General features: G+C 71.1%; 43 protein-coding genes, 1 tRNA gene and 1 pseudogene. 18 read left to right on the forward strand and 27 right to left on the reverse strand.

Going from position 1 to position 55,703, the window contains the following annotated elements; translation table 11 throughout:
* Window positions 1-266: 266 nt before the first annotated feature.
* The 11 genes and pseudogenes from fbaA to clpB form a co-directional block, all read right to left on the reverse strand.
* Entirely contained in the window at window positions 267-1,304 is a 1,038-nt protein-coding gene (gene fbaA / locus DCI01S_RS09210) for a class II fructose-bisphosphate aldolase (RefSeq protein ID WP_061228946.1), read from the reverse strand.
* Window positions 1,305-1,483: 179 nt separating this feature from the next.
* A pseudogene (locus tag DCI01S_RS09215) lies at window positions 1,484-2,479 on the reverse strand (MsnO8 family LLM class oxidoreductase).
* A 167-nt stretch (window positions 2,480-2,646) separates the two neighbouring features.
* Window positions 2,647-2,859: a helix-turn-helix domain-containing protein gene (locus DCI01S_RS09220; RefSeq protein ID WP_061228947.1), complete on the reverse strand. Its 213-nt coding sequence runs from the start codon at window positions 2,857-2,859 to the stop codon at window positions 2,647-2,649.
* Window positions 2,859-3,338, reverse strand: coding sequence for a DUF2975 domain-containing protein (locus DCI01S_RS09225; protein WP_061228948.1), 480 nt, complete (start codon window positions 3,336-3,338; stop codon window positions 2,859-2,861). The genes DCI01S_RS09220 and DCI01S_RS09225 overlap by 1 nt, the downstream gene beginning before the upstream one ends.
* Window positions 3,339-3,369: 31 nt before the next feature.
* Window positions 3,370-4,053: a TrmH family RNA methyltransferase gene (locus DCI01S_RS09230; protein WP_061228949.1), complete on the reverse strand. Its 684-nt coding sequence runs from the start codon at window positions 4,051-4,053 to the stop codon at window positions 3,370-3,372.
* Entirely contained in the window at window positions 4,050-4,853 is an 804-nt protein-coding gene (locus DCI01S_RS09235) for an SDR family oxidoreductase (RefSeq protein ID WP_061228950.1), read from the reverse strand. The genes DCI01S_RS09230 and DCI01S_RS09235 overlap by 4 nt, the downstream gene beginning before the upstream one ends.
* Complete coding sequence (locus tag DCI01S_RS09240) at window positions 4,850-5,632, reverse strand: lysoplasmalogenase family protein (protein WP_244881693.1); 783 nt, start codon at window positions 5,630-5,632, stop codon at window positions 4,850-4,852. The genes DCI01S_RS09235 and DCI01S_RS09240 overlap by 4 nt, the downstream gene beginning before the upstream one ends.
* Window positions 5,633-5,638: 6 nt before the next feature.
* On the reverse strand, window positions 5,639-6,196 hold the full coding sequence (gene pyrE / locus DCI01S_RS09245; protein ID WP_007629136.1) for an orotate phosphoribosyltransferase: 558 nt from the start codon (window positions 6,194-6,196) through the stop codon (window positions 5,639-5,641).
* Window positions 6,197-6,328: 132 nt separating this feature from the next.
* Window positions 6,329-8,449, reverse strand: a complete 2,121-nt coding sequence (locus DCI01S_RS09250) for a hypothetical protein (RefSeq protein WP_061228951.1) — start codon at window positions 8,447-8,449, stop codon at window positions 6,329-6,331.
* Window positions 8,450-8,563: 114 nt separating this feature from the next.
* Window positions 8,564-9,451 carry a sulfurtransferase gene (locus tag DCI01S_RS09255; protein WP_082767722.1) on the reverse strand — a complete coding sequence of 296 codons (888 nt, stop codon included), beginning with the start codon at window positions 9,449-9,451 and terminating at the stop codon, window positions 8,564-8,566.
* Between the two features lie 201 nt (window positions 9,452-9,652).
* A complete protein-coding gene (gene clpB / locus DCI01S_RS09260) occupies window positions 9,653-12,217 on the reverse strand; it encodes an ATP-dependent chaperone ClpB (RefSeq protein WP_061228952.1) in 2,565 nt (854 codons plus the stop codon).
* A gap of 417 nt (window positions 12,218-12,634) precedes the next feature.
* Between clpB and DCI01S_RS17205 the strand changes: the two genes are divergently transcribed.
* Complete coding sequence (locus DCI01S_RS17205; protein ID WP_156482568.1) at window positions 12,635-12,772, forward strand: hypothetical protein; 138 nt, start codon at window positions 12,635-12,637, stop codon at window positions 12,770-12,772.
* A gap of 58 nt (window positions 12,773-12,830) precedes the next feature.
* Here DCI01S_RS17205 and DCI01S_RS09265 read toward each other — a convergent pair whose 3' ends face one another.
* Complete coding sequence (locus tag DCI01S_RS09265) at window positions 12,831-13,451, reverse strand: malonic semialdehyde reductase (protein ID WP_061228953.1); 621 nt, start codon at window positions 13,449-13,451, stop codon at window positions 12,831-12,833.
* A gap of 174 nt (window positions 13,452-13,625) precedes the next feature.
* Between DCI01S_RS09265 and DCI01S_RS09270 the strand changes: the two genes are divergently transcribed.
* Entirely contained in the window at window positions 13,626-14,417 is a 792-nt protein-coding gene (locus tag DCI01S_RS09270; RefSeq protein WP_061228954.1) for an ROK family protein, read from the forward strand.
* 9 nt (window positions 14,418-14,426) lie between these two features.
* Here DCI01S_RS09270 and DCI01S_RS09275 read toward each other — a convergent pair whose 3' ends face one another.
* Window positions 14,427-17,807 carry a DEAD/DEAH box helicase gene (locus DCI01S_RS09275; protein WP_061228955.1) on the reverse strand — a complete coding sequence of 1,127 codons (3,381 nt, stop codon included), beginning with the start codon at window positions 17,805-17,807 and terminating at the stop codon, window positions 14,427-14,429.
* Between the two features lie 173 nt (window positions 17,808-17,980).
* Here DCI01S_RS09275 and DCI01S_RS09280 point away from each other — a divergent pair, with 173 nt between their 5' ends.
* Window positions 17,981-18,340, forward strand: coding sequence for an ArsR/SmtB family transcription factor (locus tag DCI01S_RS09280; protein WP_061228956.1), 360 nt, complete (start codon window positions 17,981-17,983; stop codon window positions 18,338-18,340).
* 40 nt (window positions 18,341-18,380) lie between these two features.
* Window positions 18,381-19,364: an SRPBCC family protein gene (locus tag DCI01S_RS09285; protein WP_061228957.1), complete on the forward strand. Its 984-nt coding sequence runs from the start codon at window positions 18,381-18,383 to the stop codon at window positions 19,362-19,364.
* Here the strand turns inward: DCI01S_RS09285 and DCI01S_RS09290 are convergent.
* On the reverse strand, window positions 19,325-20,395 hold the full coding sequence (locus DCI01S_RS09290; RefSeq protein ID WP_061228958.1) for a DUF368 domain-containing protein: 1,071 nt from the start codon (window positions 20,393-20,395) through the stop codon (window positions 19,325-19,327). The genes DCI01S_RS09285 and DCI01S_RS09290 overlap by 40 nt on opposite strands.
* Before the next feature lie 130 nt (window positions 20,396-20,525).
* On the opposite strand from DCI01S_RS09290, the gene DCI01S_RS09295 reads away from it, so the two are divergent.
* Window positions 20,526-21,227, forward strand: a complete 702-nt coding sequence (locus DCI01S_RS09295) for a hypothetical protein (protein WP_061228959.1) — start codon at window positions 20,526-20,528, stop codon at window positions 21,225-21,227.
* A gap of 60 nt (window positions 21,228-21,287) precedes the next feature.
* Complete coding sequence (locus DCI01S_RS09300; protein WP_061228960.1) at window positions 21,288-22,592, forward strand: FAD-binding oxidoreductase; 1,305 nt, start codon at window positions 21,288-21,290, stop codon at window positions 22,590-22,592.
* A 37-nt stretch (window positions 22,593-22,629) separates the two neighbouring features.
* On the opposite strand, the gene DCI01S_RS09305 is transcribed toward DCI01S_RS09300, so the two are convergent.
* The 7 genes from DCI01S_RS09305 to gdhA all read right to left on the reverse strand — a co-directional run bounded on the left by DCI01S_RS09305 (window position 22,630) and on the right by gdhA (window position 30,510).
* Entirely contained in the window at window positions 22,630-23,685 is a 1,056-nt protein-coding gene (locus DCI01S_RS09305; RefSeq protein ID WP_061228961.1) for a hypothetical protein, read from the reverse strand.
* Window positions 23,682-24,521, reverse strand: a complete 840-nt coding sequence (locus DCI01S_RS09310) for a carbon-nitrogen hydrolase family protein (RefSeq protein WP_061228962.1) — start codon at window positions 24,519-24,521, stop codon at window positions 23,682-23,684. Before DCI01S_RS09310 ends, DCI01S_RS09305 begins: the two co-directional genes overlap by 4 nt.
* A 44-nt stretch (window positions 24,522-24,565) precedes the next feature.
* A complete protein-coding gene (locus tag DCI01S_RS09315; RefSeq protein ID WP_061228963.1) occupies window positions 24,566-25,015 on the reverse strand; it encodes a heat shock protein transcriptional repressor HspR in 450 nt (149 codons plus the stop codon).
* On the reverse strand, window positions 25,012-26,184 hold the full coding sequence (gene dnaJ / locus DCI01S_RS09320; RefSeq protein ID WP_061228964.1) for a molecular chaperone DnaJ: 1,173 nt from the start codon (window positions 26,182-26,184) through the stop codon (window positions 25,012-25,014). The genes DCI01S_RS09315 and dnaJ overlap by 4 nt, the downstream gene beginning before the upstream one ends.
* Before the next feature lie 132 nt (window positions 26,185-26,316).
* Entirely contained in the window at window positions 26,317-26,928 is a 612-nt protein-coding gene (gene grpE, locus DCI01S_RS09325; RefSeq protein WP_061228965.1) for a nucleotide exchange factor GrpE, read from the reverse strand.
* Window positions 26,925-28,790 (reverse strand): molecular chaperone DnaK, encoded by a 1,866-nt coding sequence (dnaK, locus tag DCI01S_RS09330; protein ID WP_061228966.1) that lies wholly within the window; start codon window positions 28,788-28,790, stop codon window positions 26,925-26,927. The genes grpE and dnaK overlap by 4 nt, the downstream gene beginning before the upstream one ends.
* Before the next feature lie 373 nt (window positions 28,791-29,163).
* Complete coding sequence (gene gdhA, locus DCI01S_RS09335; RefSeq protein ID WP_061228967.1) at window positions 29,164-30,510, reverse strand: NADP-specific glutamate dehydrogenase; 1,347 nt, start codon at window positions 30,508-30,510, stop codon at window positions 29,164-29,166.
* 240 nt (window positions 30,511-30,750) lie between these two features.
* Between gdhA and DCI01S_RS18040 the strand changes: the two genes are divergently transcribed.
* Complete coding sequence (locus DCI01S_RS18040; RefSeq protein ID WP_061228968.1) at window positions 30,751-32,391, forward strand: S1 family peptidase; 1,641 nt, start codon at window positions 30,751-30,753, stop codon at window positions 32,389-32,391.
* Window positions 32,392-32,588: 197 nt separating this feature from the next.
* Window positions 32,589-35,582, forward strand: coding sequence for a (Fe-S)-binding protein (locus tag DCI01S_RS09345; protein ID WP_061228969.1), 2,994 nt, complete (start codon window positions 32,589-32,591; stop codon window positions 35,580-35,582).
* Between the two features lie 91 nt (window positions 35,583-35,673).
* Here DCI01S_RS09345 and DCI01S_RS09350 read toward each other — a convergent pair whose 3' ends face one another.
* Window positions 35,674-37,491 carry a flavin-containing monooxygenase gene (locus tag DCI01S_RS09350; protein WP_061228970.1) on the reverse strand — a complete coding sequence of 606 codons (1,818 nt, stop codon included), beginning with the start codon at window positions 37,489-37,491 and terminating at the stop codon, window positions 35,674-35,676.
* Between the two features lie 68 nt (window positions 37,492-37,559).
* Between DCI01S_RS09350 and DCI01S_RS09355 the strand changes: the two genes are divergently transcribed.
* A complete protein-coding gene (locus DCI01S_RS09355; protein ID WP_061228971.1) occupies window positions 37,560-38,651 on the forward strand; it encodes a helix-turn-helix domain-containing protein in 1,092 nt (363 codons plus the stop codon).
* An 89-nt stretch (window positions 38,652-38,740) separates the two neighbouring features.
* The gene (locus tag DCI01S_RS09360; protein WP_061228972.1) at window positions 38,741-39,994 is read left to right on the forward strand and encodes a pyridoxal phosphate-dependent aminotransferase; all 1,254 of its coding nucleotides are present in this window, start codon (window positions 38,741-38,743) and stop codon (window positions 39,992-39,994) included.
* Here DCI01S_RS09360 and DCI01S_RS09365 read toward each other — a convergent pair.
* The 4 genes from DCI01S_RS09365 to DCI01S_RS09380 form a co-directional block, all read right to left on the reverse strand.
* Window positions 39,982-41,379, reverse strand: coding sequence for a UDP-glucose dehydrogenase family protein (locus tag DCI01S_RS09365; protein ID WP_061228973.1), 1,398 nt, complete (start codon window positions 41,377-41,379; stop codon window positions 39,982-39,984). The two genes, DCI01S_RS09360 and DCI01S_RS09365, sit on opposite strands and share 13 nt — an antisense overlap.
* A gap of 110 nt (window positions 41,380-41,489) precedes the next feature.
* Window positions 41,490-42,053 carry a dCTP deaminase gene (dcd, locus tag DCI01S_RS09370; RefSeq protein ID WP_061228974.1) on the reverse strand — a complete coding sequence of 188 codons (564 nt, stop codon included), beginning with the start codon at window positions 42,051-42,053 and terminating at the stop codon, window positions 41,490-41,492.
* Entirely contained in the window at window positions 42,034-42,798 is a 765-nt protein-coding gene (locus DCI01S_RS09375; RefSeq protein WP_061228975.1) for a hypothetical protein, read from the reverse strand. The genes dcd and DCI01S_RS09375 overlap by 20 nt, the downstream gene beginning before the upstream one ends.
* Window positions 42,799-42,960: 162 nt before the next feature.
* A complete protein-coding gene (locus tag DCI01S_RS09380) occupies window positions 42,961-43,398 on the reverse strand; it encodes a hypothetical protein (RefSeq protein WP_244881694.1) in 438 nt (145 codons plus the stop codon).
* Window positions 43,399-43,653: 255 nt separating this feature from the next.
* Between DCI01S_RS09380 and DCI01S_RS09385 the strand changes: the two genes are divergently transcribed.
* The 6 genes from DCI01S_RS09385 to DCI01S_RS09410 all read left to right on the forward strand — a co-directional run bounded on the left by DCI01S_RS09385 (window position 43,654) and on the right by DCI01S_RS09410 (window position 50,517).
* Window positions 43,654-43,911: a hypothetical protein gene (locus DCI01S_RS09385; protein ID WP_007633735.1), complete on the forward strand. Its 258-nt coding sequence runs from the start codon at window positions 43,654-43,656 to the stop codon at window positions 43,909-43,911.
* A 62-nt stretch (window positions 43,912-43,973) separates the two neighbouring features.
* Window positions 43,974-44,044: transfer RNA gene (locus DCI01S_RS09390), tRNA-Gly, on the forward strand.
* 253 nt (window positions 44,045-44,297) lie between these two features.
* Window positions 44,298-45,755: a class I adenylate-forming enzyme family protein gene (locus tag DCI01S_RS09395; protein WP_061228976.1), complete on the forward strand. Its 1,458-nt coding sequence runs from the start codon at window positions 44,298-44,300 to the stop codon at window positions 45,753-45,755.
* A 109-nt stretch (window positions 45,756-45,864) separates the two neighbouring features.
* Window positions 45,865-47,745, forward strand: coding sequence for a DUF3556 domain-containing protein (locus tag DCI01S_RS09400; protein ID WP_156482569.1), 1,881 nt, complete (start codon window positions 45,865-45,867; stop codon window positions 47,743-47,745).
* A 4-nt stretch (window positions 47,746-47,749) separates the two neighbouring features.
* Window positions 47,750-49,168: a phytoene desaturase family protein gene (locus tag DCI01S_RS09405; RefSeq protein WP_061228977.1), complete on the forward strand. Its 1,419-nt coding sequence runs from the start codon at window positions 47,750-47,752 to the stop codon at window positions 49,166-49,168.
* A 62-nt stretch (window positions 49,169-49,230) separates the two neighbouring features.
* Window positions 49,231-50,517 carry an RsbRD N-terminal domain-containing protein gene (locus DCI01S_RS09410; RefSeq protein WP_061228978.1) on the forward strand — a complete coding sequence of 429 codons (1,287 nt, stop codon included), beginning with the start codon at window positions 49,231-49,233 and terminating at the stop codon, window positions 50,515-50,517.
* Window positions 50,518-50,570: 53 nt separating this feature from the next.
* Here DCI01S_RS09410 and DCI01S_RS09415 read toward each other — a convergent pair whose 3' ends face one another.
* Window positions 50,571-51,632: a septation ring formation regulator EzrA gene (locus DCI01S_RS09415; RefSeq protein WP_061228979.1), complete on the reverse strand. Its 1,062-nt coding sequence runs from the start codon at window positions 51,630-51,632 to the stop codon at window positions 50,571-50,573.
* A 241-nt stretch (window positions 51,633-51,873) separates the two neighbouring features.
* On the opposite strand from DCI01S_RS09415, the gene DCI01S_RS09420 reads away from it, so the two are divergent.
* On the forward strand, window positions 51,874-53,712 hold the full coding sequence (locus tag DCI01S_RS09420; protein ID WP_061228980.1) for an acyl-CoA dehydrogenase: 1,839 nt from the start codon (window positions 51,874-51,876) through the stop codon (window positions 53,710-53,712).
* A gap of 212 nt (window positions 53,713-53,924) precedes the next feature.
* On the forward strand, window positions 53,925-55,565 hold the full coding sequence (locus DCI01S_RS09425; RefSeq protein WP_061228981.1) for a catalase: 1,641 nt from the start codon (window positions 53,925-53,927) through the stop codon (window positions 55,563-55,565).
* Window positions 55,566-55,703: the final 138 nt, after the last annotated feature.

Here is a 55,703-nt window from a genome sequence, read left to right on the forward strand (position 1 = left end):
CCCCCACCGCGCGCAGCGCGCCGAGACCGAACGCCCTCGTCGTCGTCGTATCCACCCCGGTCACCCCCCGCCCGCGCCGCATCCTCACTCGAACCTGTGATCGATTCTACCGGCGTGCCATTCATCACACAAGGGTTCGATACAGCCGCCACCCGTCATGCCCGCCGACGACAGCGGCGCCCCTCCCACACGGGAGGAGCGCCGCTGTCCGGGCTTACCGGGCCTACCGAACCGAACCGACAGGGCGAGCCGGGCGAGTCAGGGCGTCAGGCGCCCTTGGACTTGCCCGCCGACTTCAGGTCGTTGCACGCCTCGACGACGCGCTCGGACATGGCCTGCTCCGCCTTCTTGAGGTACGAGCGGGGGTCGTAGGTCTTCTTGTTGCCGACGTCGCCGTCGACCTTGAGCACGCCGTCGTAGTTGGTGAACATGTGCGCGGCGACGGGCCGGGTGAAGGCGTACTGCGTGTCGGTGTCGACGTTCATCTTGATGACGCCGTAGCTCAGCGCCTCCTCGATCTCGCTCTTGGCCGAGCCGGAACCACCGTGGAAGACGAAGTCGAACGGCAGGTCACCCTCGTTCAGGCCCAGCTTCTCGACCGCGACCTCCTGGCCCATCTTGAGGACCTCGGGCTTGAGCTTGACGTTGCCCGGCTTGTAGACGCCGTGGACGTTGCCGAAGGTCGCGGCCAGCAGGTAGCGCTGGCCGGTGTTGCCGGCGCCGAGCGCGTCGATGGTCGCCTCGAAGTCCTCACGCGTGGTGTAGAGCTTCTCGTTGATCTCGTTCTCGACGCCGTCCTCCTCGCCGCCGACGACGCCGATCTCGATCTCGAGGATCTGCTTGGCCTTGGCCGTCTTCTCGAGCAGCTCCTTGGCGATCTCGAGGTTGCGGTCGAGCGGGGTGGCCGAGCCGTCCCACATGTGCGACTGGAACAGCGGATTCTCCCCGCGGTCGACGCGCTCCTGCGAGATCTCGATGAGCGGACGGACGAACGTGTCGAGCTTGTCCTCGGGGCAGTGATCGGTGTGCAGAGCCACGAGGATGTCGTACTTGGCCGCCACCACGTGGGCGAACTCGGCGAGGGCCACCGCGCCGGTGACCATGTCCTTGACGTTCAGACCGGAGCCGAACTCGGAGCCACCGGTGGAGAACTGGATGATGCCGTCGGAACCCGCGTCCGCGAAGCCCTTGATGGCGGCGTTGATGGTCTCCGAGGAGGTGCAGTTGATCGCGGGGTAGGCGAAACCCTCCCGGCGGGCTCGGTCGAGCATGTCCTTGTACTGTTCGGGAGTTGCGATGGGCATGGGGTCTCCTCCGGTGGTTCAGTTCTTGGTGCGGATGGCCTCGGCCGGGGCGCCGGCGCCGCCCGTGACGGCGGGCGCACACCTCCCAGCCTAGGCCAGCCCCACCCCGCGCACCCGGGAGCCGCGCGACACCGCCCTCGACAGGGCGGGGGCGGCACCGCCCCTGGGCCGCCCGTATGTCATCCGGGGAGCAGCGCGGCGAACGCCTCGTCGGCCCGCGCGAGCGCGTCCCGGTCGTACGTGGACGTCGACGCCATGATCTAGTCGGCGCCCGTGCGCTCCACGAGTGCGGCGATCTCCCCGGCCACCTTCTCCGCGTCTCCGTGCACGGCGGTGCCCATCCACTCCTCCATCCGCCGTAGTTGCTGGGGCCGGAACTTCCGGTCCAGGATCTCCTCGACCGGCCGAAGCGGTCCGAACGCGCCGGTCTCGCGCGACTCGGCCATCGCCCACGCCTCCGGCAACAGCAACTCACGGGCCGCGTCGGTCGAGTCGGCGATCATCACCTCGAGGCTCATCACCACATAGGGCTCGGAGTCGGCCCCGTCCGGCCGGAACGCCTCCCGGTAGCGCTCCAGCGGCGTCGGGTCGGCCAGCAAGCGCGGACCGCCGACGACGACCGGCAGACCGGCGCGCGCGGCGACCCCCAGGCCGCGGCCGGTGGCCAGGACGAACATCGGTGGCGGGTCCTCCACCACCGGCAGCGCGGTGACCGGGCCGCGGCCGTGGAGGAAGTCCCGCACGGCGGCGATGTCGCGGTCGAACGCGTCGGTGTCGTACTCGCTCACACCGAGCGCCTCGCGGACCGGGGCGGTGAAGCCGAGCGACCGGCCGACGCCGAGGTCGATGCGGCCCGGGTGCATGGCCTCGAGCACGGCGAACTGCTCGGCCACGACCAGCGGGCGGTGATTGGGCAGCATCACCCCGCCGGAACCCAGGCGGATGCGCTCGGTGCGGGCGGCGGCGGCCGCGATGAGCAGCGGCGGGCTGCCGCTCGCGATGCCGGGCACCGCGTGGTGCTCGGCCGTCCAGTACCGGTGCAGACCCAGGCGGTCGGCGTGTTCGGCGCGCCGGAGTGTCGACTCGACCGCCGAGGCGTGGGACTCGCCGTGACGGGTCCGGGACCGATCCAGCAGGGACAACCGGAGGGTGTCCGGCAGATCGGTGGGTGCCACGCCCCCACCGTAGCGCCGGCGCGGGAAACGAGGCGGGCCCGGCGCGGAAACGAGGCGGGACCCAGTCCCGGGACCCGCGCCCTAATCCACCCCTCGCCAGCGCAGCGCGCCGAGCGCGAGCAACGCCAGGACGACGGCCAACGCCAGAACAAACCGCACCGCGCGCCTCATTCCACGTCCTCCACCCATTCCAGCAGGTCACCGGGCTGACACTCGAGCGCACGGCAGATCGCCTCGAGCGTGCTGAACCGCACCGCCTTGGCGCGCCCGTTCTTCAGCACCGACACGTTGGCGGGCGTCAGGCCGACCTTCTCCGCGAACTCGCCGACGCTCATCTTGCGCTTGGCGAGCTCCACGTCGATCCGCACGACGATCGACATCAGACCACCGTGTCCATCTCGGAGCGCAGTCCGGTGGCCTGCCGGAGGAGGGCGCGCAGGACGACCATGAGCAGCGCCGCGACGGTGATGATGACGACGACGACGAAGAGCAGCAGCGGCAGGCCGGGATCATCCGCCGTGAATCCGACCAGCGCGAGCACCACCACGAGCATGGCCCAGGCGGCGGCGATCGCCCCGAGGATCACGTCGACCCACGTCATGGAGGCGTCGGTGAAGATGCGGTCGGATTCGACGAGGGAGAGCAGTTTCCAGGTGGCCACCACCACGACCTGGATACACACCACCCAGTAGATCGACACGGCCGTGAGCGGCCACCGCAGGTGCGCGGACTCGGAGTTCGTCTCTGCCATGTGGGCGAACTGACCCGGCAGCGACATCACCTCCAGCAGGAGGAGCACGGCGAACAGCACCCCGAGGAGGGTTCGGAGCGGCAGGACCGCCCGCCTTTCGATGTTCATGCAATGACCATGGGCCGAAACCTATCGACAATCAATAGGCGGCGTGCTCCCGGATCCAGGCGTGCATGGCGATGCCGGCGGCCACGCCCGCGTTGATCGACCGGGTTGAGCCGAACTGCGCGATCGACACTGTTCGCGCGGCCCGCAGGCGGGCGTCGTCGCTGACGCCGGGCCCCTCCTGCCCGAACAGCAGGACGCACTCGCGCGGCAGGCTCACCGCCTCGAGCGGCTCGGCGCCGGGGAGATTGTCGACGGCGACGACCGGCAACCCCTCGGTCGCGGCCCACTCCATGAGCGCGGTGACGTCATCGTGGTGCCGCAGGTGCTGGTAGCGGTCGGTGACCATGGCACCGCGGCGGTTCCAGCGGCGTCGGCCTACGATGTGCACCTCGGCGGCCAGAAAGGCGTTGGCGGTGCGGACGACGGTGCCGATGTTGGCGTCGTGGCCGAAGTTCTCGATCGCCACATGGAACGGGTGCCGGCGCGTGTCGAGGTCGGCGACGATCGCCTCGCGCCGCCAGTAGCGGTATCGGTCCACGACGTTGCGGCGGTCGCCGGCGTCGAGCAGTTCGGGGTCCCAGGTCTCGCCTGACGGGCGGGGCTCGCCGGGGTGCTCGACCTCCCACGGACCCACGCCGACCGCGCCGTCGCCCCACTCGGTCGGCCCGGGCGCGGGCTCGCCGGGCTCCGCCGACCCGGCCGCGGCCTCCGTCACGAGGTGAGGCGCTTGTTGGTCAGCCGGGTGAGTCGTCCCGGCGCGACCTGCGACGCGAGGTACATCGCGGTGGCCTGGGCGCCGACCGGGCGGTGGACCTCGCGGCCGAACGTTCCGCGGATCCGACCGAGCAGTCCGCGCGGCGTGCGGCGGGTCTGCTCCGCGAGGTCGAGGATCTCGCCGGCGACGTCGCCCTCGGTCAGGCGCACGCCCATGTTGCGCATGCCCGCGGTGTTGACGCCCGAGAGCATCTCGGTGCCCACGTAGAGCGGCCACACCGAGCACACGCGGATCCCGTGGTCGGCCCACTCCAGGTCAAGGGCCTCCGTGATGCCGCGGACGGCGAACTTGGTGGCCGAGTAGGTGGCCATCTCGGCCTGGCCGTAGATCGCCGACGCCGAGCACAGGTTGACCACTGTCGGCGCGGATGCGGCCCGAAGGTGCGGGAACGCCGCGCGACAGCCGTAGAGCACGCCCTTGACGTTGACGTCGACCAGGGCCGAATCCTTCTCGTAGCTCGCGTCCATGAACGGGGTGCCGTACAGCAGCCCGGCGTTGTTGACGAGCACGTCCAGCGCGCCGCCGCTGCGGGCGGTGAGCTCGGCGAGGGCGGCCTCCCACGCGGCGGGATCGGTGACGTCGAGGGCGCCGGTGACGAACCTGTCGTCGCCCTCGGCCCACGCGCACGGCTGCAGGTCGTACGCGCCGACGAGGTACCCGGCGCCGGCGAACCGGCGGGCCGTGGCCTCGCCGATCCCCCGCCCCGCGCCCGTGACGAGGACGGTGCGCGCCGCGCTCACGCCCGGCTCCCGGTGTGGCGGGCCGCGGCGGCGGCGCCGGTGAGCAGCAGCAACGCGGCGGTGGCGTAGGTGTCGATCACGCCGACGTCCAGGGCGCGGGCCGGCACCGTGCCGCCCTTGACCTTGCGGCGCGCGAGGATGAGCGAGTCGCTGAGCAGGAACACCGGCCCGGCCACCGCCAGCACCGACGCGGCCGGTCCGTGCGAGCGGTCCACCGAGGTCGCCAGCGCCGACAGCGTCGCGAGCAGACCGCCGTACGCGGCCAGCGGCGCGTTCTCGCGGCCCTCCGCGAGGAGCACCGCGGCGGCCGCCCCGGCGACCACGCCGTGCACGGCCGACTGCACAGGCTTGAACCGCAGGCCCGAGCGCAGCATGAGCGCGCCCAGCGCGAGGTGGCCGGTCGCGAACGCCGCCGCCCCCGCGGCCAGCCGGCCCACCTCCCGGCTGGCGTGCCCGTCGCCGAGCATGAGGATGACGTCGCCCGTCGTGTACGCCGCCCCGGTGGCCGACAGCAGCGCGGTGTCGACCGCCGAGAGGGGCCGGCCGTCCCGCAGCGCGATCGCCAGCGCCGCCGGCACGATGAGCGGCTTGCACAGCTTCTCCAGCGCGCCGATGCCGGTGGCCTTGGCGATCTCCGTCCCCGCGGCCGCCGCGAGGAACGCCGGCCCCTCCGGGCGAGAGGTGTCCGTGAGCACGCCCACGCGCTCCGTCAGCGCCTGCCGCACGCGGTCGAGGGCGGACCTCGTCGTCGTCGTGGTCGTCGTCGTCTTGTTCGTCACCTCAGGTCACTCCAATCCCAGGTCGGTCAGGCCGAGCAACGCCCGGTACTCCACGCCCTCCGCGCGGATCACGTCGTCGGCGCCGGTCGCGCGGTCCACGACGGTGGCCACGCCCACGACCTCCGCGCCCGCCTCGCGCAGGGCGGCGACGGCGGTCAGCGGCGAGTTGCCGGTGGTCGTGGTGTCCTCCACCACCAGCACGCGGCGGCCCACGATGTCGGGGCCCTCGATGCGGCGCTGCATGCCGTGCTTCTTGGCCTCCTTGCGCACGACGAACGCGTCGACCGGGCGGCCGGGCGCGTGCATGATCGCCGTGGCCACCGGATCCGCGCCGAGGGTGAGCCCGCCGACGGCGTCGAAGTCCCAGTCCGCGGTGAGCTCGCGCAGCAGGCGGCCGATCAGCGGCGACGCCTCGTGGTGCAGCGTCGCGCGGCGCAGATCCACGTAGTAGTCGGCCTCGCGGCCCGAGGACAGGGTGACGCGACCGTGGACGACGGCCAACTCCGCGACCAGCTCGGACAGGCGCGCGCGGGACTGGGCGTCGACGGGGGCGGGCTCGGTCATGGGACTCCTCGCGGGGGCAGGCTGCACGGACACGGTGGGCCCGGCGGTCGGGCCAGGCGCCGCCGGTGGTGGTCCCGACTCTAGTCGGCCGCGGATCGCACCACGTCACGACCGGTTTGTCCGCGACCGGCGTCAGTCCCTGATGTCCGGCGGGAGGTGGAGCCGGGCGGTCTGCTCGACGTCGGGGTCGACGCCCGGTCGCTCGCGGCCGCCGACCTCGTCACCGTCGTCGTGCGCGGGTTGCTCGTCGTCCTCCGCGCGGCGCCGGCGGCGTCTGCCCGGCGACGGCGTGGCGCCCACCTTCGCCGCGAGCTCGGCGACCGACAGGCGGCCGGTCTCCTCCTCCGCGCTCTCCGCCGGGTCCGAACCGTGGCGGCCGGACGGCGTCCGCTCGAGGTCCGAGCCGCCGTCGATGCGGGCGGCGTCGAAGCGCTCGACCTCGTCGCGGATCTCGTCCTCGTCGTCCTCCGAGCCGAGCGGCTTGATGGCCGCCTCGCCGCTGTACGCCCCCGCGGCGAGCGGCGGCACCGAGGCGTCCTCCGGGTAGGCCTGCCCGATGCCCCGGCTCGGCCGCGAGAGCGGTGGCCGGGGCGCGAGGTGGTCGGCCGCGACGTCGCCGCGCGCGGGGACCGGGCCGGTGATGTCCATGATCTCGGCGAAGGGGTCGGGCTCGGGGGCGGGCGCCTCGTCGGGCTCTGTATCGGACCCTGCCGGCTCGGCTGCGTCGGCGGGCACGGCTGCGTCGGCGGGCATGTCGGGGTCGGTGTCGGGCATCGTGTCGCCGCGGTCGGCCACGACGGGCACGTCGGTCAGGTCGCGCGCGCCCGACCGGTCCGGGACCAGGCGGAGGTGGCCGGCGCGACGCGGTTCGGGCACCGGGGCGACCGGTTCGTCGTCCGCCGGCTCGTCGCCGGTGGGAGTGGCGTCGGTGGTGGTGGCGTCGGTCGGGGTCGCGTCGGTGGGGGCGCCGGCCTGGACGGGCGTGAGATCGCCGCGGGTGTCGCCGCGGTCGTTGTCGACGACGACGAGGTTCTCCGACCCCGGCAGCCCCGCAGTCGCGGTGAGTCCGTGAGTGCCCGTGCCGACCTCGCCGTCCATGCCGACGGTGGGGTCGGCCTCGGGGCCCGCGGCGGCAGCGGGAGCGCCCGGATCGATCTCCGCGGGCAGCGCGCGGGCCCGGCCACCGATCGGCGGGAACGGCGCCAGCACGTCGGCCACCCCGTGCAGGGCCATCACCACGTCATCCCACGACGAGGGGTCGTCGACGCCGTCGATCGTCGCGGCCGCCCACTCGCCCTCCGCCCAGACGCGGCGCACGTCGGCGGGCACCTCGCGGACGGCTTCCGTCAGGCGGTCGCGGTCGATGAGGTCCAACCGCCCGTAGTCCGACGTCCGCGCCTCCAGCGCACCGACTTCGCCGGCATCGTGGAAACCCGGCTCGGCGTCGACGTCCGGGCGACTGAGGTCCAGCACCACGTCGGAGGCCGTGTCGCGGCGCAGCGCCAGCACCGTGCGCCCGCCGGTCACGCCCATGATCGCCCGACGCCCGCGGAACACGCCGTGCGAGACCGTGCCGAGCGGGGCCAGTCCGCCCGCGAAGTCGCCGTGCCGGAACTCCGGAGCCGGCGTCGGGGTCGGCTCGAACTCGCGATCCTCAAGCCAACGCACCACCGGCGAATCCGCCAGCGGGTCGGCCGGCGCCTGCTCCACCGACACCGGGGCGGTCCCCCGCTGCCGACGCGCGGGAAGGAGCGCACGCACCTTGTCGAGCAACCGCGGCGACGAGTCGACCGTCGGCTCGGTCGGGTCGAGGGGCGCGGGTTCGTCGGCCGGCTCAGCGGCCGGCTCATCGGTCGGCTCGACAGCGATCCGATCCTCAGTGGCCTGCTCGTCAGCGGCCGACGCGTCGACCCCCGAGTCATCGCGGGCCCCGGCTGACGGGACCTCCACGCCCGCACTCCGCGAGCGCTGGAACGGCGCGAGAAGCGGCTCACCCGACCGTCCCGGCGACCCGGGCTCCCGATCGGCCCCGTCCGCCGGCTCGGCGGGGCGCGGGGCTTCGTCGTCGTCGACCCCGGCCGATCCCCCCGCGACCGCGTCGCCTTCCGGACCGGCCAAGGGGGCACGCGCCCGTAAACGCCCGTCGCCGCGCGCCGCGCCGCGCCCGCCGCCGCGCTGCTTGGCGTCCAGGCGTAGCAGGGCGATCGCCGCGACGAGCAGCACGAGGGCCACGAGGAACCAGATCCAGACCATGCCCTGAAGGGTAGCCAGCGCGACCGACACGCCCGTCCAGGTGGCGCGGCGCGTGGGCCCCTCCCGGTCCCGTGTGCGGCTGTGAACCGCGCCCGGACCGGCCGGAGGGGGTGACTAGCGGGGGTCCGGGCCGATCGCGACCGGGCGCTTGCGGTCCGCCGACCACGCCGACCAGGAACCCGGGAACAGACGCCCCGCGTCGAGACCCGCGACCTCCATCGCCGCCAACGTGTGGCACGCGTGGATTCCGGACCCGCAGTACACGACCGCGTCGTCGCCCTCGGACACGCCCACCTCGGCGAACATCTCCCGCAACTTCTCCGACGGCAGGAATCGGCCGCGGTCGTCGATGAAGTTCATCGTGGGCAGGTTCACCGCGCCCGGGATGTGTCCGGCGCGCGAGTCCATCGGCTCGGTGCGGCCCTCGTAGCGCTCCGGCGTGCGCGCGTCGATGAGCACGCCCCGCTCCGGCCAGTGGGCGGCCTCCTCGATGCCGACCGTCTGCATGTGATCCAGGTCGAACGTGAAGTTCCCGCGCGAGACCGGGTTGCCGGGCCCCACGGCGAGGTCCTCACCCTCCGCGATCCACGCCTTGAGACCGCCGTCGAGCAGGTGCACGTCCTTCTTGCCGGCCCACCGCATGAGCCACCAGGCGCGGGCGGCCGAGGTGTTGCCGAGGTCGTCGTAGATCACCACGCGACTGTCGTTGTCGATACCGACGCGGCGCATCGCGTCCTCGAAGTCCTCCGGCGAGGGCAAAGGGTGCCGACCCTCGCGGACGTTGCGCTGGCCCGCGAGGTCGCCCGGCAGGTCCAGATACTGCGCGCCGGGGATGTGGCCGGACCAGTAATGCTCGCGCCCGAGCGCGTCACCGAGCTGCCAGCGCACGTCGAGGATGACGGGCGGGACCGGCAGGTTGGAGACGTCGTTGATCAGCTCGCGCGCCGTGACGAGAAGGGGGCTGTCGGGACGAGTGGTCGAGAGGACGGTGTCGCTGGTCACGTGGCCAGGATAGTTCGTACGGCGGCGTGGTGGGCGGCCCGATCCGGCTGCGGTGACAGGCTTCACGCCATCCGGCGCGGCTCGTCGACAAGTACGTTCCGTGCACATCGCCCGGGATCGGCGGGTACGGAACGCGCTTCTCGACGAGACGGGCCCGGTCACCGCGTTCCGGTGACCGGGCCCGTCGGGCGCCGCATCGGCTCAGCTCAGCTGGAGCGTCTCGCCGTCCTCGGCCAGCGAGACGCGCACGGTGTCGCCGTCGCGGACCTCGCCGGCGAGCAGCGCCCGGGCCAGCCGGTCGCCGATCGACTTCTGCACCAGTCGACGCAGCGGGCGCGCGCCGTAGGCCGGGTCGTAGCCGCGCCGGGCCAGCCAGCCCTTGGCGGCCTCGTCGACCTCGAGCACCAGTCGCCGGGCCTTCAGCCGCTCGGCGAGCTGGTCGATCTGTATGTCGACGATCGACTCCAGCTGCTCCTCGCTGAGGGCGTCGAAGACCACCACGTCATCCAGTCGGTTGATGAACTCCGGCTTGAACGCCCGCTTGACCGCGTCCATCATCTGCTCCCGCGTGCCGCCCGCGCCCAGGTTCGAGGTGAGGATGAGGATGGTGTTGCGGAAGTCGACCGTGCGTCCCTGACCATCGGTCAGGCGACCGTCGTCGAGGACCTGCAGGAGGATGTCGAAGACGTCCGGGTGAGCCTTCTCCACCTCGTCGAGAAGGACGACCGTGTACGGCCTGCGGCGCACCGCCTCGGTGAGCTGGCCGCCGGCCTCGTAGCCGACGTAGCCCGGAGGGGCACCGACGAGTCGCGCGACCGAGTGCTTCTCCGAGTACTCGCTCATGTCGATCCGGACCATGGCGCGCTCGTCGTCGAACAGGAACTGGGCCAGTGATTTGGCCAGCTCCGTCTTACCGACGCCCGTCGGGCCGAGGAACAGGAACGAGCCGGTGGGCCGGTTGGGGTCGGCGACCCCGGCCCGGGCGCGGCGGACCGCGTCGGACACGGCCCGCACGGCCTCGTGCTGACCGACGACCCGGCGGCCGAGCTCGTCCTCCATCCGCAGCAGCTTCTCGGTCTCGCCCTCGAGCATCTTGCCCACGGGGATCCCGGTCCAGGCGGAGACGACCTCGGCGACGTCCTCGGGACCGACCTCCTCCTTGAGCATCGCGCCGGCCGCGGCCTCGCTCTCCTCCGCCTGCGCGAGCTGCTTCTCCAGCTCGGGCAGCCGTCCGTAGCGGATCTCGGCCACGCGGGCGTAGTCGCCGTCGCGCTCGGCCTTATCGGACTCGGTGCGCAGGGCGTCGAGCTCCTCCTTGATCCGCTGCACGCCCTCGATGGCGGTCTTCTCGTTCTGCCAGCGGGCGGTCAGCTCGGACAGCTTCTCCTTGGCGTCGGCGAGCTCGGCCTGCAGGGCGACCAGCCGGTCCTTGGACGCGGCGTCGGTCTCCTTCTGCAGAGCGACCTCCTCGATCTCCAGCCTGCGAACGATCCGCTCGGCGGCGTCGATCTCCTCGGGGCGCGAGTCGATCTCCATCTTGAGCCGGCTGGCGGCCTCGTCGACCAGGTCGATCGCCTTGTCGGGCAGGAACCGCTGCGTGATGTAGCGGTCCGAGAGCGTGGCGGCCGAGACCAGGGCGGAGTCGGTGATGCGCACGCCGTGGTGGACCTCGTAGCGCTCCTTGAGCCCGCGCAGGATGCCGACGGTGTCCTCGACGCTGGGCTCACCCACGTACACCTGCTGGAAGCGGCGCTCGAGGGCCGCGTCCTTCTCGATGTACTTGCGGTACTCGTCGAGGGTCGTGGCGCCGACCAGTCGCAGCTCGCCGCGGGCGAGCATCGGCTTGATCATGTTGCCGGCGTCCATCGAGCCCTCGCCGGTCGCGCCGGCGCCGACGATCGTGTGGATCTCGTCGATGAACGTGATGATCTGGCCCTCGGCCGCGGTGATCTCGTCGAGCACGGCCTTGAGCCGCTCCTCGAACTCGCCGCGGTACTTCGCGCCCGCGACCATCGAGCCCAGGTCCAGCGAGAGCAGGGTCTTGCCCTTGAGGGACTCGGGGACGTCCCCGGCGACGATGCGGCGGGCCAGGCCCTCCACGATGGCGGTCTTGCCGACGCCGGGTTCACCGATGAGTACGGGGTTGTTCTTGGTGCGGCGGGACAGGACCTGAACTACGCGGCGGATTTCCGAGTCGCGCCCGATGACCGGGTCGATCTTGCCCTCCCGCGCGCGGGCGGTGAGGTCCGTGGCGTACTTCTCGAGCGCCTGGTACTGGTCCTCGGGATTCTCCGTGGTCACGCGGGTGTTGCCGCGGACTGCGGTGAACGCCTGCTTGAGCGCGTCCTCGGTGGCGCCGAGCTCGTTCAGGAGCTTGGCCGCGTCTGCGTTTGTGGCGCCAGGAGCGCCACCTGCGGCGATGCCGACCAGGACGTGTTCGGTGGAGACGTAGTCGTCGCCCATCTCCGCCGCGAGGGCCTGGGAGTAGTTGACGACGGCGAGGGCGTCGCGATTCAAGTTGGGGGCGGCCATCCCCGAGCCCGACGCCTTGGGGTATCCGCTGACGAGGGCCTTGGCCTGGGTCAGGGCGAGCTGCGGGTCCACCCCGCAGGCCTGGAGGAGGGGGGTGGCGATCCCGTCCTGCTGTTCGAGCAGGGCGACGAGCAGGTGCCCGGGTCGCACATCCGGGTTACCCGCCGCGGACGCGGATTGGACGGCGGCCGAGAGAGCCGCCTGAGTCTTGGTCGTGGGGTTGAACTGGCTCATCGACCGGTCCTTTCTAGGCGTAGTGTTGAGCGTACTGGAATCAATACCGGAGTTGTTCACTGCCGGACACCCTCTACAACGACTGTCGGGTTGAGTCTATTCCACTCAAGTCAGAGATCGCGCCACAAGGACCGCGGACTGATGTGAACGAATGTCCACAACTGAATAGACTCCACTACAGTCCGGTGGCCCGCGCCACCAGGTTCGTCATCTACGTCCTCGCGGTGGTCGTGCCGATCGCGATCGCGCTGGCCGTGGTCGGCACGACCCCCCTCACTGCTGGAAAAGGTCCCCGCCGAGCACCGGGACACCACCATCCCGGGCGCGCCCCGGCCGCTGCGCGGGGAATGGTCGCCGCGACGGCCCGAGGACCACTCGCCGCCGGTCGGGCTCCGGGCCGACCTCGACTACGCCGTGATGACCACCGAAAGCGGACACATCGCCCACTGGCCGTGCGGGCGTGAGATCCCCGTGTCGACCATCGGCGCGCCGCCGGGGGTCATCGGAGACATCGTCTGGGCCGTCGACGTCCTCGCCTGGACGACCGCCGGATGACGCCGACGGGCCGGGCGCCGCAGCGCCCGGCCCGTCGGAGAGGTGGAGAAGAGCTCTGTCAGAGGGTCTCGACGACCTCGTCGTACCCGAGCCGCGGGAGCCGGTCGAACCAGGCACCCTCCTCGGCCGGCTTGCCGATGTTGATGGCCATGAGCACGCGGTGGCGGCCGTCGGGGAAGAACTCGCGGGAGATCGCCTCGGCGTCGAAGCCGGTCATCGGACCCGCCGCGAGGCCGGCGGCACGGATCCCGATGATCGCGTAGCCGATCTGCAGCCCGGCGTTGAGTTCGGCCGTGCTCACGCGGGCGTCCTCGTCACCGGCGAACAGATCGCGCGCACCGGGGAAGTGCGGGAACTGCGTGGGCAGCTCGTCGTGGAAGTCGATGTCGGCCGCGAGCAGCGCGACGGCCGGGGCCGCGGCGGTCTTTGCGCGGTTACCCTCGGCGAGGAGCGGGAGCAGCCGGGCCTTGGCCTCCTCCGATCGGATGACGATGGCGCGCAGAGGCTGGATGTTCATGGAGGTGGGCGCCCACTTCACCAGGTCGAAGATCGCGCGGATCTGCTCGTCGGTGACGGGCTCATCGGTGAAGGCGTTGGCCGTGCGCGCCTCGCGGAATAGGAGGTCCTGCGCCTGCTCGTCGAGGGCGAGCGCGTTCTGGGCGTTGAAAGTAGCGGTCATGTCTACTACTAACGACACGCGGCGACGTCCGATCTCCGGTCTCCGCATGATCTCGGCCACACCCCGGCCGGCGGCCTGTGTGCCGGCCGGCGCGCGGTCACCGGCGGCAAACCCTCCGCGCACCCGCTACGAATAAGTGGTGAGAATGTAGGCACGAAAGAGGGAGGTGCGGCGATGCGCAACGGCGTGGTCGTGGACATCGGCGGCAGCGGGACGCGGATCGGTGCCGTGGTGGACGGCAACGTGGTGGGCGTCCACGGTGCCGAGGTCGCGACCGCCGAGGATCTCGCCACCGCGATCCTCGCCGTCGACCGCTCCCCCGCCGGGGTCGGGGTATCGCTGAACGGCCACGTCGACGCGGACCGCGGGCGGGTCGTCATGTCGCGCGCCGCCGCGTGGGCGGAGTGCGACCTGCGCACCGAGCTGGTGTCGCTGATCGAAGCGCCGGTCTCGGTCATCGGCGACGGTGACGCCCACGCCCTGGCGCTGACGCGGCTCCCGGACGTCGAGTTCGGCGGTATCGCCATCTCCCTCGGCTCGTCCCTGGCGTTCGGCGCACTCAACCACCACGGCGCGCTCATCCACCCGTGCGGCCACACCGGCTGGGACCTCGGGCACTGGCGGATCGTCGGCGACGGTACCAACACCGAGGCGTGGTGGGGACTGGGCGGGCACGGCCTGTACGACCTCGAGCGGGAGCACGGCGACGGCGCCGCCGAGATCTACGCCTACCGGCTCGGATCGTTCCTCGTGGACGCCGTCCAGCTCTTCCGCCCCCGGACGGTCCTACTCGCCGGCGGCATCGTCGTGGGGCTGGGCGAGGCACTGCACGGGCCGGTCGCCGAGCAGCTCCAGTCCCTGCCGATCACCGTGCCCGTCCCGCGCGTGGTCTACTCGCCGTCGCGGGACACGGCGCTGTTCGGGGCGGCCGTGGCAGCGGGGCTGGCGCTGCCGGAGATGCGTTGAGTCGCGCGCCTACCCCAGCAGCCCGCGCAGGTCGTCGGCGGTGAGCGCGGCGGAGAAATGCTCGCCGCTGTCCAGGACGGAGGCGAACAGCTCGGCCTTGCGCTGCTGCAGCTCGACCACGCGTTCCTCGATCGTGTCGCGGGCGACCATCCGGTAGACCAGCACCGGGCGAGTCTGGCCGATGCGGTGCGCGCGGTCCACGGCCTGGGCCTCGGTCGCCGGGTTCCACCACGGGTCCAGCAGGAACACGTAGTCGGCGCCGACCAGGTTGAGCCCCACGCCGCCGGCCTTGAGGCTGAGGCAGAACACCTGCGCGCCGCCCTCGGTGAACTCGCCGACGGCCCCGGCCCGATCCGTCGTGCTCCCGTCGAGGTGGGCCACGGTGATCCCCTCGTCGCGCAAGCGATCCACGACGGTGTCGAGGTAGGTGGTGAACTGGCTGAACACGAGCGCGCGGTGCCCCTCGGCCACCACCTCCCGCAGCGCGGCGATGAGCTCGTCGGTCTTCGCCGACGCGACGCCGAGATGGTCCGGGTCGACCAGGGATGCGTCCAGGCACAGCCGCCGGAGCACGGTGAGCCCGGCGAGGACGCTGATGCGGTTGGACTCGAAGTCGTCGAGCAGCGCCAGCAGCGAGGCCCGCTGCCTCGCGAGCTCCCGTTCGTAGATCCGGCGGTGCGTGGCCGACAACTCGATCTCCATCACCGCGTCCGTGCGCGGGGGCAGGTCGGCGGCCACGAGCTCCTTGCGCCGCCGCAGCAGGAACGGACGCAACCGCCTGCGCAGCCGCTCGAGCGTGGCCCGGTCCCCGTCCTTCTCGATGGGCGTGCGGAAGCGGGTGCGGAAGTCCTTGGCGTCGGGCAGCACGCCCCGGCACGACAGCGCCGCGACCGCCCACAGTTCGGTGAGGTTGTTCTCCATGGGCGTGCCCGTCACGGCGAGCAGGAAGTCCGCCCGCAGCCCGGCCAGCGCGGCGAAGAGCTTGGACCCCGGGTTCTTTGCCTGCTGGGCCTCGTCGAGGATCACGCCCGCCCACTCGACGCCCGCGTACGACTCGGCGTCCAGCCGCAGAACCGCGGCGGAGGTCACCACGATGTCGGACGCGGCCGCGTCCTCGGCGACCGTCGTCGTGGACCGGGCCTCGGTCGCCGATCGCCGCGACACCCGGAGCGAGGGGACGAACCGGCGCGCCTCGGCCTCCCAGTTGGGCACGACCGACGAGGGCGCCACGACGAGGAACGGTCCCGGCGGGCGGTCGCCGGCGGTCTCGTGCGCGTGGGCGATGAGCGCGAGCGACTGGATGGTCTTGCCCAGGCCCATGTCGTCGGCGAGGATCCCGCCGATCCGGTGCCGCCACAGCATGGCCAGCCAGTCCAGGCCCTGCTGCTGGTACGGCCGCAGGTCCGCCTCGAGCGCGGCGGGGGCCGGGACGGGCGCGGGGGTGTCGGCGGCCAGTTCGAGCAGCGCGCGCGCCCGCCCGGACGGTGGCTCGAGATCGTCAGCCAGCTCCGCGAGGTCCGCGAGCACCCCGGCCTGCCCGAGGCCGATCTTCACTCCCGCCCCGTCCGGCTCCCTGCCGACCCGCTCGGCGGAGGCCGCCATCGCCTCGTCGAGCAGCTCGCGCAGCTCGCCGAACCGCTCGAGGTCCACCGGGACGAGCAGCCCGTCCTCGGTGAGGAACTCGTCCTGCCCGGTGACCACCGCCCGGAAGATGGCGGCGAACGGGACGGGGCGGCCTTCGACGGTGACGGTGACCGTCAGTCCCAGCCAGTCGATCCCCGAGCGGTCGTCCTCGGTGGCCACGTGGATGCGCGGCCCCTCCGTGGCCCGGCGGATACTCGGCACCTCGTCGGCCAGCACCACGTGGACGCCGTCGAGTGCGCGGAGCTGCTCGAGCCCGTCGGTCAGCACCAGCCCCGCCTCCCGGCCGGTCACCCGCAGGGTGCCCTCGCCGAGGATCCAGCCCCAGCCGGCGTCGGAGACGGCCGTGGTCAGCGCGATGAGCGCGGGATCCCCGGGCAGCGGGGTGCCGATCCCCATCTCGGCTACGCTGAGGGGCCGACGGCGCGTCACCTCGGTGTCGTCGGACATGCGCATCACGTCGACGCGGTGCCACTGCAGCATCAGTCCCAGCTCGTGGGTCGCACCGCCCGGGCCCGCCCCGGCGGGCGGCCGGATCGTCAGCTCGAGCTCCACGCGATCGAACCGGGGGAGCTCGAGCCGCCCGACGCGGTCGGTCACCGGGAACCTGTCGACGAGGTCGGGCAGGAAGTCCGCACAGAACTCGGGCACCGCCTCGTCGGGGACGGTCAGGGCGCGCCACTGCCGCAGCTGCCCGGCCACGCCGGGCCCCAGCCGCCCGACCGGGGACAGCTCCAGCACCCGGTCACGGACCAGCGCGACCATGTCCCCGTGCTCCCCCACGAGGGCGCCGGGCAGGGGGCGGTCGCGGCCCTCGTCGTCGTCGTCGCCCTCGCCGTCGTCGCCCTCGCCGTCCCCGGCGCCGTAGCCGCCGCCCGCGGTGCCGTCCGGTCCCGGCTCCACCTCCGCCGCGGCGACCACCACCAGCGCCGACCCGTCCGGACTCCACGCGGTGAGGCCGACTCGGCGCGGCGGCCCGGGCACGACCTCGCGCAGGCCGTCGCCGGGCACGATCTCCATCTCGGCCTCCGCGGCCGTGACGATGAGCGGCCACAGGGCGGGGACCTCGGCGTCGCACAGGTCGAGCCACACGCGCGCCTGGCGGTGACTGCGGGCGAGCGCGTCGACCGCCCGCAGCCACGCGGCCTGGGCGAGCGACAGTCCGCCGTCCCAGCCGTAGCGCAGCCGGTCCCACTCGACGCCCGCCGACTTCCAGCGCCCGCCGCTGCCGGGCACCACGATCCGCGCCTTGAGCCGGTTGCCCAGCCCCGGCTGCAGGCCGCCCGCGCCGCCGTCCGGGGCGAGCTCGTCGGGCACCACCGACAGCTGCAGCCCGACGATCGGCGCCTCCTGATACGCCCGCCCCGCGTCGACCGTGCGCAGGGCCTCCTCGGCCTGGCGCCGCCAGTCGGGCACGCCGGCGTCCCGGTCGGCGAGCGTCGCCGCGTACAGCATGACCGCGGCGGCGTGCTTGCAGTTCAGCGCGACGGGGCACGTGCACAGGCTGCGGCGCGGGCGGGAGTACCCGTCCGCGTCGGGCGCCGTGAGGTGGACGGTCGTCGAGTACCAGGCGCGGCCGCCCCGGCCGCCACTGCCCGCGACGTCCGCGTCGAGGCGGTGGGTGGCGGCGTCGTACCGCAGCTCCCGGATGCGCGTGGCGTCGACGTAGCGCCGGGCGCGGCCGAGCGCCGCCGCGCCCACGAAGGAGGCGACGTCGGTCTCGGGAACCCTCGGGAGCGATGCCTGCACGCCGTCAGGCTAGAGGACGACGACGACGAGACGGCCGCTCACCGGGCGGCACCCGCCCGTCCCTGTGGAGACGGAAGCGGGCTGTGGAATCCCGGCGCCCGTTCCGGCGGTGACGGTGTCGGCTCGCCGCGGGGTATTGACCCCGGGCGCGGGCAGGCCTAACGTGATACCACATGGTTTCATGTCGAACGGATGAGGTGGCCCTCGATGACGACGAGGTGGACCGACTGTTCCGCGCGTTGGCCGACGCCACGCGGCGGGACATCCTCCGGCGCACGCTCGCCGGCGAGTCCACCGTCTCCGAACTGGCGGACCACTACGACATGTCGTTCGCGGCCGTCCGTAAGCACGTCAACGTCCTGGAGGAGGCGGGACTGATCAGTGACCACCGGATCGGCCGAGAGCGCCGGATCCGGGGCGATGTCGACGCGATCCGGCGAGCGCAGAGCCTGCTCGACGGGTTCGAGGACATCTGGCGGGGACGCATCGACCGACTCGACGCCCTCCTCGCCGAGGAGCAGCACCACGCCTAGCACCACGCCCGAGCACCACCCGCGAGGAAGAAGGCCCGTCATGCCGGTGACATCGGTGGACAAAGATCTCGACCAACTGACCCTGACCATCGTCGCCGAGTTCCCGGTGCCGGTGCGTCGCCTGCGGGACGCCTACGTCGACCCGCGGCAGATCGAACGCTTCTGGGGCCCGCCGACGTGGCCCGCCACCTTCACCCGGCACGACGTGTTCCCCGGCGGCCGGACGGACTACTACATGACCGGGCCCGACGGCAGCCGTTCCCGCGGCTACTGGGAGTTCCTCGCGGTCGAGGAGGGCCGCTCGTTCGAGGTGCTCGACGGGTTCACCCGCGACGACGGCACGCCCGACACGGACCTGCCCACCACGCGCATGGTGTTCAGCTTCGAGGCGACGGAGGCAGGCTCCCGCCTGACCACCACCTCCCACTTCGGCAGCCTGGCCGAACTCGAGCAGCTGATCGCGATGGGCATGGAGGAGGGCACCCGCGAGGCGATGGGTCAGATCGACGCCGTCGTCGCCGACGACGCTACCTTCGCGGCCGACGCCGGCACGCGGACGCAGCACCTCGACGACCGGACGGTCCGGTTCACCCGCGTCCTGCGCGGGACCCCGCGGCAGGTCTGGGACGCCAGCCACGACCCCGCGGTCCTGGACCGGTGGTTCCACGGGCCGGACGGCTGGGCGCTCGTCGGGTGCCGGGTCGCGTCGGAACCCGGTCAGACCACGCGCTTCGAGTGGGCGCCCGGGGAGGGCGTCGAGGGTGAGCCGTTCGCGCTGACGGGTGAGCTGCTGGAGACCGACCCGCCGCACCGCGAGGTGTTCACCGAGACGATGGAGGGCGCCGACGCGCCGCCCACCCGCAACGAGCAGACCCTCACCGCCGTGGAGGGCGGGACGCTGCTCACGCTCGTCATCACCTACGCGAGTGCCGAGCTGCGCGAGATGATCCTCGGCACCGGGATGGTCGACGGGATGGAGGTCGGCTACCGGCGGTTGGAGTCGGAGGTGCTGTCGGCGGCCTGATCGATGGTGGCGGCCGGGCCGGTGGTGGCGGTCTTCCCGGCGAAGGCCCTCTCCACGGCCAGCACGATCAGCACCACCGCCACGCCGGCCACCACCGCGGCCAGGACGGCGGGCCAGTCCGACCCGGGCGCGAGCACGTCGGCCTCCTCGGTCTGCCACGGCCACAGCGCACGCAACGAGCCCAGCATGAGCCCGGCCATGGCGACGAGGGTGGGCTTGCGAAAGTCCTCGAGGAGCCGGTCGAGGACCTTGACGAACAGCGAGATGCCGACCAACGCGCCGAGCGCGAAGACGCCCAGGTAGGCGAAGTTTCGCTCGTCGACCGCGCCGAGCGTGGGGGCGTACAGACCCATCGCCAGTAGGAGGTACGACCCGGACACCCCGGGCAGGACCAGGGCGCAGATCGCCACGGCCGCCGCGACGAACACCAACAGATAGGACGGATCGCTGATCGACCCGCTCGGCAGCCCCGAGAGCACGAACGCGAACACCGCGCCCAGGACGAACACCAGACCCAGCACCCAGTTCCGTCCGCCCGGGGTCGCGCGCGCCATCCCCAGCGGGACCGCGATGCTCGTGGCCACCATGCCGAGGAACAGGCCGCGGGCGATCTCCGGGCTGCCCTCGACGAACCCCTTCATCACCCCGGCCACGGTGAACACCACTGCGAGCATGCCGACCGCCATCGGCAGCAGCAGCCACCAGTCGACGTGCCGAAACGCGGCGCGCGTGCGGGCCCGACGGTCCGGGCCCAGCGCCGCCGAGCGCAGGCCGTCCACCACGTGCGCGCCGGAGTCCAGCAACCGCGGGTAGACACCGGTCACCAGGGCCACCGTGCCGCCCGAGACGCCGGGGACGAGTTCGGCCATGCCGATGAGCGCGCCGCGGACGGCGTTGCCGACCATCCCGAGCGGACCCGGCCGCGTCGGCACCGGCGAGCGCGGGTCGAGATCGGCGTCGTCGACCGGGTCGTGCCCGGGTCCGGCCGGGTCGCGGCGGGGGTGAGCGGGAGTCGACGAATCGGCAGCCATTCTCCCAGCATCCCCGACCGGGGCGCCCGGCACCAAGCCACACGCCCGGCCGCGTCGCCACTGTGACCGACCCGCCACCCGCGCGGCCACTAGAATCGTCCTCGATGCCGGACGGGAAGGGGCACCGCACATGCCGATGCACTACCCGCCGCTCGCCGACGGCACCTACCGCTACGGCGACCCGCCCCGGCCCCTGCCCTCACCCGTCCCCGGCCCGGACGCCGACTCCCCGCCACCGCAGCCCCCGTTCCCCACCCCCGATGGCGGTCCCGGCGCCGGCCCACCGCCCGACGCGACCCCGCCGCGGTCCCGCGCTCGCGGTGGCCTCGCGACCGCGGCCGTGTTCGGGGCGGCGGCGCTCGTCGTCGTGCTGGGCGTCCTCCTCTCCGGCGTGATCCCCGGACCGTGGTCGGGCACCGGTTCCGACACCGGCCGCGGCACCGACGCCGCGCGCGGACCGATCCCCCAGCTCCTCCCGCCCCCCGAACGGGCGCCCGGATCCGCGACGTTCCCGGTCGAGGGCTCCTTCACCGTGGTCTCGACGCCCGCCGACCCGGTCTCCGGGGACGACACCGGCTGCGACCTGCCCGTCTCCCTGTCCGACATCGGCGAGGGCACCACCATCACGCTCCTCGAGGGCTCGACGTCCGTCATCGGCACCGCCCGGCTCGTCTACTCCGGCGGCGACCTGGCCTCGTGCACGTTCACGTTCGGGTTCCCCGACGTCCCCGCCGGCGGCTCCTATTACGTGGTGGAGCTGCCCGGCCGCGGCCAGCTGACCTACACGGAGGACGAGCTGCGCGCGGGCGTCGACATCACCCTGGGCAGGTGAGCGGCGCCGCGCGGATAGGGTGGGGACGGTGACGACGACGAGGCGGGAGGTGCCCGGAACGTGAGCGACGACCCCGGACCGGAGCCTGCCGACGAGCCGTTCGGTGGCTACGACGTGGAACGCCTCGTCTCGGACATCGACCTCGACCCGTTCCTCGGTCGGCGGCACGACCCGTTGGCCGAGCCGCTCGACGAGCCCGTCCAGGTGGGCGCGCAGGTGCCGCCGCTGCTCGCGCTGCGCGACCTGCTCGCCGACGACCGCTTCCCCGAGCTGTTCGCCCGCGCGCTCCGCGCCGCCGACCCCGACTTCCGCGAGCTGTTCCCCCGCGACGCCACGCCCGTGCTCCGCGAGTTCGTCCGCGCCATGACCTGGGCGTTCGAAACCACCGAGTACGCCCACGGTGACCGGTCGAAGGTCGAGGAGGTCGTCGAGTTCGCCCGGCACCTCGGCGCCGACCACCGCAAACTCGACCTCGCGCCCCGACACCACCAGCGCTTCGGCGAGGCGCTGACCCACACACTGCGTCACCTGGCCGGGCGTAGCTGGGACGACCGGCTCGAGACCACCCTGGCGACCGCGTACCGGGTGCTGTCGACCGCCCTCCAACAGGGCGCGGCCGCCGGCGAGGGGCCCGCGCGCGTCGGCGCCACCGTCGTGGAGGTGCTGCGCCCCACCCGCGACGTCGTGGTGGTGCGGCTCATCAGCGACGTGATGGTCGACTACCACCCCGGCCAGTACCTCAGCGTGCTCACGCCCTACTCCCCCGGCGTGTGGCGGCGGCTCAGCCCGTCGATCCCCTCGAACCCGGCCGGGCAGATCGAGTTCCACATCCGCGACGTGCCCGGCGGCGCCCTCAGCGGCTCGCTCGTCCGCGGCGTCGGCGTGGGCGACCGCTGGGTGCTCGCCCGGCCGCTCGGCCTGCTCGAGGTGGACCGCTCCGAGCCGTTCCGCGACGTGCTCATGATCGGCGGCGGCACCGGCATCGCCCCGCTGCGCTGCCTGCTGCTCGACATGATGCGCCACGGCCACAACCCGCGCGTGCACCTGTTCTACGGGGCCCGCTTCCCCGGCGACCTCTACGACCTGCCCACGCTCGTCGACCTCGCCGCGACCGCCCCGTGGCTGACCATCCAGCCCGTCGCCGAGGAGGACGAGGACCCCTGGTGGGCCGGGCCCCGCCAGGAACTACCCCGCACGCTGCACCGTCGGCAGACCGGCACGCTGGTCGAGGCGGTCACGCAGTGGGGATCGTGGGCCGACCGGCAGGTGATCGTGTCGGGGTCACCGGAGATGCTGCGCGCGACCGTCCGCGGCCTGGTCGCGGCGGGCACCCCGCGGGAGAACATCAGCTTCGACCGGCCCTGAGAGCCGCGCGGGCGACCGAAGAGGCCCGTCGCCCGGGTCAGCCGGCCGCCATGGCTGCGTCGGTCGTCTCGTCCCCGGACGTGTCGCCGCCCGCCGCGTCTCCGCCGTCGGCCTGGTCGGTGGTCGCCGTCGCTGTCGCCGTCGCCGTCGCGGTGGTGGGCGTGGTGACGGTGGTCTTGGTGCCGGTGGTGGTCGTCCGGGTCATCCTGCTCGTGCTCGTGGGGCTCGTCGACGACGTCGTGGAACTCGTCGCGACGTCGCACGGCTGGAACACGCGGCGGAACCGGTCGGGGACTCCGAGCTGCTGCAGTTGCTCACGGCACACGTCGGACGTCGGCTCGGCGAGGAACTGCCACGAGTCGTCCCGCCACGAGAACAGCTCCAGCTCACCGCTCTCCCGGGTGACCAGCAGGAAGCGCTCGTCGCACTCGCGGACGGTCGTGCCCCGGCCGAGCTCGCCGGCGATGAACTCCGAAGTGCAGCGCTCGGTGGCGCTGGGCGGGCCCGTGGTGGTGGGCGCGGTCGACGTCGTCGTCCGCGACGTCGACGGGGTGGCGGTCTGCGTCGAGTTGGTGGGCACCGCGACCGGCTCCTCGTCGCCGCCGGTCGCGGTGAGCAGCCAGATCACCAACGCCGCCACCACGGCGATCGCCAACAGGACGGCGGCGATCAGCCACGGCGTCGACCCGCCGCCGTCCCCGTCGTCCCAGGGATCACCGTCGTCGGGCGGGACATCGCCTGGCGGGGGCACGTCCCCGGTCGGGTAGGGGTGAGGCGTCGGCCCGGGGCCCGCGGGGTACTGCGACCAGGCCGCGCTCGACGTGCCGCCGGGGACGGGCGGGAGGTGTTCGGTGGCCGGGTCCGCGGGCGGGAGCTGCTCCGTCGGCGGGTCGACCGGCGGCAACCGCTCGGTGGGCGGGTCCGCGGCACCCGAGCCACCGGGCGACAGTCGCTCCGTCGGCGGGTCCGCGAGATCGGCCGCTCCCGCGCCAGCAGGATCGGCCGCCGGGGTCGGCTCGGTGGGCGCCTCGCGGTCGTCCGGGTCCGGATCCGCGGGGTCGTCGCCCCGGCGTGGACCGCCCGGTCCGCTCACCGCGGGACCTCCCCGCGCGACTCCTCCGTGACACGCCCGTTGGCCAGAACGGGGATCGCCTTCCGGATGTCGGTGACCTCGTCGTCGTCGACCTCCACTACCATCAGCCCCGCACCGGGGCCGGCCTCGGCGCGCACGGTCCCGTCCGGCCCGACGAGCAGCGAATGCCCGACGCCGGTGGGTGCGCCGCGCTTGACCTCGACACCCTCGACGGCCGGGTCCGCCTGGCCCACGGCGAGCAGGAAGGTCGTCGAGTCGAGCGCGCGCGCCCGGGCGAGCAGCCGCCACTGGTCGACCTTGCCCGGGCCGGCGCCCCAGGAGGCGCTGCACAGGGTGAGGCGCGCGCCGGCGGACGCGAGCGCTGTGTACTGGCCGGGGAACCGGATGTCGTAGCAGACGCTCAGGCCGACCCCCACGCCGTCGACCGTCACCACGCGCGTCGCGTCGCCGGGCTCGACGGTGTCGGACTCCGCGAACCCGAACGCGTCGAACAGGTGGATCTTGTCGTAGCCCGTGTGGATCTCGTCGCCGCCGCCGGTGGGGCCCGTGACCAGGAGGGTGTTGCGGACGCGGCCGCCCTGACCGGGCGTGAACATGCCGACGACGACGAGGACATCGTGCTCGCGCGCGGATTCGGCCACCGCGGTCGCCCACGGGCCGTCGAGGGGTTCGGCGATCTCGTCGAGTCGACCGGCGCCGAACGCGCGCATGGTGGCCTCGGGGAACACCACGATGCGGGCCGACTGCGCTGCGGCCTCGGCCACCGACTCGCGGACCAGTCGGAGGTTGTCCTGCGGGTCGCGTCCGGTCAGGATCTGGGCGGCGGCGATACGCACGGCGGTCCTCCTCGTGGATGTGCGGTGGGCTGTCGCCGCCGACGTTACCCGCCCGTGCGGGCCCGCCCGGGGTGGCCGCGGCGCTGGTGGCGCGGGCGCCACACCACGACCGAGGTCGAGCGCGGCACGTGGACCAGCTCGCCACCGGCCCGGCCGCCGGTGCCGGCGCGACGGCGGAGTTCGGCGTTCTCCTCGACCAGCTCGGACACGCGGCTGCGCAGGGCGTCGACCTGATTGGTCAGTTCCATGATCCGCTTGATGCCGGCGAGGTTGACGCCCTCCTCCTGGCTCAGGCGCTGCACCTCGCGGAGCATGGCCACGTCCCGCAGGGAGTAGCGTCGCCCGCCGCCGGTGGTGCGTTCGGGCGTGACGATGCCCAGGCGGTCGTAGGTGCGCAGGGTCTGGGCGTGCAGGCCGGACAGTTCGGCGGCCACCGAGATCACCAAGGCGCTGTCGTCGGGGCCCAGCTCCCCGACGTCCCGGCGGGGGCTCATGTCGCCCCGGCCCAGCCCGACCGGGGATCGAAGCCCGCCGCACGCAACGCGTCGTCGTAGGCGACCAGTTCGGCTTCGGCCATCCCGGCGGGGGGCGTGACCACCCGGAGGGTGACCTTGAGGTCACCGGTTCCGGACTTGCTCGCGATGCCCCGGCCGCGCACGCGCAGGATCTGATCGGCGCGCGACCCGGCGGGGATCTTCACGGTCACCCGCCCGGTGAGCGTGGGCACGGACACCTGAGCGCCGCGGACCAGTTCTGGGTAGGAGACGGGCAGGTCCACCAGCAGGTCGGAGCCGTCGCGGTCGAACACCGCGTCCTTCTGGACGGTGACGGTGACGTAGAGGTCGCCGGACGGGGCGCCGCGGAAACCGGCCTCGCCCTGGCCGGAGAGCCGGATGCGTTGACCGTCCTGGACGCCGGCCGGGACCTTGACGTTGATGGTGCGGGTGCGGTTGGTGACGCCGCTGCCCGAGCACTCGGGGCACGGGTCGTCGATCTTGGATCCGGTGCCGCCGCAGTCGGTGCAGGGCTCGGCGAACCCGAACGCCCCCTGGTTGCGCTGGGTGACGCCCGCGCCGTGGCAGGTGCTGCACACCCTGGGGCTCGTGCCGGGTCGCGCGCCGCTACCGTGGCAGGTCAGACACGGTGACGGCGAGGACAGCTTGATCTGGACCGTCTCGCCGAGAGCGGCCTCGCGGAACGACAGGGTCAGAGCGGTCTCGACGTCCTGGCCGCTGCGCGGGCGCTGCGCTCGGCTCCGACCGCCTGCGCCGCCGCCCGCTCGGGCCTGGTTGAACAGGCCGCCGAAGAGGTCGGAGAATCCGCCGGCGCCACCGGGCCCTCCCTCACCGAACAGGTCACTGACGTCGAAGTCGCTCGTGGTGGTGTAGCTGCCGCCGCCGGGCGTGAAACCACTGAACCCGCCGGAGGAGACCTGCGCACGGAACGCGTCGTACTCCTTGCGCTTCACGGGGTCGCCGATGACGTCGTTGGCCTCGCTGATCCGCTTGAACTTGTCCTCTGCGGCCGCGTTGCCGGGGTTGGAGTCCGGGTGATTCTCGCGGGCGAGCTTGCGGTATGCCTTGCGGATGTCGTCCTGGCTGGCGGTCTTGGAGACGCCCAGTTCGGCGTAGTAATCCTTCTCGACCCATTCGCGCTGACTCACCAGACGCCTCCTTTCCTCAGATCTCGTATTCTCTCAGGTTCCCCGGCGCGGCCGGGGCCGGGTCGGCGTGCGGGCACGGTCTGGAGACCTGGGGTCGGTCCGCGCCCGCACGCCGGGTGTGAGCCGGGTGGCTCAGCGGACGATCACCATCGCCGTCCGCAGGGTCCGCTCACCGTGGCGGTAGCCCTTGCGCAGGATCGTGCCGAGGACCGGCTCGGAACCGTCGGACTCGTCCTGCACGGCCTCGTGGATGGCGGGGTCAAACGCGTCGCCCTCCTCGCCGAAGGCCTCGACACCCTGGGAGGCCAGCAGCGCGTGGACCTTGTCGGCGAAGACCTTGAGCGGCCCCTCCTCCAGGTCACCGTGCTCACGGGCCCGGTCGAGGTCGTCGACGATCCCCAGCAGTTCGGTGAGCACCGATCCCTTGGCGGTGTCGATGATCGACTGGCGGTCGCGCTCGACGCGGCGGCGGTAGTTGGCGAACTCCGCCGACACCCGCTGCAGGTCCGCGGTCCGCTCGTCGAGCTGCGCCTGCAGCGCCGACGTCGGATCGTCGTCCCCGCCGTCATCGGCCTCGGTGCCGTCGGTGGGGGCGGCCGCGCCGGCCGCGGCCGGGCCGTCGGCGGGAGCGGCGCCCTCGTCGACGACCTCGGCCTCCACGGTCTCCGTGGCGCGCTGCGCCTCGTCGTCAGCGCCGGCCCACGCGGCGGTCTCGGCGGCGTCGCTCTCCTCGGGGCGGCTCACTTGGACTCACCCGCATTCGGCCCGGCGGGCCCGTCCTCGTCGACCACCTCGGCGTCGACGACGTCGTCGTCGGCCGCGTCACCGGTCGTGGCGTCGCCGGCCTCTGCACCCTCGGCCGCGGAGGCCTCGTAGATCGCCTGTCCGACGGCCTGGGCCTCGGTGTTGACCTTCTCCACCGCGGACTTGATCGCGTCGACGTCCGAGCCCTCGAGCGCGGTCTTGGCGTCGGCGATCGCGGCCTGGAGGGACTCCTTCTTGTCAGCCGGGATCTTGTCCTCGTTCTCCGAGACGAACTTCTCCGTCTGGTAGATCGTGGACTCCGCCTGGTTGCGGGCGTCCGCCTCCTCGCGACGCTTGGCGTCCTCGGCGGCGTGCTCCTCGGCGTCCTTGATCATCTGGTCGATCTCCTCCTTGGAGAGGCCGGAGCCCTCCTGGATGATGATCGTGTTCTCCTTGCCGGTGCCCTTGTCCTTCGCGGTGACGTGGACGATGCCGTTGGCGTCGATGTCGAAGGTGACCTCGATCTGCGGCACGCCGCGCGGCGCCGGGGCGATGCCGGCGAGCTCGAAGGAGCCGAGCAGCTTGTTCTGCGCGGCCATCTCGCGCTCACCCTGGAAGACCTGGATCTGCACGGACGGCTGGTTGTCGTCGGCCGTGGTGAAGGTCTCGGACCGCTTGGTCGGGATGGTGGTGTTGCGCTCGATGAGCTTGGTCATGACGCCACCCTTGGTCTCGATACCCAGCGACAGCGGGGTCACGTCGAGCAGGAGCACGTCCTTGACCTCACCGCGGAGCACGCCGGCCTGGAGGGCGGCGCCCACGGCGACGACCTCGTCCGGGTTGACACCCTTGTTGGGCTCCTTGCCGCCGGTGAGCTCCTTGACCAGGTCGGACACGGCCGGCATACGGGTCGAGCCGCCGACGAGCACGACGTGGTCTATCTGCGAGACCGAGATGCCGGCGTCCTTGATGACGGCCTGGAACGGCTGGCGGCAGCGGTCGAGCAAGTCCTGCGTGATGCGCTGGAACTCGGCGCGCGAGAGGGTCTCGTCGAGGAACAGCGGGTTCTTGTCCGCGTCCACAGTGATGTACGGCAGGTTGATCGAGGTGGACTGGCTCGAGGACAGTTCGATCTTGGCCTTCTCGGCGGCCTCACGCAGACGCTGGAGCGCCATCTTGTCCTTGGTCAGGTCGATGCCGTTCTGCGCCTTGAACTTGTCGACCAGCCAGTCGACGATCCGCTGGTCCCAGTCGTCGCCACCGAGGTGGTTGTCGCCGGAGGTCGCGCGGACCTCGACGACGCCGTCGCCGATGTCGAGCAGGGAGACGTCGAAGGTGCCGCCACCGAGGTCGAAGACCAGGATGGTCTGCTCCTTGTCACCCTTGTCGAGGCCGTAGGCCAGGGCGGCCGCGGTGGGCTCGTTGACGATGCGCAGGACGTTGAGACCGGCGATCTGGCCGGCGTCCTTGGTGGCCTGACGCTGGGCGTCGTTGAAGTAGGCCGGCACGGTGATGACGGCGTCGGTGACGTCCTCACCGAGGTAGGACTCGGCGTCCCGCTTGAGCTTCTGAAGAATGCGGGCGCTGATCTCTTGCGGGGTGTAGTTCTTGCCGTCGATGTCGCTGGACTTCCACTCGGTGCCGATGTGGCGCTTGACCGAGCGGATGGTGCGGTCGACGTTGGTGACGGCCTGGTTCTTCGCGGGCTGACCCACGAGGACCTCGCCGTTCTTGGCGAACGCGACCACCGAGGGGGTCGTGCGTGACCCCTCGGCGTTGGCGATGACGTTGGCCTCGCCGCCCTCGAGGACGGCGACGCACGAGTTGGTGGTGCCGAGGTCGATACCGACTGCACGTCCCATGGTGATCTCCTTTTCTGCTTCGCGAGCGCGAACTCGTCTTTAGTGGACCCGGCTCAAGGGCCGGGCCGTCTGACTCCACCCTGCCTTCCGGCTACCGAGGGAGTCAACCCGACTTGAGTCTGGTGCGCTGAGGTTTGTCGCCCCGTACAACCGGCGGTCTGCGGGTTCCATTCCCGGAGTGAGTCAACTCACAGTAGAAGATGAGTCGGTCGGACTCAACGACGAGAGCGTCCCGGCACCCCGCGGTGGGCGGAGGCGTCCGGAACGCTCGGGTCATGGAGAGAAGAAAAAGAGAAGAGAAGAAGCGACGACGACGAGGTGCACCGTCCGCCGGCACCGGGCGATCGCCCCCTGCGCCGGCGCACTCCCCGGTCTAGATCACGCCCTGGGCGAGCATGGCGTCGGCGACCTTGCGGAACGCGGCGATGTTGGCGCCGGCGACGAGGTCACCCGGGGCGCCGTACTCCTCGGCGGTCGCGGCCGCGGTGGCGTGGATGGTGGTCATGATCCGGTCGAGCTCGGAGTCCACGCGCTCGAAGTCCCACTGCAGACGCCCGGCGTTCTGCCGCATCTCGAGACCGCTGGTGGCCACACCGCCCGCGTTGGCGGCCTTGGCGGGCCCGAACAGGATGCCCCGCTCGTGGATGACCTCCACCGCCTCCTCGGTACACGGCATGTTGGCACCCTCCGCGATCACCCGGCACCCGTTGTCGGCCAGCAGTCGGGCCGCGTCGCCGTCGAGCTCGTTCTGGGTGGCACAGGGCAGCGCGATGTCGCATTCGACCTCCCACACCGACCGCCCCTCGACGTACGTGCAGTTGCCGCGCTCCTCGGCGTACGCCGTGAGGCGTGCGCGACGCACGTCCTTGATGTCGGAGAGCAGGTCCAGGTCCAGCCCGTCCTCGTCGAGGATGTAGCCCTGGCTGTCCGAGCAGGCCACGACGGTCGCGCCGAGCTGGGCGGCCTTCTTGGCGGCATAGATCGCGACGTTGCCGGAACCGGAGACCACCACGCGCGAGCCCTCGAGGCTGTACTCGGTGTCGCGGAGCATCTCGCGCACGAAGTAGACGAGCCCGTAGCCGGTCGCCTCGGTGCGGGCCCACGACCCGCCGTACCCGACACCCTTGCCGGTGAGAACGCCCGCCTCGTTGCGGCCGGTGATCCTGCGGTACTGCCCGTACATGTAACCGATCTCGCGGCCGCCGACGCCGATGTCGCCCGCGGGCACGTCGAGGTCCGCGCCGATGTGATGCGCGAGCTCGGCCATGAACGACTGACAGAAGCGCATGACCTCCGCGTCGCTCTTGTCGTGCGGGTCGAAGTCGGAGCCGCCCTTGCCGCCGCCCAGGCCGAGGCCGGTGAGGGCGTTCTTGAAGACCTGCTCGAAGCCGAGGAACTTCAGGGTGTCCTCGTCCACGGACCTGTGGAAGCGCAGGCCGCCCTTGTACGGGCCGAGGTCGGAGCTGAACTGCACGCGGAAGCCGCGGTTGACCTGGACGACCCCGTTGTCGTCGACCCACGGGACGCGGAAGGCGATCACGCGCTCCGGCTCGATGATCCGCTTGAGGATCCCGCCCTCTACGTACTCGGGGTGCTGCTTGACCACGGGCGCGAGCGACTCCAGCACCTCGTGGACAGCCTGCCGGAAGAGGTGCTGTCCGGGATTGCGTCGCACCACGGTCTCCAGCGCGTCATGTAGTGCGGCGTCAGCGTCGGACATGGAACCTCCGGTCGATAAGTCTTTGGTGATGACGCATGCGTCGTTGCCGAAGAGGCAGCCTAGCGGCAGGGTCCGCGATCCTCCGACTCCCCTCCCCTTCCGAAAACCGCCAGGCGATTCTCACTAATCACACGTGTCACACTGGACTCACTAATCACAGGTCCGTAATCTCACCGGCATCATCCCGAGCAGCGATCGGTCGACCAGCGGTCGTCCATCTGTGCATCACGGAAGGCCATCATGCGCATCACCTCGACACTCGCCGCCGTCGCCGCAGCCGCGGCGCTGGTGGTCACCGCGTCGCCCGCCGGCGCGGAACCCTCCGCCACGCCCCCCGCACCCGCTCCCGCTGCCGCACAGCCAACCGCGGCACAGGCGCTCCCCGTCCTGGCCGACGCCCTCGCACCGCAGCTGACCTCGCTCGTCGAGGCGCTGCGGCGCGACCTGGGTCTCACCCCTGAGCAGTTCCTGGCCCAGGCCGGCATCGGCGAGCGCCTCGCCGAGGCCCGGCCCCACTGGGAGCAGCAGTTCCGCGACGCGTTCGGCGGCGTGTGGCTGGACGACGAGGGCACCGGCCTGGTCGGCGTCGTCGCCGGTCCGGCAGGTGACCGTCTCCGGTCCGAGGCCACAGAGGCCGGGTTCACCGTGCAGGACGTGGCGCTCACCACAGCAGAGCTCGATGCGCGCGAACGACAGGTGCGCAAGGTCGTCGAGGGCATGCCCGAGAACCTGCAGGAGCTCGTCACCGCCATACGCGTCGACCCCGCCCGCAACGCCGTCGTCGTCACCACTCGTGGCGGCGAGGCGGCCGAGCTGGGCAACCTCGACGCCCGGCTCCGCGATCTCGCCGAGATCGACATGATCGAGGCGCCCGACCCCCGCTGGGACACCGCGCCGTTCGGCAGCGAGGGCGGCGGGCAGTCCGAGGGGACGCCCACCGTCGACGGACTCGAGCCGGCCACCACCCGCACGGGCGCCGCCACCGGCGAGCGGCTCGACGCCCAGCCGGCGCCGGGCAGCGGGGCCGGCGGATCGGGATCGCTCGGCAGCCTCGGCCTCCTCAACGAGGCCGGCCTCATCCCCGAGGGTCCGCTCCGCACGGTCGTCGACCTGCTCGCCGGACTGACCCCCGGAACCGGCTCGATCATCGACGGCATGAACGAGACCGTGCCCGCGCAGGCCACCCCGGTGCCGGAGGACCGACGCCGCGCCATCCAGTCCGTGCCCGCCCCCGCCGGTCCGGTCGTGGGCGGTACCGCGTACCAGGTGCGCGTCCCGGACGGCGTCCTCGAGTGCTCCACCGGTTTCAACGGGGAGCTCGACGGCAAGCCCGTCGTCGTCACCGCCGCCCACTGCGCCGGCGCCGACGGCACCCGCGCGGCCCTGGCCGACGGCGAGGAGTTCGGCACGATGACCGGTACGCAGCGCGAGGGCGTCGACACCGCGCTGATCGCGGTCGACGAGGACGCCGCGGACCGGTTCCGCACCAACCTCGTCGGCACCGGGGACGGCAGCACCCAGGCGATCGTCGGCACAGCGGCGCCGGTCGTGGGCCAGAAGGCCTGCAAGACCGGGTTCCGCACCGGCTTCTCCTGCGGCACCATCTCCCAGGTCGGGGCCCAGATCGACGTCGCCGGCACCCGCACGATCTCCGGCGCCTTCACCGTCGACCTGTGTGCCCTCCCCGGGGACAGCGGCGGAGTCGTCTTCTCCGGCGACCGCGCCCTGGGCATCTCGAGCGCGTCCAACGTCGCCGACACCGGCACGTGCGCCAACGCGGACACCGTCGCCCGCGCCGCCGGGGTCACCCCGCGGCTGTCGGCGGTCCCGATCGACGACGTCCTGGCCGCACACCCCGGGTTGACGCTGCGCACCCGCTGACCACCTGTGTGCACCAGCTGACCATCTATACGAACCACGCGGGCCCCGCCTGCGAGTGGAGCCTGCTCCGGTTAGGGCAGCCTCAACTCGGCGAACGGGGCCCGTGTGGCTTACCTTTGACCTCGACACAGTCGACGGGCGCCCACAGGGTCTATGAGTGCTCGTGCGTCGAGAAGTGCGACGAAAGGCCGCGAACCATGTCAGGCGTGACCATCACACTCGGGACGATCGGCGTCCTGCTCAGTCTGTTCTGCTGGGCCTCGTTCATCGGCGGCGTCACCCGCATGGTGCGCGGCCTCTTCCTGGGACAGAAGGACGGATTCGACCGCTTCCGGCCGATCCTGCCCCGGCTCAAGAACGTCATCGTCGAGGTGGGCGCCCACACCCGGATGGCGCGCAAGCGCTCGGTGGGCTTCTTCCACTGGTTCGTCATGGTCGGCTTCCTGCTGGGCGCGATCGTCTGGTTCGAGGCCTACATCCAGACGTTCAACCCCCGCGGTGGCTGGCCCTGGCTGTCCGAGCAGTCCTGGTATCACGTCATCGACGAGATCCTGGGACTGGGCACCGTCATCGGCATCACCGCACTCATCATCATCCGCCAGGTCAACCAGCGCCGTGGTCTCAACCGCTTCGTCGGTTCCGACCGCAAGGCCGCCTACTTCGTCGAGACCGTCGTGCTCCTCGAGGGCCTCGGCATGATCTTCGTCAAGGCCGGCAAGCTCGCCCTCTACCGCGCCGACGGCCAGGACTTCCACTGGGCCACCGACTGGGTCTCCGGTCCGATCTCGACGATCCTGCCCGCCAACGAGCTCATGGTCTCGATCTTCGCGCTGATCAAGCTGCTCACCGGCATGATCTGGCTGTACGTCGTGGGCCGCAACATCACGTGGGGCGTCGCCTGGCACCGCTTCTCCGCCTTCTTCAACATCTACTTCAAGCGCGAGGCCGACGGCCGCACCGCACTGGGCGCCCTCAAGCCCATGACCATGGACGGCGTCCCGCTGACCATGGAGAAGGTCGAGGAGCTCACCGAGGAAGACGAGGACTTCGAGCCCAAGCTGGGCGCCGGCGCGATCGAGGACTTCTCGTGGAAGGGCTGGCTGGACTTCACCACCTGCACCGAGTGCGGCCGCTGCCAGGAGCAGTGCCCCGCCTGGAACACCGGCAAGCCCCTGAGCCCGAAGCTCATGATCATGTCGCTTCGTGACCACGCGACGGCGAAGGCCCCCTACCTGCTCGCCGGTGGTCAGACCACCATGGGCGAGGAGACCGGCCTGGTCGACGCCGACGGCAACCCGGACGAGGCCAAGCTGGCCAAGATCCCCGAGGCCGCCCGCCTCGAGGCGCAGCGTCCCCTGGTCGGCCATACCACCGCCGACGTCTCCGAGGACCCGACGGCCGCGGGCATCATCGACCCCGAGGCCCTGTGGTCCTGCACCACCTGTGGCGCCTGCGTCGAGCAGTGCCCGGTCGACATCGAGCACGTCGACCACTTCATCGACATGCGCCGCTACCAGGTGCTCATCGAGTCGGAGTTCCCGACCGAGCTCGCCGGCCTGTTCAAGAACCTCGAGAACAAGGGCAACCCCTGGGGCCAGAACAACTCGGGTCGTGACGAGTGGATGAACGCCCTCGACTTCGACATCCCGGTGATCGGCAAGGACGTCGAGGACTTCGGCGACACCGAGTACCTGTTCTGGGTCGGCTGCGCCGGCGCCTTCGAGGACCGCGCCAAGAAGACCACCCAGGCCGTCGCCACCCTGCTGCACACCGCCGGCGTGAAGTTCGCGGTGCTCGGTCAGGGCGAGACCTGTAACGGTGACTCGGCCCGCCGCGCGGGCAACGAGTTCCTGTTCCAGATGCTCGCCGAGCAGAACATCGAGACGCTGAACAACGCGTTCGACGGCGTGCCCACGTCGCACCGCAAGGTCGTCGTGACCTGTGCGCACTGCCTCAACACGCTGAAGAACGAGTACGGACCGCTCGGCGGCGAGTACCAGGTGGTCCACCACACCCAGCTGCTCAACCGCCTCGTGCGGGAGAAGCGTCTCATCCCGGTCGCGCCGATCGACGGCAACGTGACCTACCACGACCCGTGCTACCTCGGCCGCCACAACCAGGTGTACGAGGCCCCGCGTGAGCTCATGGACGGCTCGGGCGTGACCCTCAAGGAGATGCCGCGGCACGGTCAGCGGTCCATGTGCTGTGGCGCCGGTGGCGCCCGCATGTGGATGGAGGAGACGGTCGGCAAGCGCATCAACATCGACCGTGTCGACGAGGCGCTGTCGACCTCGCCCTCCAAGATCGCCACCGGCTGCCCGTTCTGCCGCGTGATGCTCTCCGACGGTGCCACCGCCCAGACCGACGGCACCGAGCTCGAGGGTGAGGTCGAGGTCGTGGACGTCTCCCAGCTGCTGCTGGAGTCCATCTCCCGTGACGGCGGCCTGCCCGATCCCCGCGAGCCCCAGTGGCTCGAGCAGCCCAAGCGGGAGAAGACGACCGCGGAGAAGGAGGCCGAGCAGGCCGAGCGCGACGCCGCGGAGGCCGAGCGGGCGTCGGCTGCCGCTCCCGCCGAGGCGAAGACCGCCGAGGCCGCCCCCGACAACGCCGTCATCGACGCGGGCGAGGGCGCGGAGGTCGCGGCCGCCGGTTCCGGGGGCACGGTCAGCGCCGCGGAGGCCGGGCCGTCGGCCGCCGACTCGAAGGGCGCGCCCAAGTCGGGCGGCCTCAAGCTCGGCGGCGGCAAGGCCCCGGGCGGCGCGAAGGCCCCCGGTGGGGCGAAGGCGCCGGGCGGAGCCAAGGCACCCGGTACCGCGACGGCCGACGCCGCCGCGGTCGAGGAGCAGTCCGCGGTGAAGGACGCCGAGCGCACCGAGGAGACGCGCGAGGCCGCCCAGGGTTCGGCTCCGGCCACCTCGGGCGCGCCCAAGGCCAGCGCCGGCGCTCCCAGGTCGGGCGGGCTCACGCTCGGCGGAGGCAAGGCGAAGGCGCCCGGCGGCGGCAAGGCGATGGCTCCGGGCGGGGCCACGGCGCCCGGCGGCGCCAAGGCCGCGGCCGCTGAGCCATCCGCCGGCGAGTCGGCGGCGGCGCAGGCCGCCCCTGCCGAGGCGACCGAGGCGTCTGCGCCCGCCAAGGGCGGTGCCATCCCCAAGGCGAAGAAGTCCGGCGGCTACGGCCTGTCCCTGGGCTGATTCCCACCGGAAAGCCATCGCGGCCCGTGATCACAGAGCTGATCACGGGCCGCGGTCTATTTCGGTTCGCGCGGAAGAGGCCAGCTGCCGGTCAGCAGGTGTGATGCACTTCCTGCACCCGGTACACCGGCGTCGGGATGCCCTCCATCCGCGCCTTGAGCTGTAGCGCGAGGTACTTGGAGTAGTGGCGCGACTGGTGCAGGTTCCCGCCGTGGATCCACAGCTGCTCCACGTTGGTCGGCTTCCACATGTTGCGCAGCTCGCCCTCCCACGGGCCCGGATCGCGCGTGGTGTCGGAGCCGTAGCCCCACACCTTCCCGACCTGATCCGCGACCTCCTGGGACACCAGGTCCACGAGCCACTGGTTCATCGAGCCGTACCCGGTGGCGTAGACGATCAGGTCGGCGGGCAGCACCCGCTCGCCGTCGAGCTCGACGCCGTCCGGCAGGATCCGCGTCACCTGCCCGCGCTCGAGGGCCACCTCGCCGTCGATCAGGAGCTGACTGGCACCGACGTCGATGTAGTACCCCGAGCCACGTCGGAGATACTTCAGGAACAGGCCCGACCCGTCCTCGCCGAAGTCCAGATCGAACCCGACGTCCCGGAGCTTGTCGTAGAACTCCGCGTCCTTCTCCGCCATCTGGTCGTAGACGGGGATCTGCGCGTCCGGCAGCAGCCGGTAGGGCCAGGAGGCGAACAGCAAGTCCGCCTTCTCGGTGGTCACACCGGCCTCGAGCGCCTCCTCCGAGTAGAGGGGACCGAGCGCGAGCGACATCAGCGATTCGCTCCGGGAGATGTGAGTGGACGAACGCTGGATCATCGTCACGTCCGCACCGTGATCCCAGAGGGCGGCGCAGATGTCATGGGCCGAGTTGTTCGAGCCGATCACGATGGCGCGCTTGCCCTCGACGTCGCCCTCGCCGGTGAACTCGGACGAGTGCCACTGGTCGCCGGTGAAGTCCTCGGCGCCGTCGAAGTGCGGGATGTTGGGGTAGCCGGACACCCCGAGCGCGAAGATCAGCTGGGTCGGCCTGAGCTCGATCTTCTCGCCCCTGCGGTCGACGCGGACGCGCCACGTCGCCGTCGTCTCGTCGAACTCGGCGCCCAGGCACTGCGTGCCGGACCAGTAGTCGAGGTCCATGATCGCGGTGTAGTGCTCGAGCCAGTCCCCCACCTTGTCCTTGGCGGGGAACACGGGCCAGTCGTCCGGGAACGGGATGTAGGGCAGGTGGTCGTACCAGACCGGGTCGTGCAGGTGCAGGGACTTGTAGCGCTTGCGCCATGAATCGCCGGCGCGCTCGTTCTTCTCGATCACGATCGTGGGCACGCCGAGCCGCTTGAGCCGGGCGGCGAGGCCGATCCCGCCCTGACCGCCGCCGATGATCACCGCGTAGGGCTGCTCGGTGTAGCCGAGCGATTCCTTCCGCTCGGTCTGCTGCTCGAGCCAGGTCCGGCGTCCGCGTCGGATGACGTGCTCGACGCCCTTGTCGCGATCGCGACCCTTCTTCTCCTCGTGCCCCGTGAGCTCCTGCAGCGTGGTGAGCAGGGTCCAGGCCCGTCCGTCGCGCAGTCGCAGGTGGCCCCAGCCGCGACCCGCCGCGGTCTCGAAAGTGATCCACGCCTCGATCACGCCGCCCGACTCGGTGGCCGGCTCCGCGAGCTCCCAGCCGGTGGGGGCGATCGCGGCGAGCTGGCAGTCGAGCATCTCCCCGATCTCCTCACGCCCCTCGAGGGTCCGGAGGTTCCAGGTGAAGGACACGAAGTCGCGCCAGCACCCCTCGGTCTCGAACATCCCGGCCGCGCGGCCCGTGTCAGCCTCGCTCAACGCCTCGCCGAACTCCGCCAGCCACGTCTCCACGGCGCGGTCGGCGTTGTCGGGCTGCGCCGGCGCTTCCGTCGTCTGGGTCATACCCACTCCTTCGCCCTGCTGTAGCGTTTTCATGACGTAGATCACACTGTCTTCCCCAGGGGGTGGCAATGTCGTTGCAATCGGCGCTGCGGTTCTCCGACCCCGGCGCCTTCGCGGCCCGCACGATCGAGGCCCACGAGATAGCGCTGGCCGGCGGTCAGACGCCCGATCTGGACTCGCGGGTGTTGCGCGCCTGGCAACGCAGTGGGGACGCGGGAATCTCCCCTGACCAGCAGGTCCCGCGCAGCGTCCTGTCGCGGGACGAGCTCGCGACCGCACGCGAGATGACGCCGCTGCACCGGGTCGCGGCGGAGGTCGTGGCATCGGTGGCGGACACCTCGGCCGCCGGGCGCCACCTCGTCGTCGTCTCCGACACCCGGGGGCGCGTGTTGTGGCGCGCGGGCAGCGCGCAGGCGTTGCGCCGCGCGGACTCGATCGCGTTCGCGGAGGGCGCGGACTGGTCCGAGAAGGGCATCGGCGCCAACGGCATCTCGCTGGCACTCGAAACCGGGGCCCTCACCCACGCCACCGCGGGCGAGCATTTCGTCCGCGCCCACCACGGCTGGACGTGCACCGCGAGCCCGATCAGGGATCCGCGGGGGCTGGTCATCGGGGTCCTCGACGTGTCCCACCCGCTGCGGTTCTCGTCGGTGGAGACCGCCGCGCTGGTGCGCTGCGGCGCCCGGCTCGCCGAGTCCCTGCTCGCCGCGCTCCCGTCATCCCCCGGCGCGGCCGCCGGCCCCGGGCACGACGACGACAACGCCGTCGCCCACGCACCCGGCCACGTCCCGGCCGACCATCCCAACCCTGTCACCGCGATCCGACTGCTCGGGTGGAAACCGGCCGTGATCCGGGCGGACGGGACCTCGATCCCGCTCACACCCCGGCGGGCCGAACTCGTGGCGCTGCTGGCCTCCCGTGAGGCGTGGTCGGCGCGGGCGCTGTCGGAGGCTCTCTACGAGGATCCGTCGGCCACCACGACGGTGCGCGGTGAGGTGCGTCGTCTCCGCCGGGCCACCGGGCTGTCGATCGAGTCCCAGCCGTACTCGCTGTGTCCGCTCGAGCGCGAGTGTGTGGACTTTCTGCGCGTCGAGCATCCCGACGAGCTCCTCCCGGACTCGGAGATCCCGGCGATCGTCGACCTCCGATACGGGATCTGACCGCAGCGATCCGCCTGCGATCGCCGACTCCTCCTCCGCCCGGGCACGCGATGCCGGGGCGGGGGAGGCGAGTGGCACAATCAGCAGGTATGACTCCTGAGACCACGGGACGCACGCTCCGCCAGCCGCGCACGCTCGACCAGTCCTCCAAGCTCAAGGACGTCCTCTACGAGATCCGCGGGCCGGTACTCGCCCGGGCCAACCAGCTCGAGGCGGAGGGGCACCGCATCCTCAAACTCAACATCGGCAACCCTGCGCCGTTCGGGTTCGAGGCGCCGGACGTGATCATGCGGGACATGATCGCCGCGCTCCCCCACGCGCAGGGTTACTCGGAGTCCAAGGGAATCCTCTCGGCCCGCCGTGCGATCTTCACGCGCTACGAGCTGGTCCCTGACTTCCCCCACCTGGACGTCGAGGACATCTACCTCGGCAACGGGGTCTCCGAGCTCATCACGATGACGATGCAGGCACTCCTCGACGACGGCGACGAGGTCCTCATCCCGGCGCCGGACTACCCACTGTGGACCGCGATGACCTCGCTCGCGGGCGGCAAACCGGTCCACTACCTCGCGGACGAGGACGACGACTGGAACCCGTCGCTGGAGGACATCGCCTCCAAGATCACCCCGCGCACCAAGGCCATCGTGGTGATCAACCCCAACAACCCGACCGGCGCGGTCTACTCGCGGGAGGTCCTGCAGGGGATCGTCGACCTCGCGCGGGAGCACAGCCTGCTCATCCTGGCCGACGAGATCTACGACCGGATCGTCTACGACGAGGCCGAGCACACGTCCATCGCGACGCTGGCCCACGACCTGCTCGTGCTGACGTTCAACGGGCTGTCCAAGACGTACCGCGTGGCGGGATACCGGGCGGGCTGGGTCGCCATCACCGGGCCGAAGGCGCACGCCGCGGGGTTCCTCGAGGGGCTCGAACTCCTGGCCTCGACGCGACTGTGCCCGAACGTGCCCGCCCAGCACGCCATCCAGGTGGCGCTCGGCGGCTACCAGTCGATCAACGAGCTGATCGAGCCCGGCGGGCGGCTGCACGAGCAGCGCGGCATCGCGTGGGAGAAGCTGAACTCGATCCCCGGCGTGAGCTGCGTCCGGCCGATGGGCGCGCTCTACGCCTTCCCCAGGTTGGATCCCGACGTGCACGAGATCCACGACGACCGGCTCTTCGCCCTCGACCTGCTCGAGCGGGAGCGGATTCTCGTCACGCAGGGCACCGGCTTCAACTGGCCGAAACCGGACCACTTCCGGGTGGTCACCCTGCCCGCGGCGCGGGACCTGGGCGTGGCCATCGAGCGGATCGGCAACTTCCTGGCGTCCTACCGCCAGTAACCCGCAGGGGCGACCGCGAGCCCGACGGGCGGCAGAGCGTCGGCGACCGAGGGGACGCCGCGGCCGAGGGCGCGGTAGGTCCAGCCGGCCTCACGCCAGCGGTCAGCGGGCATGCAGTTGCGCCCGTCCAGCAGGATCCGGCCCCGCGCCACCCCGGCGACCGCGACCGGGTCGAGCTCGACGAACTCGGCCCACTCGGTGGCCACCAGCACCACGTCCGCGCCCTCGCACGCCGCCAACGCCGACCCGGCGTAGGTCAGGGTCGGGAACAGGGCCCGGGCGTTGTCCAGCGCCTGCGGGTCGTACACCACCGCGCTGGCGCCCTTGAGCGAGAGCATCCCCGCCACGTTCAGCGCCGGCGAGTCACGCACGTCGTCGGAGTTCGGCTTGAACGCCGCCCCCAGCACCGCGACGGTCTTGCCGATGACCGTCCCGCCGCACGCCTCGACGGCCAGGTCGACCATCCGCTCCCGGCGCCGCATGTTGATCGAATCGACCTCCCGCAGGAACGTCATCGCCTCGTCCGCACCCAGCTCCCCGGCACGCGCCATGAACGCGCGGATGTCCTTGGGCAGGCAGCCCCCGCCGAACCCGAGCCCGGCGTTGAGGAACCGCCGACCGATCCGCGGATCCATACCGATCGCATCCGCCAGCACCGTCACGTCCGCGCCGGCGGCCTCGCACACCTCCGACACCGCGTTGATGAAGCTGATCTTGGTCGCCAGGAACGCGTTCGCACTCACCTTGACCAGCTCCGAGGTCGCCAGATCCGTCACGATCACCGGACACGGATCCAACTCGAGGATCGGCGCGTAAGCCCGCTCGACCAGTTCACGGGCGAACCCCTGCTCGTCCGGCCCGCCGGGCAGCCCGATCACGATCCGGTCCGGCGTCAGAGTGTCGGCCACCGCGAAACCCTCACGCAGGAACTCCGGGTTCCACACCACCCGCGCCTGCACACCGTCGGCCACGTGCCAGTCCGCGACCCCCTGCAGCCGCGCCGCCGTCCCCACCGGCACCGTCGACTTGCCCACCAACACCGCATCCGAGGTGAGCAGCGGCACCAACCGCGTCACCACGTCCTCGACATACGTGGTGTCCGCGGCGAACTCGCCCTTGCGCTGGGGCGTGCCCACCCCGATGAAGTGCAGGTCCGCGAACTCGGCGGCCTCGGCGTAGTCGGTGGTGAACCGCAACCGACCCGACTCGACATGCCGCAGCAGGATCTCCGGCAGACCCGGCTCGTAGAACGGCACCTCGCCCCGGCGCAGCCGCTCGATCTTCGCCTCGTCGACGTCCACTCCCAACACCTCATGGCCCAGCTCGGCCATACAGGCGGCATGGGTGGCGCCGAGGTACCCGGTCCCGAACACGGTCATACGCATGGCGCCGTTCTACCCCGTGAAGGCGTCGCGGTGGGAACGCGCTGGTGAACGACGCCGGTGCACTGCGCGTCGCACGCCCCGGGCGGTGGGATGGCCGCGGCCATGCCGGCTCACTGGAAGTTGAGGTACGCCTTCGACGCCGTCGGTCCGCGCTGGCCCTGGTATTTGGAACCGACGCTCGCGCTGCCGTAGGGGGTCTCGGCGGGGCTGGAGAGCCGGAACAGGCACAGCTGGCCGATCTTCATCCCCGGCCACAGGGTGATGGGCAGGTTCGCGACGTTGGACAGCTCGAGGGTGATGTGTCCGTCGAAGCCGGGGTCGATGAACCCGGCGGTGGAATGGGTGAGCAGACCGAGGCGGCCGAGGGAGGATTTGCCCTCGAGCCGGCCGGCGAGGTCGTCGGGCAGGGCGAGCCGTTCGAGGGTCGCGCCGAGGACGAACTCGCCGGGGTGCAGGACGAAGGGATCGCCGTCGGCGACCTCGACCAGTTCGGTCAGCTCGTCCTGCTGCAGCGCCGGGTCGATGTGGGTGTAGCGCGAGTTGTTGAAGACACGGAACAGCCGGTCGAGACGGACATCGATGCTCGACGGCTGGATCAGCGCGGGGTCGAGGGGGTCGATGCCCAGTCGCCCGTCGGCGAGCTCGGCGCGGAGGTCACGGTCGGAGAGCAGCACGATCCTGAGGGTACCGGGCGCCCCCCGCGAGCAGACGGAGCTGGGTGCCGAGCTCGGCGACGCCCGTGCACGCCTCCGCGAACGGCAGTCGCTCGCGGCGGATCCGACCATCGCGGTCGACGAGCTCGATGTCCACGCCGGCGCGATCGATCCCGATGAGCAGGGGCCGCACGGCGGGCAGACACCGGCAGACTCGCAGCGCGATGCGCGGGACGACCTGGCAGCGGGGGTCGTTGAGGTGATCGAGCCAGTGGCCCTCGAGGTCCGTGAACGGGTCGGGGCCGGAGGTGGCGAGGTCGTCGGGCGCGATGTCGGTGACGCCCTCGTCGTCGGTGAGGACGATCTTGTCGGCACGGAGCCGGACGAGGGCGGAGTCGGATCCGACGCCCAGGAGGGCTGAGTCGGGGAGGTCGCGCGCGATGTCGGCGGCGGTGATCCGTTGGGCGCGCGTCCCCGTCTGTTCGACGCGTCCCTCGACGACGACGATGCGGCGGCAGCGGCCCTGGGCCACTCCCCCGATGATTTCGTCGAGTACCTCGAGTCGGGCGGTGACCCCACCGAACCCGATGGACGCGGCGTCGGCGATCGGGATCACCAGGCTGAGGTCGGCGGTCCCGGGGCTCTGGTGCACGAGGGCGACCGCCGGGGTGGCGGAGCCGAACGTGAGGGTGGCGCGCGGGCACCGGCGTAGCGCCGAACTCGCCCGCTCGGCCGGCTCCGGTACGGGTCCCACCAGTGATCGCATGCCCTCGCCTCTCGTCGTCGCGGTTCCCGTTTCCCGTTCCGGCGCCTCAGGGAATGACGCCGGAACGGGAAGCGGGTGCGGGGACGTGACTACCCGCAGCGATGAACTTAGGCAAGGCTTACCTCAAAGGCAAGGGTTTTCAGGAAACTTTTGTGTGACAGGTCACCGTGCCAGCTCGGCGAGCGCCCGGTGGACGTCGTCCGTATCGGCACAGACCTGCGGGAACGGCACCCGCAGGAACTCGCGGAAGCCGGAGTGCACCGACCCGATGTTCACGTCGATCCCGTAGCTGTCGATGCCCGCGAGACACGGTCGCGTGCCGGCGATCTGCCGGTCGGCGCGCAGCGCGAGGCGCGCGGCCAGACCCGTATCGTCGGCCAACCGGCGCAGCCACGCCTGCTCGTCGACCGCGATCGGGTCGACGCTCGCCGCGGCGAGGTCCGACCGCGGCACCAGGTGCACCCCGTCCGCCGTGACGTAGCTGATCTCCAGCGGCTGCAACTCGCTCAACCGGAGCGATCCGACGTCGCCGTTCCCGTCCGGTCCGCCGCCGTCCGCCGCGACCAACCTGCGCCGTCGTGCCGCCGACGAGGCCGTCACGATTCCCGAGAGCGTGACGATGCCGCGGGCGACCGCGCACTCGTCGTCGTAACCCCGCCCACGTCCCCCGCACGGTGCGGGACGACCGTCGACGGAGAACGAGGGACGCGGCGCGGAGTCGGGGCCGCCTCCTTCCCGGATCTGCTCGAAATCGGCGTTAGACCCACCACAACGCGCGGCCGCCGCGACCGCGGCGACCCCCTTCGAGCTGCCGCCGATATGCGCCGACCACCGCTGACGTGGTGAAATGGGCCCATGGACGAGTTCAGGGAAGAGCCCTCGAAATACATCTGGCGCTGGACCCAGTGGTCGTGGGTGTGCGTCGGCGTGGGCGTGCTCATCGTGCTGATGGGAATCACCAGCGGCGGCTCCGTCACCCCGTGGATCATCGGCGCGATCGCGGTGGCCGTGATCGGCGGCGTGGCGTTCGGGTTCGTCCCCCGCGCCTCCCTCGCCCAGCCCAAGCGGCCGATGACGCCCGGCGCGAAGCGGAAGGCCGCCCGGAAGAAGTGACCCCGGGCGCCCTGCGCCACGCAGGGCTCGTGCTAGTCTGAACACCGCCTCGAGCAGGCATCGCCGATGTAGTTCAATGGTAGAACTTCTGCTTCCCAAGCAGACAGCGCGGGTTCGATTCCCGTCATCGGCTCAACCGCCCGAAAGGGCATCGTTCGCGGGGCACCTCCTCACCAGAGGTGCCCCGCTCGTCATTGCGGCGCCATCCGGCGGTGTCGTCGTCTCCGCGCGCCCTCGCCGGGCACACCGCCGAACCCGGCAGCACACCGGCCCGCATAGTGCACGCTGCACAAACGGTGTCGTGAACTTCGTGACATCAACCGATGATCGACCCCTGCCCGGCTGTGTAGTGTCCGAGATCACACCAGCCGTGATGAGGAGTCGATGTGAAGCCCGGATACCTCCCGAGAGGGTTGGCGGATCGGTTCGGAGACGCCCCCGCCGTACGCGACGACGCCACGGAGATGTCGTTCCGCGAGCTCGACGAAAGGGTGACCGCCGTTGCCGCCCAGTTCCGCGAACACGGCGTGAACAGGGGCGACGTGGTAGGCGTGATGCTGCCCAACCGGAGCGAACTGGTGATCTCGATCTTCGCCGCCTGGCATCTCGGCGCGGCGGCCACGCCGATCAACCCGAACTTCACCCACGACGAGGCCGGTCACCAGATCGAGGACGCCCGCGCCGTGCTCGTGGTGAACGCCGGTCACGGGGCCCCCTCAGGCGGCCGACCGACAATTAGCGTTGATGACCTAAAGACCTCGACCGACGACGTGCCGCTCGAACCGGTCGACCTCTCGGGCGACGATCTCGCGCTGGTCATCTACACCAGCGGCTCCACCGGACGCCCCAAGGGCGTGATGCTGACGCACGACAACGCCACGGCGATGTCCGCGATGATGGTCGAGTCCATGAGGATCACGGCGGACGATCACTGCCTGCTCGTGTTGCCGTTGTTCCACGTCAACGCGCTGATAGTCAGCCTGCTGACGCCCCTGCAGGTCGGGGCGCAGCTCACGATCCTCGGTGGGTTCGACGCGACCAGGTTCATCGACACCGTCGAACGGCTGCGCCCCACCTACTTCTCCGCCGTGCCCACCATCTACGCCCTTCTCCTCAGCAAGACCGAGGGGCGGCAGCCGGACATGTCATCCCTCCGGTTCGCCGTCTGCGGCGCCGCCCCGGCCACCCGTGAGCTCCTCGCTGCGGCCGAGGAGTTCCTCGACGCCCCCATCCTCGAGGGATACGGCCTGACCGAGGCCACCTGCGCCTCCGCGGTCAACCCCATCGACGGCCCACGCAAACCCGGCACCGTCGGACCGGCCCTCCCCGGGCAACGCATCCGGATCGTCGACGACAACCTGCAGGACGTCCCCACCGGGCAACCCGGCGAGGTCCTCATCACCGGACCCACCGTGATGGCCGGCTACCTCAACCGTCCGGAGGTCACCGCCGAGACCATCGTCGACGGCTGGGTGCGAACGGGCGACGTGGGCAGGCTCGACGAGGACGGCTACCTGACCATCGTCGACCGCCTCAAGGACATGATCATCCGCGGCGGCGAGAATCTCTATCCCAAGGAGATCGAGAACGCTATCGGCAGCCTGCCGGGCGTACTCGAGGTCGCCGTGGTCGGTCGGCCCGACGACGTGATGGGAGAGGTCCCAGTGGCGTTCGTGGTGCCCTACCCCGACGCCGACCTCACCGCCGAGGCGGTGGTCGCCCACTGCCGCCAGCACCTCACACGGGTCAAAGTGCCCGTGCACGTGGAGATCACACCGACACTGCCCAAAAACCCCGTCGGAAAGATCGACAAACCCGGCCTCCGGGCGTCGCTCCCGGCCTGACGGCCCCTCCCGCGTCCCTGTGTTCCGGCTCCCTCTCTAGCCCCCCTTCCCCAGCCCCCTCCCCATCCGATCCCTCACCGCCACCCTCACCACCGCCAAAGGAGTACCAGTGGCATTCCTACAAGCCGACGTACCCGACATCGACCCGGAGAAGTTCGAGTCGATCCCCGTCATGGAGCGGATGAAGCTGCTCGCCCACCACTGGGTGGACTACGGCTTCGGCGCCCCGAAGATCATGCACTCCCTCTACCTCGTCAAGGGCCTGTTCTTCTTCATCGGGGGCTGGCTCATCATCGGTCTGTCGACGCCCGGTCTGCCACTGACCGACCTGGGCGCCTGGTGGGGCGAGCTCATCGTCTACCAGAAGGCGATGCTGTGGGTTGTCCTGTGGTCCGCCACCGGCTTCAACGAGTCGTGGGGGCCGCTCGCCTTCAAGTTCAAGCCCAACACCGCCGGCTACCGCTACTGGATGCGGACCGGCACCCTACGGCTCCCGCCCTGGCCGGACAAGGTGCCCTTCACCAGGGGTGACGAGCGCAGGGCCGTCGACGTCGCGCTGTACTTCAGCATGCTGGCCAGCCTCGCGCTCGGCCTGGTGCTGCCGGGGCAGCAGACGGCGGCCGCCTACAGCGAGGCGGGCCTCGTCCCCGCCTGGCCGTTCATCACCTATGTGGCGCTGCAGTTGATCCTGGGCCTGCGTGACCGGGTGACCTTCCTGGCCTCACGTCCCGAGCAGTACTCGGTCATCCTGCTCGGCTTCGGCCTGCTCACCCTGTACGGCGGCGGCAGCGTGGACATGATCATCGTCGCCAAGATCGCCATGTTCGCCGTCTGGTGGGGGGCGTTCCTGTCGAAGATCGGCGTGCACTTCACGCCCACCGTGCAGACGATGCTCACCAACGGGCCGTTGGTGAAGTCCAAGGCGCTCCGCCGCTCGCTGTACCGCGACGCGCCCAACGACCTCATGCCCACCAGGCTCGCGTGGTTCGCCGCGCACGTGATGGGGACGATCGTCGAGTTCGTGGTCCCGCTCATCCTCCTGTTCACCACCAACTGGACCGTCGCGGTCCTGGCGGCGGCGTTCATGATGTGCTTCCACGTCTTCATCTACTCGATGTTCGCGCTGGCCATGCCGCAGGAGTGGAACCTCTTCTACGTCTTCGCCACCCCGGTCGTGTTCCTGGGCTTCTTCAACGGTGACGGCTACGCGCTCTGGGACGCCAGCAGCGTCTGGGTCGTGGTCGCCGCCGCGGTGCTCACCCTCACGGGGCCGCTCGTGGGCAACTTCCGGCCGGACAAGATCTCGTTCCTCATCTCGATGCGTCAGTACGCCGGGAACTGGGCGAACTCCACCATGGCGTTCCGCAACAACGGCTGCGAGGCCAAGCTCGACAACCCGGAGTTCGTCACCTCGATGCCCTCGCCGAAGCACCAGCTCTCGAGCCTGTTCGGGGAGGCGGGGGCGGAGATGTTTCTGCAGAAGACGACCGCGTTCCGGATGATGAACACCCAGGGTCGCGGCCACATGTCGATCTTCCCGGATCACGTGGACAGCATGGAGAACTACCGCTTCCGCGAGGGCGAGGTCATGTGCACCTTCTTCTCGGGATGGCAGTTCGGCGACGGCCACCTGTTCGACGAGCGGACCATCGCTGCCGTGCAGAAGCGCTGCAACTTCGCCCCGGGCGAGTTCATCAGCGTGTGGACGGAGTCCCAGCCGCTGCACAAGAAGACGATCGAATACCGGGTCATCGACGCCGCCCTCGGCGTCGTGGAGCGGGGGCACTACGACGTCCGTGATGTGGTCAAGCAGCAGCCCTGGCTGCCCGACGGTCCCATCCCGTACACGGTGACCTGGCGTCATCCCGAGTACCTGCCGGCCGACAAGCGGGCCTCCACTGCGGTCCCGTCCTCCCCTGGTGCCGAGGGCGACCTCTCGGCCCCCAGCCCCGTGACCGGACACGACGAGTCCACGGTGGAGATGAGCTGACTCCATGCCCACAGCGATCATCGTGGGTAGCGGACCCAACGGTCTGGCAGCCGCGTTGACACTCGCCGCCGACGGAGTCGATGTGACCGTCCTGGAAGCATCCGACTCCGTCGGCGGCGGTACGCGGTCCGGAGAGATGACCACGCCGGGCCTGTTGCACGACCACTGTTCGGGGTTCCACCCGCTCGCCCTCGACACCGGGTTCAGCCGACAGTTCGACCTCGTGGCGCACGGACTGGAATGGGCGCTGCCGGAGGTCCAGTACTCGCACCCCCTCGACGGCGGCAGAGGTGCTGCCGTCTGGCAGTCGGTCGGCCGGACGGCCGCCGGGCTCGGTTCCGACGGCCCCTCCTACCAGCGCGTCTTCGGTCCCCTCACCGAGCGATTCCCCCGGATCACCGAGGACTTCCTCCGACCGCTGTTACACGTCCCGGACCATCCGGTCGCGCTGGCCCGGTTCGGCGCGTACGCGGCGATGCCGGCCGGGCTGCTGGCCCGCCGGTGGCACACCGACGAGGCACAGTCACTGTTCGCGGGCGTCGCCGCGCACGCCTTCCGGCCCCTGGGCTCGTTCATGTCGTCGGCGATCGGCATCGCACTGGGCACCGCCGCCCACCGCTTCGGCTGGCCGGTGGCCGTCGGTGGCTCCTCGACGATCTCCGCGACGATGGCGGCGATGCTGACCGCGCGAGGAGGGCGGATCGAGACGGGCACCACCGTCCGCGACCTGAGGGAACTCGGCGGGCCGGACATCGTCATGCTCGACACCTCCCCCGGGGCGGCCGCCCGGATACTCGCCGGCGTGCTGCCCCGGCGGGTCGACAGGGCCTACCGCCGCTTCCGCCATGGCCCGGCCGCGTTCCAGGTCGCGTTCGCGGTCGAGGGAGGCATCCCGTGGTCGCACGAGCCGTCGCGGCGCGCGGGCACCGTCCATGTCGGCGGCACGTTCGCGGAGATCGCCGCCGCAGAGCGCCAGGTCGTTCGCGGGGAGATGCCCGACCGACCGTTCGTCCTGGTCGGCCAGCAGTCGGTCGCAGACCCCGGCAGGGCCCGGGACGGGGTGCACCCCGTCGACGCGTACGCCCACGTCCCCGCGGGCTGGACGGGGGACGCCACGCAGACGATCATCGACCAGATCGAGCGGTTCGCCCCCGGCTTCCGGGACCGCGTCCACTACGTTCACACGCGCTCGCCCCGCGAGATCGCAGATCACAACCCGAACTACGTGGACGGCGATATCGTCACGGGTGCCAACGACCCCCGGCAGCTGGTCTTCCGTCCGAGGGTCGCCATCGATCCGTATTCGACCGCAGTGCCGGGCGTCTACCTCTGCTCGGCGGCCACTCCCCCCGGTGCGGGCGCACACGGGATGGCCGGGTGGAACGCGGCCCGCTCCGCTCTGACATACCTGTCCCGGCGGTGATCTCGCAGGAAGGACAAGGCAGGACCCCGCCCCGGGACACGGGTGCGGCCCCGCCGGAGAGCATGCTCAGCACCACGCCCCAGAATCCCGAACGTCTCCGCGAGCTGACCCGACAGATCGGGCTGCGGCTCAGCTCGGAGACCGATGCCATCGCCGAGAGCATGACCGCCGCCATCAAGGAGGCCATCGGCGAGCTCACCGAGGAGGAGATGCGGGCCTCGCTGCACGCCAGCGTCGTGAACAACGTGCAGGTGATCATCGACCTGTTGTCCCACACCAAGGAGGCCCACCACCTGCCTCCGCTCCCGGATGCGATGAGCTACGCCGTGCTGCTCGCCCGGCGGAACGTGTCAGGCGCCGCGCTCCGCCGCGCCTACCACGTCGGGTCCGACCGGCTCCTTGCCTACGTGTTCGACCAAGTGCAGGAGATCGAGTGCGCCGACCACGAGAAGCTCCCGCTGTACCACCATTTGGCGGGGTGGCTCTACCAGTACGTCGACGAGATCACTCGGACCGTCATCGCCGCCCACGAGGAGGAGGTGCGGTACTCGCACAATCAGGCGGAGCGGTCCATCAACTCCCTCGTCAACCGCGTCGTCGACGGGGACGACGTGGACCCCGCCGAGTTCGCGAGGGTCACTGGTTACCGACTTGACCAGGTTCACGTCGGTTGCCGTGTGTGGATCGACGACTTCGGCACCGTCGCCGATCAGGCCCGGCTGCTGGCGACCGTGGTGGGGCAGCTCGCCCGCGCTCTCAGCGTGAGCCGGGGCCCACTGATGATCACCACCGGGCGCGCCACCGCCGAGGCGTGGTTCGGCATGGAGGGCCGGCGCGACCCCGTCGACACCCGGGCGGTGGTTCCGGTGGCGGCGGCGACGCGGGGTGCCCGGGTCGCGTTCGGTGCGGCCGGGGCCGGTGTCGAGGGCTTTCGGACGACCCGGACGCAGGCTGCGCAGGCCGCCACGGTGGCGCAGGCGTCCACGACCGGCCATGCGACCGTGGTCTCCTACGCTGACGACGGGATCCCAGTGATCGCGCGACTGGCCGGAGACCTCAGCACCACCCGGCGGTGGGTCGGCGAGGTGCTCGGCAGTCTCGCCGTAGACACCGAGGACGCGGCCCGCCAGCGCGAGACCGTCCGGGTGTTTCTCGATTCGGCGGAGAACTACTCGGAGACCGCGACCCGGTTGCTCCTGCACCGGAACACGGTCAAGTACAGGCTCACCAAGGCCGAGATCGCGTTGGGGCGCCGCCCGGGAGACCGGCGACTGGACACTCAGCTGGCCCTGGCCAGCTGCGACGTGCTGGGCAGTGTGGTCCTGACGCCACCGGACGGCGCGCGTTAGCCGATGAGCCCCTTCCCTTCACGGCCTCGTGCCGCGGGAGCCCGGGCACGGCGTCATGTCGCGGCCCTGCCGTTCTCGCCCCCGCGGCGGCGCAGGAGTTGGAAACCGGGGATGCCGGCCACGGCCTCGAGGCACTGCTGGGCGACCTCGAGGATCTGGTGGACCTCCGGCGCGACCGTGTCCATCGAGGCGAGCACCGGCATGATGTCGGTCTCCAGGCTCTCGCCCAGCGCGGGCAGGTGGTCGATGAACTTCACGACCGCCTTGATCTCCTCCGGGTCGACCGACTCGAGGACCTCGTCGGCGATCGGCTCCAGCAGCGAGACGGTCTTGTCCGCCCACACGAGCACCTCGGTGAGGCGCGTCGCGACGCGGCGCGCAACCTCGGGATCGAGCTCGGCGTCGACGAGCAGCGCCTCGACGACAGGTTTGACGGGGGCCAGCGCGGAGTCCGCGAAGTCGATGAGCGGCACGACGCGCTCGATGAGCGTGCCCGCGTCGAGGACCAACTCGTCCGCGGTGTCCACGGTCGCGCCGACCCGCGCGACCACGCCCTCCGCGGAGTCGATCGTGGCATCGACCCGACGCACCACGCCCTCGGCCGAATCGATGGTGGCGTCCACGCGACGCACCACGCCCTCCGCGGAGTCGATCGTGGCGTCCACCCGACGCACCACGCCCTCCGCGGAGTCGATCGTGGCGTCCACCCGACGCACCACACCCTCCGCCGAATCGATGGTGGCGTCCACCCGACGCACCACACCCTCCGCCGAATCGATCGTGGCATCCACCCGACGGACTATCCCCTCCGCGTCGGCCACCGTGCCGGCCACCTGGTCGATCATCTGATCGGCCCTGGCGACGGTGGTGCGGACGTCGTCGACAGTGCTGGTCGCGGAGGCGACTATCCCGTCGATCGCCCGCACGGTCCGGTTCACCTCGTCGAGCAGGTCCTGGATCCGCTCGACCACCACCTCGACGTCGTCGAGCAGCGCGAGTACCCGAGCGGGCAGGAGGATCAGCTCCCTGGCCAGCCCGAGTTGCCACTCGACCACACGGAACGCCGCCCCCACCACGGAGACGGCGGAGGGCGCCCGCCGCTGGATCTCTGCCATGAGGTGATTCTGCCCCACCGTCTCCCTCACCGTGGGCGCCCCGAAGAGCCCGCCCGGGAACCCGCGGAGGGACGCGGCCTGCGGAATCAGAGCCTTCCCTCACCTTGGACTGTTCGCGGACAACGCATTAGCATCGGCGTTGTTACCGACGAGTAGGTTCCAGTGGCCCCGTGGGCGAGCAGCACCGACTCTTCGGGCGCGACCAATTCCATGACACGCACTCCGATCGGAGAAGACCGTAATGGGTCACTACAAGAGCAACGTCCGGGATCTCGAGTTCAACATGTTCGAGGTCCTTGGCATGAACGAGGCACTCGACGCCGGCGAGTTCGGCGACATGGACACCGAGACCGCCAAGGGCATCCTCGACGAGGTCTCCGCCCTGGCCGAGGGCCCGGTTGCCGAGTCTTTCGCCTCCGCCGACCGCAACCCGCCGGTGTTCGACCCGGAGACCCACTCGGTCTCCATCCCCGAGGACTTCAAGAAGTCGTTCAAGGCGTGGTTCGACGCCGGCTACTGGTCGATGGGTCTGCCCGACGAGATCGGCGGCATGCCGGCTCCCCGCGCGATGGTGTGGGCCGTCGGCGAGATGATGCTCGGTGCCAACGCCCCCGCGTTCATGTACTCGGCCGGCCCGGCCTTCGCCGCCGTCCTCTACGAGAACGGTACCGAGGAACAGAAGAAGTGGGCCGCCACCTGCGCCGAGCGCGGCTGGGGTGCCACCATGGTGCTCACCGAGCCCGACGCCGGTTCGGACGTCGGCGCCGGCCGGACCAAGGCCGTTAAGCAGGACGACGGCTCCTGGCACATCGAGGGCGTCAAGCGGTTCATCACCTCGGCCGACTCGGACGATATGTTCGAGAACATCTTCCACCTGGTTCTGGCGCGCCCCGAGGGCGCCGGGCCGGGCACCAAGGGCCTGTCCCTGTTCTTCGTGCCGAAGTTCCACTTCGACTTCGAGTCCGGCGAGCTGGGTGAGCGCAACGGCGTGTTCGTCACGGGCGTCGAGCACAAGATGGGCATCAAGGCCTCGACCACCTGTGAGCTCACCTTCGGTGGCCACGGTGTGCCCGCCAAGGGCTGGATGGTCGGCGGCGACGAGCTGAACCAGGGCATCCGTCAGATGTTCGACGTCATCGAGCACGCTCGCATGATGGTCGGCACCAAGGCCATCTCGACCCTGTCGACCGGGTACCTCAACGCTCTGGAGTTCGCCAAGGAGCGCGTCCAGGGCGGCGACATGACCGAGATGGCCGACAAGACCGCGCCCCGCGTGACGATCACCCATCACCCGGACGTGCGTCGGGCGCTCATCCGCCAGAAGGCGTTCGCCGAGGGCCTGCGCGCGGTGTACATGTACACCGCCGCCCACCAGGACCCCGAGACGGCCGTGCGCGCGTCGGGCGCGGACGCTGCTCTGGCCCACCGTGTCAACGACCTGCTCCTGCCGATCGTCAAGGGCGTCGGTTCCGAGCGCGCCTACGAGCTGCTGACCGAGTCGCTGCAGACCTTCGGTGGGTCGGGCTTCCTGCAGGACTACCCCATCGAGCAGTACATTCGCGACGCCAAGATCGACTCCCTCTACGAGGGCACGACGGCCATCCAGGCGCAGGACTTCTTCTTCCGCAAGATCGCCCGGGACCGTGGGACCGCGGTCGGTCACATCTCCGCGCAGATCAAGCACTTCCTCGAGAACGACGCGTGCGGCGGGAAGCTGGCCGCCGAGCGTGAGCTGCTGGCCACCGCGCTGGCCGACGTCGAGGCCATGATCGGCACGTGCTTCGAGCACCTCATGGGCTCCCAGGACGAGCCGAAGCGCCTGTACACGATCGGGCTCGCATCGGTGCGCGTGCTCATGGCGTTCGGTGACCTCATGATGGGTTGGCGTCTGCTCGTCGGCGCCGAGGTCGCCCTGGGCAAGGTGGACGGCGCGTCTGACGACGACAAGGCCTTCTACAACGGCAAGATCGCCGCCGCCCGGTGGTTCGCGAAGAACGAACTGCCCCTCCTCACCGCCACCCGGGGAATCGTCTCGGGGCTCGGCAACGAGCTCATGGAGCTGGACGAGGCCGCCTTCTGACGCACCTCTGACGGGCGGGCCCACCCCGACCGCTAGACGAATCCGCTACTCCGGCTCCGGATCCGCTCCCCCTCCACGGGTAGCGGATCCGGAGGCCGGGTAGCGGATTTCGTATTTGCGCGAACGGTGGTATCGGGAAGGCCCGAGTCCTAGGGTCGGCGCCACGACCAGCCCCCACCGGACGGGCGAAGCCTTCTACCCGAGGAGAATCGCTGTCCGAAAAGCGCAGGCACGACGACCCCATTCTGACCACCCGCCAGGGACACCCGGTCCACGACAACCAGAACACCCGCACCGTCGGGGCCCGCGGGCCGGCGACGCTGGAGAACTACCAGTTCCTGGAGAAGATCAGCCACTTCGACCGCGAGCGGATCCCGGAGCGGGTCGTGCACGCGCGCGGTTTCGTCGCGTACGGCGAGTTCGAGGCGACCGGGAAGTGGGGCGACGAGCCCATCTCGAAGTACACCCGGGCGAAGCTGTTCCAGGAGGCGGGCAAGAAGACCGACGTCGCCATCCGCTTCTCCACCGTGATCGGCGGCCGGGACTCCTCCGAGGTGGCGCGGGACCCCCGCGGCTTCGCGGTGAAGTTCTACACGGAGGACGGCAACTGGGACCTCGTCGGCAACAACCTCGGCGTCTTCTTCATCCGCGACGCCATCAAGTTCCCGGACGTCATCCACTCCCTCAAGCCCGACCCCATCACGTTCCGCCAGGACCCCGCCCGGATCTACGACTTCATGTCGCAGTCGCCGGAGTCGATGCACATGCTGGTCAACCTCTTCAGCCCCCGCGGCATCCCGGCCGACTACCGGCACATGCAGGGCTTCGGCGTGAACACCTACCGCTGGGTCAACGCCGAGGGCGAGAGCCACCTGGTGAAGTACCACTGGCTGCCCCACCAGGGCGTCAAGAGCCTCACCGAGGAGGACGCGGCGAACATCCAGGCGAACGACACCGGTCACGCCTCAAAGGATCTGTACGAGGCCATCGAGAACGGCGACTACCCCAAGTGGGATCTGGTCGTGCAGATGATGTCGGATGACGACCATCCCGAGCTGGACTTCGACCCGCTGGACGACACCAAGACGTGGCCGGAGAACGACTTCGAGCCGAAGCTGGTCGGCACCCTGACGCTCAACCGCAACGTCACCGACCACCACAACGAGAACGAGCAGATCGCGTTCGGTACCGGCGTCCTGGTCGACGGCCTGGAGTTCTCCGACGACAAGATGCTGGTCGGCCGCACGTTCTCCTACAGCGACACCCAGCGCTACCGCGTCGGCGCCAACTACCTGCAGCTGCCCGTCAACAGCGCCAAGAACGCCACGGTCGCCACGAACCAGCGCGGCGGCTCGATGTCGTACGGAGTGGATCTGCAGGGGCAGAACCCCCACGTCAACTACGAGCCGTCCACGATGAACGGCCTGCACGAGTCCGAGCCGACAGGCGAGGAGGAGGTGGGTCCCGAGCTGCGGGGTCGCCTCACGCGCAGCGAGTACCCCCGCACCAACGACTACGTGCAGGCGGGCCAGCGCTTCCGCCTCATGGAGGACTGGGAGCGCGACGACCTCGTGAAGAACTTCATCGACAACATCGGGCAGGCCACCCGCGAGGTGCAGGAGCGTATGGTCTGGCACCTGTTCATGTGCGAGGACGAGCTCGGCCAGCGCGTCGGCGACGGTCTGGGCATCTCGGCCGACGACGTCCGTCACCTCGAGCCGCTGCCCAAGCAGCAGCTGACCGACGAGGAGCGCGAGCGCATGGCCAATCTCGGCAAGAACGGCCCCCGCAACGTGGAGGGCCTGACGATGACGCACTGCGTGCCCAACGAGCGGGTCGTCGTCGAGCGCTGACAGCCGCGCACCGGCCCGGCCGGCCCCCACCGGCCGGGCCACCCCACCGAAATCCGCTACCCGGAATCCGGATCCGCTACCCCGACAGGAGTAGCGGATCCGGGCGGAGGGTAGCGGATTTTGTTCGTGCGGGCGGCG

The organism is Dietzia cinnamea NBRC 102147 (genome assembly GCF_001571065.1).
GTDB lineage: Bacteria > Actinomycetota > Actinomycetes > Mycobacteriales > Mycobacteriaceae > Dietzia > Dietzia cinnamea.

Excerpts from the sequence above, each read along its gene's own strand:
- pyrE (WP_007629136.1), bottom strand. The coding sequence starts at position 6,196 with ATGACCGAGCCCGCCCCCGTCGACGCCCAGTCCCGCGCGCGCCTGTCC.
- DCI01S_RS09315 (WP_061228963.1), bottom strand. The coding sequence starts at position 25,015 with ATGAGCCCCCGCCGGGACGTCGGGGAGCTGGGCCCCGACGACAGCGCC.
- DCI01S_RS09410 (WP_061228978.1), top strand. The coding sequence starts at position 49,231 with ATGCTCAGCACCACGCCCCAGAATCCCGAACGTCTCCGCGAGCTGACC.
- DCI01S_RS09265 (WP_061228953.1), bottom strand. The coding sequence starts at position 13,451 with ATGACCGCTACTTTCAACGCCCAGAACGCGCTCGCCCTCGACGAGCAG.
- DCI01S_RS09420 (WP_061228980.1), top strand. The coding sequence starts at position 51,874 with ATGGGTCACTACAAGAGCAACGTCCGGGATCTCGAGTTCAACATGTTC.
- DCI01S_RS09290 (WP_061228958.1), bottom strand. The coding sequence starts at position 20,395 with ATGGCTGCCGATTCGTCGACTCCCGCTCACCCCCGCCGCGACCCGGCC.
- clpB (WP_061228952.1), bottom strand. The coding sequence starts at position 12,217 with ATGAGCCAGTTCAACCCCACGACCAAGACTCAGGCGGCTCTCTCGGCC.
- DCI01S_RS09250 (WP_061228951.1), bottom strand. The coding sequence starts at position 8,449 with ATGGTCTGGATCTGGTTCCTCGTGGCCCTCGTGCTGCTCGTCGCGGCG.
- DCI01S_RS09360 (WP_061228972.1), top strand. The coding sequence starts at position 38,741 with ATGACTCCTGAGACCACGGGACGCACGCTCCGCCAGCCGCGCACGCTC.
- DCI01S_RS09365 (WP_061228973.1), bottom strand. The coding sequence starts at position 41,379 with ATGCGTATGACCGTGTTCGGGACCGGGTACCTCGGCGCCACCCATGCC.
- fbaA (WP_061228946.1), bottom strand. The coding sequence starts at position 1,304 with ATGCCCATCGCAACTCCCGAACAGTACAAGGACATGCTCGACCGAGCC.
- DCI01S_RS18040 (WP_061228968.1), top strand. The coding sequence starts at position 30,751 with ATGCGCATCACCTCGACACTCGCCGCCGTCGCCGCAGCCGCGGCGCTG.
- DCI01S_RS09405 (WP_061228977.1), top strand. The coding sequence starts at position 47,750 with ATGCCCACAGCGATCATCGTGGGTAGCGGACCCAACGGTCTGGCAGCC.
- DCI01S_RS09385 (WP_007633735.1), top strand. The coding sequence starts at position 43,654 with ATGGACGAGTTCAGGGAAGAGCCCTCGAAATACATCTGGCGCTGGACC.
- dnaK (WP_061228966.1), bottom strand. The coding sequence starts at position 28,790 with ATGGGACGTGCAGTCGGTATCGACCTCGGCACCACCAACTCGTGCGTC.
- DCI01S_RS17205 (WP_156482568.1), top strand. The coding sequence starts at position 12,635 with ATGACCACCGAAAGCGGACACATCGCCCACTGGCCGTGCGGGCGTGAG.
- DCI01S_RS09220 (WP_061228947.1), bottom strand. The coding sequence starts at position 2,859 with ATGTCGATCGTCGTGCGGATCGACGTGGAGCTCGCCAAGCGCAAGATG.
- DCI01S_RS09285 (WP_061228957.1), top strand. The coding sequence starts at position 18,381 with ATGCCGGTGACATCGGTGGACAAAGATCTCGACCAACTGACCCTGACC.
- DCI01S_RS09225 (WP_061228948.1), bottom strand. The coding sequence starts at position 3,338 with ATGAACATCGAAAGGCGGGCGGTCCTGCCGCTCCGAACCCTCCTCGGG.
- DCI01S_RS09375 (WP_061228975.1), bottom strand. The coding sequence starts at position 42,798 with ATGCGATCACTGGTGGGACCCGTACCGGAGCCGGCCGAGCGGGCGAGT.
- DCI01S_RS09345 (WP_061228969.1), top strand. The coding sequence starts at position 32,589 with ATGTCAGGCGTGACCATCACACTCGGGACGATCGGCGTCCTGCTCAGT.
- DCI01S_RS09415 (WP_061228979.1), bottom strand. The coding sequence starts at position 51,632 with ATGGCAGAGATCCAGCGGCGGGCGCCCTCCGCCGTCTCCGTGGTGGGG.
- DCI01S_RS09350 (WP_061228970.1), bottom strand. The coding sequence starts at position 37,491 with ATGACCCAGACGACGGAAGCGCCGGCGCAGCCCGACAACGCCGACCGC.
- DCI01S_RS09280 (WP_061228956.1), top strand. The coding sequence starts at position 17,981 with ATGGTTTCATGTCGAACGGATGAGGTGGCCCTCGATGACGACGAGGTG.
- DCI01S_RS09270 (WP_061228954.1), top strand. The coding sequence starts at position 13,626 with ATGCGCAACGGCGTGGTCGTGGACATCGGCGGCAGCGGGACGCGGATC.
- DCI01S_RS09295 (WP_061228959.1), top strand. The coding sequence starts at position 20,526 with ATGCCGATGCACTACCCGCCGCTCGCCGACGGCACCTACCGCTACGGC.
- gdhA (WP_061228967.1), bottom strand. The coding sequence starts at position 30,510 with ATGTCCGACGCTGACGCCGCACTACATGACGCGCTGGAGACCGTGGTG.
- DCI01S_RS09355 (WP_061228971.1), top strand. The coding sequence starts at position 37,560 with ATGTCGTTGCAATCGGCGCTGCGGTTCTCCGACCCCGGCGCCTTCGCG.